Origin of the sequence: Ruegeria marina (assembly GCF_900101475.1) — a bacterium.
GTDB lineage: Bacteria > Pseudomonadota > Alphaproteobacteria > Rhodobacterales > Rhodobacteraceae > Ruegeria_B > Ruegeria_B marina.
Map to the genome: position 1 here is coordinate 57,624 of NZ_FMZV01000018.1, position 42,582 is coordinate 100,205.

Below are 42,582 nucleotides of genomic sequence, written 5' to 3' on the forward strand. Positions count from 1 at the left end.
AAAACCCGATGGCGCGGGTCTTGCCCGACTCGACCAGCCGCGCAAGGTTCCCGGTCGCCTCCTCGATGCTCATCGAAGGGTCGCGGCGGTGCGCGTAGAACAGATCGACACAGTCCAGTCCGAGACGCTTCAGCGACTTGTCCAGTTCGGCTTCGAGATGCGCGTGCGAATTGTCGTACCTGCGGTTTCCGTCCGCATCCCGCGTGATCGTCGCCTTCGTGGCAATCACGAAATGTTCGCGGGCGCCGGGGTTTTTCCTCAGGTAATTGCCGATCACCTGCTCCGACCGGCCCATTCCATATATGTTCGCCGTATCCAGATGGGTGACACCCGCCTCAAGGGCCAGATCGAGAATGGCATGGCTCTGCTCTTCGTCCGTCGGTCCGTAGAAATCGGTGAAGGACATCGCCCCGAACCCGAGCGCCGAGATCTCGGGCCCGTTCCGCCCCAATCGCCGTTTCTGCATCTGGCTTGCCCCCTCAAGTCCCTCTCCGTCAGTTTATGCCGGGTTTTGAATGGGACAACAACCGTCGCGACCCACAGACAAGTCGCAAACGGGCCAGCAGGGATCGTGCGGCGCGGTCACAGTTGAAACGAAGCCGACGGAGTATCCACATGTTTCCTGCCCAGAATTTCCTGATCCTGATATCCGACGAGCATCGCAAGGATGCGATGGGCTGCGCCGGGCACCCGATCGTCAAGACACCGAACCTCGATGCCCTGGCCGCACGCGGCACGATGTTCACCGCCGCCTACACGCCCTCGCCCATGTGCGTGCCGACCCGCGCCGCGCTAGCGACCGGCGATTGGGTACACAAGACCGGCCATTGGGACAGCGCCACCCCCTATGCAGGTCGCCCGCGCAGCTGGATGCGGCAGCTACGCGATGCCGGTCGCGAAGTCGTCTCCATTGGCAAACTGCATTTCCGCTCTGCCGAAGACGACAACGGGTTTTCCGAGGAAATCCTGCCGATGCATGTGGTGGGCGGTGTGGGCTGGGCCGTCGGCCTGCTGCGGGAAAATCCGCCGCCCTATGACTCGGCCGCCGAACTGGCCGCTGACGTGGGCGTTGGGACAAGCACATACACCGATTACGACCGGGACATAACCGCAGCGACTGAGGCCTGGCTTTCCGATCCGGCCCGCCGGGAAACGCCCTGGGCGGCCTTCGTATCGCTGGTCAGCCCGCACTATCCGCTGACCTGTCCGGAAGAGTGGTACAATCTCTATGATCCTGCCGACATGGACCTTCCGGTGGGATATGGTCAGGGCCTGCCCGATCATGCCGAACTGCACAACATCGGCACCTTCTACAATTACGATGACTATTTCGACGAACGGAAGATGCGCGAGGCCAAGGCCGCCTATTACGGCCTGACCTCCTTCATGGACGATTGCGTGGGCCGGGTGATCGCCGCGCTCGATGCCAGCGGACAGTTGGACAACACCGTCATCCTCTATGTTTCCGACCATGGCGACATGATGGGGGACCAGGGCTTCTGGACCAAGCAGGTGATGTACGAGGCCAGCGCCGGCGTGCCGATGATCGTCGCAGGTCCGGGCATCCCGGCAGGGCGACAGGTGGCGACCTGCGCCAACCTGACGGATATTGCCGCAACCGCCCGCGATGTCTGCGCCGTGGCGGATGATGCGGGCAACGCGGGCCAGCCCGGCGTTTCGCTGCGCAAGCTGGCCAATATGCCCCATGATCCCGATCGGACCGGGTTCAGCGAATACCACGATGGGGGATCAAAGACCGGCTCGTTCATGGTGCGCTGGGGCGACTGGAAATATGTGTACTACGTGGGTCATGCGCCGCAGCTTTTCGATCTGGCCACCGATCCCCATGAACAGGTGAACCGCGCGGTGGACGGCGTGAACGACCCCGCCATTGCCGCCGCGCTGGCCGAGGGCGAACGGCGGTTGCGCGCGATCTGCGATCCCGAAGAGGTCAACGCACGCGCCTTCGCCGACCAGCGCCGCAGGATCGAGGAACTGGGCGGCGAGGACGCCTGCCGCTCTGCCTTTGTCTTCAATCACACCCCGACGCCTTCGGAGCAGGCGAGGATGCGCGAAGGCAGCCCTCTCTGATCCGGCAGGTTTACCTGTCGGACGTCAGGATCGCGGAAACACCGGCCGTGCAGAATGTGACCAGACGGTCCAGGCCCATGGCGTCGCTGCCGGGGCTGAGTGCCCCGATCCGCCAGGCAGAATGCACATGCGCCAGCATGGCCGAAACCGCGTAGACCTGGCCCGCGGCGACCGCGCCCGGCGTGGCATCAGAGAACAGAGTTGAAATCTCTGCGATGAACAGCTGTGCGGTTGGATCGAAACATTCCGCTGCCAGATCCCGCCACCGCGGATCGGCCGATACATGCGCCACCAGCCGGCCGTAGGCGACCCAATGCGGGTCGCCCCCCTGCGCCAATTCCACATAGGGCCGGATGAAACAATCGAGAATCGTCGCCAGATCGAGCGGCGCGCGGGCCCGCGCGGCCTCCAGCGCGTCGATGCGGAGGCGCGACAACTCCCCTGCCCGGCGCGCGACGATCAGGTGAAACAGGTCTTCCTTGCTGCCGCCGTGATGGGCCACCAGCCCCACCTGCACGCCGGCCAGATGGGCGATATCGCGAATCGAGGCCCCTTCGAATCCGCGCGCAGCGAACACTTGTTCCGCAGCGTCAAGTATACGCGCCCTTGTCTGCAAGGACCGGGCCGATGGAGCTCTTTGCCGTTGTTTTTCCAAAACAAACATCCCTTCTGCAAATTATCTTGCCTTATTTTGAACACTCGTTCAACTTAATACCAACGGAGGACGCAGATGACGGAAACGCGCGAAAGATTTGCCCTGATCGGGGCAGGTCCGATGGGGCTGGCCATGGCCAAGGTGATGCTGGAACAGGACATCGCCTTTGACGGGTTCGAGTTGCATTCGGATGTGGGTGGGCTGTGGGATATCGACGGTCCGCGCTCGACCATGTACGAAAGCGCGCATCTGATCTCGTCCAAGCGGATGACCGAGTTCACCGATTTCCCGATGGAGGACACGGTCGCCGAATACCCCTCGCACCGGGAGCTGAAACGGTACTTCAACGCCTTCGCCGACCACTTCGGGCTGCGCGACCATTACCGGTTCGACGCCGAGGTGCTGCGCTGTGAGCCACTGGGCGGGCCGGGCGACGGATGGCGTGTCACATGGCGCGACGCAGAGGGGGAGCACGCGAAAACCTATGCCGGGGTGATGATCGCAAATGGCACGCTGTCAGAACCCAACATGCCGGAATTCAAGGGAGATTTCGACGGAGAACTGATCCATTCCTCGGCCTACCGTCACCCCTCGCAATTCGATGGCAAGCGGGTGCTGATCGTGGGAGCGGGCAATTCCGGCTGCGATATCGCGGTGGATGCGATCCACCATGGGGTGCTGTGCGACCTGTCGATGCGGCGCGGATATTATTTTGTACCAAAATATGTCTTTGGCAAACCGGCGGACACGCTGGGCGGCATGATCAGGCTGCCGAGGTGGCTTAAACGGCGGGTCGACGGGATGATCCTGAAATGGTTCGTGGGCGACCCGCAGAAATACGGATTTCCCAAGCCCGACTACCAGCTTTACGAAAGCCACCCGGTCGTCAACTCGCTGGTCTTGTACCACGCCGGACACGGAGATTTGCGGATTCGTACCGACATCGAGCGGCTGAATGGCCGTTTGGTACAGTTCACCGATGGCAGCCGCGAGGAGTACGACATGATCCTCGCCGCCACCGGTTACAAGCTGCATTACCCGTTCATCGACCGCAACCTGCTGAACTGGCAGGGCGACGCGCCGCATCTCTATCTCAACGCGATGCATCCCGAACGCGACGACCTTTTCGTGCTGGGCATGGTCGAGGCCAGCGGGCTGGGCTGGCAGGGCCGGCATGAACAGGCCGAGATGGTGGCGCGCTATATCATCGGGCTGCGCGCGGGCAGCAAGGCGGCGGCGGAGCTGAAGGCCACGAAATCGGCTGGGTTCGAGCGGGCGACCGGCGGTATGAAGTACCTCAAGCTGGCGCGGATGGCCTATTACGTGGACAAGGCCACCTATCGCGGCGCGGTCACCGGCTGGATCAAACGGCTGAAGGGGGCGCGGGCATGACCGGAATCGACGATATCCTGCTGAATTTTTCTCCCGCCTCGCTGATGCTGCTGAATGCGATCCTGGCGGTGGTGATGTTTTCGATCGCCATCGACCTGACGGTCGAGGATTTCCGTCGCCTGTCGCGCGGGCCAAAACCGGTGCTGGTCGGGCTTTGCTCGCAATTCGTGGTGCTGCCGATACTGACCTTCGCGCTGGTCTGGGTGATGGCGCCGCAACCGTCGATTGCCTTGGGGCTGATCCTGGTGGCCGCCTGCCCGGGCGGCAATATCTCGAACTTCATCACCCATCAGGCGGGCGGGAATGCGGCGCTGTCGGTGTCGATGACCGCCTTTGCGACCGTGGGCGCCATCGTGTTGACACCCGCCAATATCGCGCTGTGGGGGAGCCTTTATCCCCCTACCCGCGCTCTCCTGCAAGAGACGCATATCGACCCGGTGCAGATCGCCATCACGGTCGGGCTGATGCTGATTCTGCCGCTGATCCTTGGGATGACGCTGAACATGCGCCGCCCCTCGGTGACACGGTGGCTGCGCCGGCCGATGCAACTGGTGTCGATGGGTATCTTCATCGCGTTCATCGTGCTCGCTCTGGCTGCAAACTGGTCGTATTTCCTGAGTTTCGCCGGAGCCGTCGCCGGGCTTGTGATCCTTCACAATAGCCTGGCACTGGGGGGCGGCTGGGTTGTGGCCACTCTGACCCGGCTGTCCCCTTATGACCGGCGCGCGGTGACCATCGAGACGGGAATCCAGAATTCGGGTCTGGGGCTGGTACTGATCTTTGCCTTTTTCAATGGGCTGGGCGGGATGGCTGTTGCCGCTGCGTTCTGGGGGATCTGGCACGCAATCTCGGGCCTCGGGCTGGCGAGGCTGATGGCGCGGACCGAGGCGGCGCGATGAGCCGCATCCTGATCACCGGCGCGGCGGGCATGGTGGGACAGGCGCTGTTGCAGGAGCTGGCGGGACACGAGGTATTCGCAACCGATCTTGCCATGCCTGCCCCGTTGCCACAGGGCATGACGTTCCTGAAGATGGACGTAACCGGCGACGATCCCGACCGCGTGATCGGACAGCTCCGGCCAGAGGTGGTGATCCATCTCGCCTCGATCGTGACCCCCGGCGTCGCGCGCGAGACCGCCTATCGGGTCGATGTGGGCGGCACGCGGGCGGTGCTGGACGCCTGCCTTGCGCATGGGGTGCGACGGCTGGTGGTCACCTCCTCGGGCGCGGCCTATGGATATCACGCCGACAACCCGGTGCCACTGCGGGAAACCGACCCGCTGCGCGGCAATCCCGAGTTTGCCTATGCCGATCACAAGCGGCAGGTCGAGGAGATGCTGGCCGAGGCGCGCCTGACTGCGCCGGGGCTGGAACAAGTGGTACTCAGGGTGGGGACGGTTCTCGGCGAAGGGACCGAAAACCAGATCACCGCGCTGTTCCACAAACCCCGCCTGCTGGCGGTGCAAGGCTCGGAAAGCCCGTTCGTCTTTATCTGGACCCGCGATCTGGCGCGCATCCTGGCACGGGCGGCGGGGGACGGGCCGCCGGGTATCTATAACGTGGCGGGGGACGGGGCGATGGGGGTCTCGGACCTGGCCCGCGTGTTGGGAAAGCCGGTGTTGCGCCTGCCTGCCTGGGGGCTGAAGGCGGTGCTGGCGGTGGCGCGTCCGCTGGGGCTGTCGCGCTATGGGCCGGAACAGGTGCGGTTCCTGCAATACCGCCCGGTGCTGGCCAATGACGCGCTGAAAGAGGTGTTCGGCTATACGCCCGAGCTGACCAGCGCGCAGGTGTTCGACCTGTGGAAACGGGGGGCAGGGCTGTGAAGCGGGCGGTAATCTCGGGTGGGGCTGGCGGGCTGGGCCGCGCGTTGTCCGGCGCCTTGCAGGCGCGCGGCTGGCATGTGGTGCTGCTGGACCGTGATATCTCGGGCGTTGAGACAAGCGAGACGCAACAGGCGATCCGGTGCGATCTGACCGATCCGGAGCAGTTGGCGGCAGCCTGTGCGGCGGCGGTTGGTCCGAATGGCGTGGACCTTGCCATCTATAATGCAGGGATCACCCAGATCGGGCTTTTTGCCGACAGCGACGAGGCCGGCCACCGCCGGGTTTTCGAGATCAACTATTTCGCCGCCGTGAACATGGCGCGCGCAATGCTCTGTCCCGTCCGGCAGACGCGCGGCACCCATCTGGCGATCTCGTCGGTGGCAGGGTTTGCGCCACTTTACAGCCGAACGTCTTATGCCGCGTCGAAACACGCGCTGGAGGGGTTTTTCAAGTCGTTGCGGTCCGAGGAGCGCGCGCATGGGGTGCGGGTGCAGATCGCGGCGCCCTCGTTTGTGGCAACCAATCTGGGCAATGCGCAGGCGCAGCCCGACGGGATCGCCCGGCCCGGATCGGCCACCGACGGGATGGATTACATGACGCCCGAGGCGGCGGCCGCCGAGATTCTGCGCGGTCTCGACCGGGGGCGCGACATGATCCCGGTGGGCCGGGTGGCGCGGCTGGCCTGGCGGATCAACCGGCTGTCGCCGGGCCTTTACCAGCGACTGATGGAGCGCAATATCGGGCGCGGGTGAGTTTTTTCCGGCGGCCCCCTTGACCTTCCCGTGACTGGAAGCCCCATCTGGAGGGTGACCAGAAGACAAGGACGAGTCGCATGACAGCACAAACCACATCGCTGAAGATCACGGGCATGAGCTGTGCCGGCTGCGTGGGCCGTGTCGAACGCGCCTTGCAGGCGGTTCCGGGCGTGGCCGAAGCCAGTGTCAATTTCGCCAACAGGACAGCGCAGGTCACCCATGAGGGACCGGTGGCCGATCTGACCGAGGCCACGGCCAAGGCGGGCTATCCGGCGGAACTGACCGAGGCGGTCCTGGACGTCGAGGGGCTGAACTGCGCCTCATGCGTGGGGCGGGTCGAGCGGGCGCTGAACGCGGCCCCCGGCGTGGTCGAGGCGCAGGTGAACCTGGCCAATCGCAGCGCGAGGGTGACCTATGCCGTGGGCGCGACCGATCCGGTCGCGCTGGCCGCAGTATCGACGGCGGCCGGATATGCCGCGCGTCCGCATGCCGAGGCCGGGGATGATGCGCCGGCACATGATCACGCGCAGGCGGAAATCGCCGAGTTGCAGCGCATGACGCTGTTTGCCGCCGCGCTGGCACTGCCGGTGTTCGTGCTGGAGATGGGCGGGCACATGATCCCGGCCTTTCACCATTGGATCGCCGGAACGATCGGGTTGCACACCAGCCACCTGATCCAGTTCGCGCTGACCACCGTTCTGCTGTTCGGGCCGGGGCGCGTGTTCTATGCGCGGGGCATCCCCGCCCTGCTGCGCGGCGCGCCCGACATGAACGCGCTGGTGGCTTTGGGCACGGGGGCCGCCTATGGCTTTTCAGTAGTGGCGACCTTTGCCCCCGGCCTGCTGCCGGCGGGCACCGCCAATGTCTATTTCGAGGCCGCCGCCGTCATCGTGGTGCTGATCCTGCTGGGCCGCTGGCTGGAGGCACGGGCGCGCGGGCGCACCGGCGCCGCCATCGAGGCGCTGGTGGGGCTGCAACCCCGCCATGCGCGGGTCGAGCGCAAGGGACAGGCGGTCGAGGTCGACATCGCCGACATTCAGCCGGGCGACACGCTGATCATTCGGCCCGGAGAGCGTATACCGGCAGATGCGGTGGTACTGGACGGGCAGAGCCACGTGGACGAGAGCATGATTACCGGAGAACCGGTCCCGGTCGCCAAGGCGGCGGGCGACATGCTGGTCGGCGGCACGGTCAACACGGCGGGCGCCCTGCGGGCGCGGGCCGAAAAGGTGGGCGCGGACACGGTGCTGGCCCAGATCATCCGCATGGTGGAACAGGCACAGGGCGCCAAGCTGCCGATCCAGTCGGTGGTGGACCGGATCACCCTGTGGTTCGTCCCCATCGTGATGGCGGTCGCCGCGCTGACGGTGCTGGTCTGGCTGGCATTCGGCCCCTCGCCCGCGCTGGGTCATGCACTGGTCGCGGGTGTAGCGGTGCTGATCATCGCCTGCCCCTGTGCCATGGGACTGGCCACACCGACCTCGATCATGGTGGGGACGGGCCGTGCCGCCGAACTGGGCGTGCTGTTCCGCAAGGGCGACGCGCTGCAACGGCTGCAAGAGGCGAAGGTGATTGCCTTTGACAAGACCGGCACGCTGACGTTGGGCCGGCCGGAACTGACCGACCTGACACCTGCCCAAGGGTTTGACCGCGACACCGTGTTGCGGCTGGCGGCGGCGGTCGAGGCGCAGTCGGAACACCCGATCGCCTCGGCGATTGCCCGCGCGGCAGAAGGCAACGTACCTGCGGTGGACGGGTTCCAGAGCCTGACCGGGCTGGGTGCCCGAGCAACGGTCGAAGGACAGGACGTGCTGGTCGGCGCCGACCGGCTTTTCGCCCGCGAAGGTATCGACCTGGGCCCGCTGGCCGATGTCGGGGCGGCATGGGCCGCCGAAGGCAAGACGCCGCTTTATGCCTCGGTCGGGGGCCGTGCGGCAGCGGTGCTGGCGGTCTCGGACCCGGTGAAATCCGGCACGGCCGAGGCCATCGAACGGTTCCACCAGATGGGGCTGACGGTTGCCATGATTACCGGCGACAACACCCGCACGGCACAGGCGCTGGCAGCGAAACTGGGGATCGACGCGGTCACCGCCGAGGTGATGCCCGAGGGCAAGGTGGCGGCGCTGGACGCGCTGCGGGCGGATCATGGCGCGCTGGCCTTTGTCGGTGACGGGATCAACGACGCGCCCGCACTGGCCCATGCCGATACCGGTATCGCGGTCGGCACCGGCACCGATGTCGCCATCGAGGCCGCCGACGTGGTGCTGATGTCGGGGGACCTGCGCGGCGTGGCCAACGCGCTGGAGGTGAGCCGCGCCACCATGGGCAACATCCGCCAGAACCTGGGCTGGGCCTTTGGCTATAACGTGCTGCTGATCCCGGTGGCGGCGGGCGTACTCTACCCGTTTGGCGGGCCGATGCTGTCGCCGGTGCTTGCGGCGGGCGCAATGGCCCTGTCGAGCGTCTTCGTGGTCTCGAACGCGCTGCGCCTGCGCCGGGTGCGCGCCGCACTGCCTGCGGCAAGCCGGATCAGAGCGGCGGATCCACTTCCGGTTGCCGCCGCGGCAGAGTAAGGAGACAGATATGAACATCGGAGATGTCGCGACGCGGTCCGGGCTGCCCGCCAAGACCATCCGCTATTACGAGGATATCGGCCTGATCGCGCCGCAGCGCGACCTGAACGGATACCGGAGGTTCCGCGAACGCGACCTGCACAAGCTGAATTTCCTCGGCCGCGCCCGGGCGCTGGGGTTCACCATCGAGGATTGCCGCACCCTGCTGGCGCTGTACGAGGACCAGAGCCGCGCCAGCGCCGACGTGAAGCAGGTGGCGCGCGACCATCTGGCCCGGATCGAGACCAAGATCGCCGATCTCATCGCCATGCGCCAGACGCTGACCGAGTTGGTCGATGCCTGCGCGGGCGATCACCGGCCCGATTGCCCGATCCTGCGCGATCTGGGCGGGGAAAGCTGAGACACGGGGTTGCCCTTTGACCTGCGTTTTGCTTTGTCTCTCGGGGATATCCCGGACGGGGGGAGCCGCCGGGCAACAGAGAGGATCCGGACATGGCAAAAGTTGCATTCCTTGGCCTGGGCGTCATGGGCTATCCGATGGCGGGGCACCTGAAGGCCGCCGGTCATGAGGTGACGGTCTATAACCGCACCGCGGCGAAAGCCGAGAAATGGGTGGCCCAGCATGGCGGCGCCATGGCCGCAACGCCGCGCGAGGCGGCCGAAGGGGCCGAGTTCGTCATGGCCTGTGTCGGCAATGACGACGACCTGCGCGGTGTCTGCACCGGTCCGGATGGCGCGCTGGCGGGCATGGCGGCGGGCAGCGTGTTTGTCGACCATACGACGGTGTCGGCCAAGGTCACCCGAGAGCTGTATGCAGCCGCCAAGGCGGCGGGCGTGGGCTTTGTCGACGCGCCCGTCTCGGGCGGTCAGGCCGGGGCCGAGAACGGGGCGCTGTCGGTGATGTGCGGCGGCGATCAGGCCGAATACGACCGCGCTGAACCGGTGATCGCCGCCTATGCCCGCATCTGCCGCCGCATCGGCGAGAGCGGCGCGGGACAGGTCACCAAGATGTGCAACCAGATCGCCATCGCGGGCCTGGTGCAGGGCCTCGCGGAGTCGCTGCATTTCGCCGAGAAGGCGGGGCTCGACGGGCGCGCGGTGGTCGAGGTGATCAGCCAGGGTGCCGCCGGCAGTTGGCAGATGTCGAACCGCTACCAGACCATGCTGGACGACCATTGGACCCACGGGTTCGCGGTCGACTGGATGCGCAAGGACCTGGGCATCTGCCTCGACACCGCTGATGAGACCGGCGCCAGCCTGCCGATCACGGCGCTGGTCGACCAGTTCTACAAGGATGTGCAGAAGATGGGCGGCGGCCGCTGGGACACCTCGAGCCTGCTGGCGCGGCTGCGCAAGCTGGGCTGAGGGCAAGGGGGGGCTCTGCCCCCGTCCCCTGCGGGGATTCCCCCGGAGTATTTTTGGCGAAATGAAGACACCGGGGCAGTCCCCCGGAGGAACCGATTGGAAAGATCCGCGCCGATGCAGCCGGGGTGCGGGTCTTTTCCGGCGGCAACCGGTAGTGGCGTCAAGGGAGATGTGCTGTGCAGACTGAACATTGGACCGGCGTGCTGCGGCAGTACTGGGGAATCGCGGCGCGGCTTGAGCGGCTTGACGGGGAGTTTGACCTGAACTTCCTCGCCTGCGGGACGAACGGGCAGGATTATGTGCTGAAAGTGATGCGGCCCGGCTGCGAGGCGGGGCTGGTCGAGATGCAGGTCGCGGCGCTGGACCATATCGCGCGGGAAGCGCCGGGGCTGCCCTTTCCCAAGGTCATCGCCGCGCTGGACGGAAGCACGCTGCCGGAGATCGCCGATGAGGCGGGCAGGCCGCGCCTGGTCTGGCTTATGGAGCGGCTGCCGGGGCGCTGCTATGCGCGGGCCTTGCCGCATTCGGAAGAGCTGATCCTGAAACTGGGCCGGGTGCTGGGTGCCACCGACCGGACGCTGGCGGGGTTCCGGCATGAGGGGCTGGCGCGGGATTTCAAATGGAACCTCGTTCAGGGCGGGTGGATCGGCGGCCATCTTGACGCCATCGCCGACCCGGCGCGGCGGACGCTGCTGGACACGATTGCGGCTGAATTCGCCGGGATCGGCGGCAAGCTGACCGCCCTGCCCGTGCAGGCAATCCACAATGACGTCAACGATTACAACATCCTGGTCGAGGGCGGGTTGAACGAAACCCGCGGGATCTCGGGTCTCATCGACCTCGGCGACATGTGCGCGGCGCCACGCATCTGCGACCTGGCGATCGCCGGGGCCTATGTGGTGCTGGACCATCCCAAGCCCGAGCAGGCGCTGGCGGCGCTGGTGCGCGGCTATCACGCGGCCAACCGGTTGAGCCCGGCAGAGGTCGACCTGATCTGGCCGCTTCTCAGGATGCGGCTGGCCGTTTCGGTGGTGAACTCGACCCTGATGGCGGTGGAAAACCCGGACGATCCCTATGTGACCATCAGCCAGGCCCCGGCCTGGCGGTTCCTGGAAAACGCCTCGGTCAATGGCGGGCTGATGGCGGCCCGGCTGCGGGTGGCCTGTGGCTTGCCGGTGACCGACGGAGCCGAGCGGGTGCATGCCTATCTGAGCGAGCACCGAGGCAGTTTCGCGCAGATGTTCGGCACCGATCTGGGCGCGGCGCCGATGGGCTCCCTCTCGGTCGAGAATTCGACCTGGCCGCGGAACCCGTTTCACATGCCGCTGGAAGAGGCGGCGCGCGTGGGCGAGGAATTCGGCGGCGGGATATGGCTGGGGTATTACAACGAACCCCGCCTGATCTATGCCGAACCGGGTTTCCGCAAGGGACCGTGGAAGGCCAGCGACCGGCGCACCGTTCACCTGGCCGTGGATGTGTTTGCGCCCGCCGGAACCGTGCTGCATGCGCCGCTCAGCGGGCGGGTCGAAGTCGTCGAGAACCGCGCCCATCACCTTGACTATGGCGGGGTGGTGATCCTGCACCATGAAACGCCCGAGGGCGACGTGTTTTACACGCTTTACGGGCACCTGGACCCCGAGGTCTGCGTCCGGCTGAAAGCGGGCGATCCGGTGGCGCAGGGCGCAGGTTTCGCGAGGCTGGGCGATGCCAGCCAGAACGGCGGCTGGGCGCCGCATGTGCATTTCCAGCTGGCGCTGACGACGCAAGGCATGGCGGCCGACTGGCCCGGTGTCGGCGACCCGGACGAGATGGACCTGTGGCACGCGGTCTGCCCGAACCCGGCGGCGATGCTGAACCTGCCCGACGACAAGGTGTTCTATCGCCCGACCGACAAGGCCGCCATACTGGCGGGGCGTCGGGCGCACTTCGGCGGCAACCTGAGCCTGACCTATGACGACCCGGTGATGCTGCTGCGCGGCTGGAAGCATCACCTGTTCGACGAATGGGGCAGGCCCTATCTGGACGCCTACAACAACGTGCCGCATGTCGGCCACGCGCATCCGCGCATTCAGGCGGTGGCGGCGGACCAGTTGAAGCGGATGAACTCGAACACCCGCTACCTGCATCCGGCGCAGCTGGCATTCGCCGAGAAGGTGCTGTCGAAACTGCCCAGCCGGTTCGAGGTCTGCTTTTTCGTCAATTCCGGCACCGAGGCCAACGAACTGGCGCTGCGTCTGGCCCGGGCGCATACCGGCAATATGGGCATGGTGACGCCCGACCACGGCTATCACGGCAACACCACGGGCGCGATCGCCATCTCGGCCTACAAGTTCAACAAGCCGGGCGGCGTGGGCCAGGCCGACTGGGTCGAACTGATCGAGGTAGCCGACGACTATCGTGGCAGTTTCCGCCGCGACGATCCGGAGCGCGCCACAAAATTCGCGAATTTTGTGGACCCGGCCATCGCGCGGTTGCAGGAAAAGGGCCACGGTGTCGCCGGGTTCATCGCCGAGACCTTTCCCAGCGTCGGCGGCCAGATCATCCCGCCCAAGGGCTATCTGCCAGCGGTCTATGACAAGATCCGGGCCGCGGGCGGGGTCTGTATCGCCGACGAGGTGCAGACCGGGCTGGGGCGGCTGGGCGAGCATTACTTCGGGTTCGAACACCAGGGGGCGGAGCCCGACATCGTGGTGATGGGCAAGCCCATCGGCAACGGCCATCCGCTGGGTGTTCTGGCGACCACCCGCGAGATCGCGGACAGTTTCGACAACGGGATCGAGTTCTTTTCGACCTTTGGCGGTTCGACGCTTTCCTGCCGGATCGGCAAGGAAGTGCTGGACATCGTCGATGACGAGGGCTTGCAGGAGAATGCGCGCCTGATGGGCAACCGGCTGATGGACGGGTTGCGCGTGCTTGAGGCCGAATTCGGCTGTGTCGGCGACGTGCGCGGCATGGGCCTGTTCCTGGGCGTCGAGCTGGTCAACCCGGACGGGTCGGAAGGCACCGAGATCTGCCGATACCTCAAGAACCGGATGCGGGATCATCGCATCCTGATCGGCAGCGAGGGGCCAAGGGACAACATCCTGAAGATCCGGCCGCCGCTGACCATCGAGGCCGAGGACGTGGACATGATCCTCTGGGCGTTACGTACGGTGCTTGCCGAGGTCGGAGACTGGGCCCCTGCCCCGGTCTGCGATCACGGCCATCACCACGCGGGCTGTGGTTGCTGCTAAAGCGTTTCGGCCGCTTTCAGGCCGCGCAGGAACCGGGCGGCCTTGTCCGCGCCGGGGCCTGCGACCGTCCAGAACGGGACGGCGATATCGGGTCCGGCGGGCAAGGCCGCCGCACGCCCCAGCGCCGCGTCGGGAGACTGGCCCAGCGCGGCCTGCGCCTCGGCCAGCAGCAACCAGAGCGCGCGGCTTCCGGGACGCAGGTCGGTGGCCTCCTGAATGGCGGCAAGCGCCTTTTCGGGGCGATCCGCCAGCCATTCGGCAAAGGCCCGAAGAAAGAACCAGCGATGCCGGAAAGGATCGTTGCCGCTGGCTTCCAGCAAGGGAGTCAGGGCGTCGCAGGCAGCGTCATAGTCGCCTTCGGCCAGCGCGATCTGGGCGTGCACCTCGGCCAACAAGGTGTAATCCGCGTTCAGTGATTCCGCGCGCTCGATGCTGCGGCGGGCACCGGGCAGATCACCCAGCAGGCCGGCGCGCAAATCTGCCTGCGCCTTGAACACGAAATCGCTGCGCGGTGCAGCCTGTACCGCCGCATCCACATTCTGCGCGACACGGGCGATCAGCGCGGGGTCTGCGTCCAGCTTGCCGCATTCGATGAGTTTGGTCATCGCATGACCCCACATGGCGAGCGCCATGCCGTTGCCGGGTGCCAGTCGTAGCGCCCGTTCCAGCAGGGTGGCCGCCCGTTCATAGCCGGAAATCTCGGCTGTATAGAAGAACTTCGCCGCCCTGGCCCGCAACTCGGCGGCGCTGAGCGCTTCGTCCGGAAGCTCATCGATGCGGTCTGCGTCATGCGCGTTGATCTCTACCCGAAGCGCGCCATCGGCTCGCGCCGCGGCCTTGTCGATGAGGGCAAACAGATTGGCCTGCGTGTCGGAATAATCCTCGGACCACAAAACAGCACCGCTGGCCGCCAGCACCAGCGACAACGAAAGCCGTGTCCGATCCGCATCTGCACGGAACCGGCCACGCAGCAGATAGGTGGGGGAGCCGGCCAACGCGCTGTCAGCCACGGCGACCCGCACCCCGGTGCGGCGCGACAGGCGCGTCAGCATCTGGCTGCGCAGGTCGTCGGCGGCGTCGGCATTGTCGGCGCAGCCGGGCCCCATGACAAACGGCTCGACCGCGATCAGCGGCAATTCGTCGGCGACCTGACCGTCGCGGGCGAATGGCCGCCACTGGTAGCCCTGGACCGGATGCCGGATGTTCTTGAGTTCGAAACTGCCCGCCTCGGTGAAATCCGAGGCCAGCGGTCCGTCGATCTGACGATGGAGATCACCCGAGATCATCACCCCGCCGGGCGGCGCCTCGGTCTGCAACCGCGCGGCGATGTTCAGGCTGGTGCCGTAGATATCGGTTCCGTCATCGACCACTTCGCCTAGATGGACGGCGATGCGAAGCTGCACGTCCTTGCCGACGTTCAGTGCGGACTGCACGGCTTGCGCAGCCTCGACCGCATCCGTCAGGGACGGGAATCCAATGATCCAGCCGTCGCCCATGCGTTTGAGTACCTCGCCCCCGCGCGATGCGCATTCCGGTTCGAGCCAGCGCTCGCGAAGGTCGCGGATCACATCAATCGTTCGCGTCCGATCCGTTTCCATCCGGCGCGAGTATCCCACCACATCGGCCATCAGAATGGCCAGCAGGCGACGCTTCATAGCTGCCCCCCGGGTTGCTGTGTTGGGGGAGCGTCCCACGAAGTGATGCGCCGGGCAACGGAAATGCGCGGCGGCTCAATGCAGGGTTCTCGTTCCAGCCGACCCGACAGCCGCTTGCAGGGCCAGACCGAACTGTTCGCTGAGCGCCACCAGGGCCGGGGCGAGATCCGGTCGCACGATCAGCGCGGCAAGCATCAGCGCATCCTCGTGCGCGCCGGTTGCCGCGCTTGCGATCAGATGGGCGAAACAGGCCTCGTCCGCACCCACACAGGCGCATCCCAGGTCATGACGGACCAACGGCCGGCGCCCATAGGCCACGCAAAGCCCGCAGATCTGGGCCAGTAACGCGGAAGTCGGCCCCTCAGGCAAACGCGCACGCGCGTGGGGAGCATCGCTCCAAAGACGCAGGCAATGGACTGCTGACGCTTCAAGCGCGGGCAGATCGGCGAGATGTCCGACGGCGGCCCCGCCCCGCGAGACCCCGGCGCTCATTTCGTCAGGATCAGTTTGCCCGCGCGGGTGATGCGCAGGGTGTAGAGCTGGTCGCCCAGCCGGATCTGGGCGAGATTGCCGCCCTTTGTCAGCTCTTCGGCTCTGTATGACGGCATCACCGGCGCGGCGTAGCCGTGGATCGTGTTCGGGGTCTGGATCGTCATCTGGCGGTCTCCGGAACGGTCGGTCGGACTGCTGGCTTCCGGGTGGTCCGGTGGCTCTCCCCTTATTTCTGACTATTTCAGTAAGATATGTCAATCGCTTTCCTGCGGCACTGAAAATCTGTCGCATGGCAATAAAATTCATGTTAGTGAATGCGAGAATGTAAGAGGAGCCTGCAATGACCCTGACCCGCCGTATCCTGATGTCCCGACTTGGCGCCGGGCTGGCGCTGACCGCCGTTGCACCGCTGCGGGCCTGGTCGGCCGTCGAAACCCAACTGGGCACGGCACGCATCACCAGCCTGTCGGATGGGTACCTGACCCTGCCCGCCTCCTTCATGTTCGGGTCGATACCACAGGACGAACTGGCCCCGCTGGTGGCACACTATGGCTTGCAGGGTGACACGCTGAAACCGGATTGCAACGTGACGCTGTTGCAGGTTGAGGGGCGCAACGTGCTGTTCGACGCAGGATCCGGCAGCGCGTTCCAGGACAGTGTTGGCCAACTGGTCGATGCCCTGGACGCGGTCGGGCTGGGCCCGGGCGATATAACCGACGTGATCTTTACCCATGCCCATCCGGATCATCTGTGGGGCGTGCTGGACGATTTCGACGATCCGCTCTTCGCCTCTGCGCGTCACATGATCGGGCGGGCAGAACGGGACTATTGGCTCGACCCGGCGACGGTCGACACGATCGGGGCCGATCGGGCCTCGTTCGCGGTGGGCGCCGCGCGGCGACTGGAGGCGCTGGAGGAGCTGGAAACCTTCGAGCCCGGCGACGAGATCCTGCCCGGTGTTGCCGCGGTGGCCACGTATGGCCACACGCCGGGACACATGTCGTTTGAAATCCGCTCGGGGTCGGAGGCGCTGCTGGTGGTGGGTGACGCCATCGGCAATCATCACCTGGCCTTTGCGCGGCCCGACTGGCCGTCGGGATCGGATCAGGACCAGGAGGCGGGCGCGGCGACCCGCGTCGCGCTGCTGGACCGGCTCGCCAGCGAACAGATGACCATGATCGGCTATCACCTGCCCGATGGCGGCATGGGCCGGGTCGAGCGCGGCGAGGACGGCTACCGCTTCGTTCCGCTGGGCGGCTGACCCGGCACCGAAAACCTGTTTTCGCAATTTTCCGCGCGGCGAGAACACGTCTCAAGCGGAAACCGGAAAAACCTTCATTCCGAAGTCAATCGCTACGCCAATTGCGCAGATACCGATGATGATCGCATCGGCATTGTTCATCCGTTCCGTCCTTCCCAAAAACTGCGCGCGAAGTCACTGAAGGCCGCGACCTCCTCTTCTCGAGGGTGCCGCCCGGTGAACACGAACAGGTAATGCCGCACGAAAGACAGCCGTTGGTCAATCGGCTCGTGCAACTGCGCGAGGTCATAGCCGAGCTGCATGTAGTACAGAACGCGGGCCCGGGTCTCGGCCTCGATCTCTGAATAGCCGTAGCGCTTGAACATCGTGGCCAGCGCCTCGAGCCGTTGAGTATCGGACAGCTCAAGCATCCGCCGTACCTTGCCAGAGCGGCGCGCCCAGTCGCGCACCGCGAAATCCAGGGCCGTGTCGAACAGGGCCGGATCGACGACGCAATGGAACAGGTTGCAGACCGCCCCGGTGATGGTTTCCGCAGGAAGCCGGGTCTGCGCGATCAGCCCGGCGGTGTTCGTTGCCTGCCATCTGGCCAGCAGCGCATCCAGCAGATCCTGTCGCGACTTGAAGTACCAATAGAACGAGGAGCGCGACACCGCCATCCGTTCCGCCAGGTTGAGAACCTTGACCCGCTCCACCCCGTCCGAGATCAGAACGTCCATCGCCAGGTTCAGCCAGTCGTCGCGGGTCACCTTTATATTTCCCACGAGGGGTTCGGCGGCGGGGTCGTCCCGATGAAGGATGGGTTTGGTGTTCATTGCGATCCTGGCCTCAGCTTTCGGGCGGCGCGCCCCCCTCAGTGGTGCGGCGCGCGACGAAGTCTTGCAACGCCGCCACCCTGTCGGAATCGTGCGCCGGTGGCTGGAAGTTATCCAGGATCCCGCGCCAGATGCCAGTGGCGCGGTGATTGGCATCGACCGCCCCGCGTTCGGTCCATGCGCCGAAGTTCGACCAATCTCCGACCAGCGGCTCATAAAACTGGGTCTGGTAACGTGCCATCGTATGCGCGGCACCAAAGAAATGGCCCATCGGCGGTACCTCGCGCAGGGCGTCAAGCGCGATATCGGCGTCGGTTGCGGGTGTTCCAGTGCAGAGCTCGGCCACCATTTGCAGGACCTCCAGATCGGTGATGATCTTTTCGTAGGACACGGTCAGCCCGCCTTCGAGCCAGCCGGCTGAATGGATGGTGACCGTCGCGCCCGCCAGAAGACAGCCCCAGAGCGCGAATTGCGTCTCGTTTGCGGCCTGCGCGTCATTGATGTTGGCCGCACTTCCGCCCGCGCAGCGCCAGGGCAGGCCGATCCTGCGGGCCAGTTGCCCCGCCACCAGAGACGCCGTGAAATGTTCCGGCGTGCCAAAGGCAGGTGCGCCCGACTTCATGTCCACGTTACTCGTGAAGGTGCCATAACAGACCGGCGCGCCCGGTCTTGCCAATTGGCTGAGTGTGATGGCGGCGAGCGCCTCGGCATGGCTCAGCGTCATCGCACCGGCCACGGTCACCGGCGCCATTGCGCCCATCAGGGTAAATGGCGTGATGATCGCCAATTGGCCGTGGCGGGCAAAGTCGATTACCCCCTGCGCCATCGGCATATCGATGGTGCGCGGAGAATTGGTGTTGATGATCGTGTAGCACCAGCTTTGCCCGGTGAATTCACCATCCGACAGGCCGCGAAAGTCGCGGATCATCTCGAACCCGTCCATCACCTGCGGCGTTCCGCGCGCATAGACGAAGGGCACCTTGTCGGACTGGGTCAATTCGACTTCGGTCATTGCATAATGGCGCAGGTGCATCGGCACGTCCTGCGCCTCGACCAGCGGCGGCACCATGTGCAGGACGTCGAAGCTCTGGGTGATCTGCACCAGTTCCCGGAAATCCGCGATGGTGCCGGGACGGCGACCGCGAGTTAGGTCGGTTGCATGCGGGCAGCCGGCACCGGGCTGAAACATCATCCGGCCCAGTTCCATCGTCAGGTCACGCTCGGGCACCGCGCCTTTCAGGGCAAAGGAGCGCGGCGCGCTGGCCAGCGCGGCGCCGACCATGTCGCGACCGATGTAAACCATCTCGCCGTCGATGCGCGCGCCGCCCTGCCGGTAGAGATCGCGCGCATCCGGGTGCAGCACCTTGATGCCGAGATCGTCGAGAACTGTCAGCGCGGCCTCGTGCAGTGCCTCGATCCGGTCTTCGGAAAAGGCCGCCACCGGCGGGAACGGGTTGCGCAGGTTGCGGTAATCGACCTTGCGGGCGGACGCCGGCGCATCGGCCCGTGTCCGCCTGCCCCGACGGCCCGCGCTCATGCGCGCATGGCCTTTCCTTCAGGATCATAGGGCGAAGGCGCGATGATCGTCGCCGGCCGTTCGACGCCGACCACATATACGCTGACCTGCGTGCCCGGCTGTGCCTTTTCGCGGTCCACCAGCGCCATCGCCAGCGACTTGCCCGTGTAGTGACCGTAGGCACCCGAGGTAACGAAGCCGATCTGCGCCCCGTCCGCCCAGATCGGCTCATAACCCGAGGCATCCGCATCGAGCGCGTCGACCTCCAGCGTCACCTGCACCCGCGCGGGGCCGTTGCCGTCACGTTCAGCAAGCGCCGCGTCGCGGCCGATGAAATCGCCCTTGTCCCAGGCGATCCAGCGGTCCATCGCGGTCATGCCTGGCGTGCGGTCCTGAGTAAATTCCGCCGACCAGATGCCAAAGCTCTTTTCGATCCGGGTCGAGAGCATGGCGTTGAAACCGACCTCGCGGATGCCTTCGCCTGCCCCCGCCTCCAGCAGCATCCGGCGCAGCGCGATGTGATCGCCATAGCGGCAGTTGATCTCGTACCCCATCTCGCCGGTCACCGACATCCGGGCCACGCGGGCGCGCACGAGACCGATATCGAAATCACCGCAGCCCATGAATTTCAGGCCCGAGATATCCTGTTCGGCCAGTTGTTCGATCACCGCGCGGGATTTCGGGCCAACAAGACCGAAACCGCAGATCTCTTCGCCCAGATCACGGACCGAGACACCGTCATCGAGATGGTCGTTGAACCAGCGCATGTGCCAGGCCCGCAGATAGTAGGAGCCCATGATCCACCATGTCCCGTCGCCCCAGTTGAGCAATGTCAGGTCACCTTTCAACCGACCGGTTTCGCTGAGCATCACGGCAAGGCGCGCGCGGCCCGGAGCGGGCAGTTTGGTGGCGAATAGCTTGTCCAGCCAAGCTTGCGCCTTGGGGCCCGAGACTTCGAACCGGGAGAAGCCGGAAATGTCCAACAGGCCCACGCCCTCGCGGATCACACGGCATTCCTCGGCCACGATCGGATGCGCGTTCGAGCGTTTCAGGGTCAGGTTCTCGACGAACGACTCGGAAGGCGCGAAGTAAAGCGGGACTTCCAGATCCCAGCTGACGCCCCACCGGCAGCCCGCCGCCGTCATCGCATCATGCGCCGGGGCCATCTTGAGCGGGCGGCCCGCCGGAAGCTGCTCGTTCGGGTAAGACATCACGAAACGGCGCGAATAGAACTGGCCGGTAGTTTCGCGGATATAGCGCTTGTTCTGAGCGTAATCGCCATAGCGCGCCACGTCCATCGACCAGGCATCGGCCTCGGGCTCGCCATGGATCATCCATTCGGCCAGCGTCTTGCCGACGCCGCCGCCCTGAAGGAACCCGGCCATGACTGCGCAGGCCGACCAGTAGCCGCGCTTGCCCGGCACCGGACCGACCAGCGGGTTGCCGTCGGGCGAAAAGGTAAAGGCGCCGTTGACCCAGGTCTTGATGCCGACGTTCTGGATCGAGGGGTAGCGGGCGAAGCCCAGCGTCAGTTCGTTCTCGATCCGGTCGAGCTGTTCCTGGAACAGCTCCTCGCCATAATTCCACGGTGCGCCATCCATCGCCCAGTGTTCGTGATCGACCTCGTAGATGCCGACCAGAACGCCCTTCTGATCCTGCCGCATGTAGGTGAAGCCTTCGAGATCGACGGTCATCGGCATTTCGAAATCCGCCGCCGCCACCTCGGGCACCGTGTCGGTGATCAGATAGTGGTGCTTCAGCGGCGACACCGGCAATTCGACACCCGCCATGCGGCCCACCTGCTTGGCCCAGAGTCCGGCGGCATTGACCACGTGTTCGCAGGTGATGGTGCCCTTGTCAGTGACCACCTGCCAGCCATCGGCGGTCTGGATCAGGCGTTCGACCTTGGTTTCCTCGTAATATTCCGCACCACGTTTGCGGGCGGCGGTGGCATAGGCCTGCACCGTGCCGGTGGTGTCGATATAGCCCTCGCGGTCGGCCCACATTGCGCCCAGAACGCCGTCGGTCGACATGATCGGACAGCGCCGCTGCGCTTCTTGCGGGGTCAGAAGCTCGCAGTCGTCGATGCCGATCGACTGGAAGATGCGATAGTTGGCCTGCAACCATTCCCAGCGTTCGGGCGTGCCCGCCAGTGTCAGGCCGCCGGTCATGTGCAGCCCGATGTTCTGGCTCGATTCCTTTTCAATCTCGGACAGCAGGTCGATGGTATAGGCCTGCAAGGCCGCCATGTTGGGATCGGCGTTCAGCGCATGGATCCCGCCCGCCGCATGCCACGAGGAACCGGACGCCAGCCGCCGCCGTTCCAGCATGACGACATCGGTCCAGCCAAACTTGGCCAGATGATAGAGAACAGAGGAGCCGACCACGCCGCCCCCGATGACCACAACGCGATAATGAGACTTCATTCCTGCCTCCCCTGATAGTTTGGGGGCAGGCTAGAATGAAGCGGCGCGCTCTGTCTAGACATTTATGTACAGTGCTGCACAAGCCTCTCCGAACGCACCCGGAATGGTGTGAATCGCCGGATTTCGGGGCGAAATCGGCGCTGGAGTCGCGCCACATGCTTGTACCTTCCACATCGCGTGTCCGGATCTGGCAAGCCATGTATCGGCCTGATTTTGAGACATTCCCGTTTGCGTGTATCATGACGGTGGCGTTCCATATCAGAAGCATGAAAAGAGGTTGTTATGTTTCGCGACCGGATCGACGCCGGACAGCAATTGCTGCGCGCCCTGCCGCCGCTTGACCCGGCGGAGACGGTCATCATCGCCCTGCCCCGTGGTGGTGTTCCGGTTGCCGAGGTGATCGCAAAGGGAGTCGGCGCTCCACTTGATGTCGTCTTGGTGCGCAAGGTCGGGTTGCCTGGACAACGGGAACTGGCCTTGGCCGCCGTCACCAACGGAGACACGCCCGCGCTTACGGTCAACGAGGATGTCGCCCGGTTCGCGGGCCTTGAAACCGACAGGATCTGGGATCTGGCCAAACCGGAACTGGAAACGATCAGCCGGCGTCGAGAACAGTATCTGGGCGGAAGGGGGCAAGAACCGGTCAAGGGCAAGACCGTGGTCGTCGTTGACGATGGCATCGCCACCGGCGCTACGATGCGCGCCTCGCTGAAACATCTGCGCGGCAGGGAGGTGGCGCGTTTGATCGTGGCGGTTCCGGTCGCGCCCGGTGAGACCGTGGCAGCCCTTCAAGGCGAGGCCGACGAGATCATTTGCCTGGAAACACCCCGCCATTTCCATGCGGTTGGCCTGCATTATCAGGTTTTCGACCAGGTCGACGATGAGGAGGTGATCGCGGCATTGGCGCGTGCGGCAGGGCACACGTCAGGTTGAACCTGCCTCCGGGTCACGCCTGCGCGGAAGGCCGCGCCTTGATGCCCTCGTACCACGCCCAGGTGGCGGCATTTGCTTCGGGCACACGCATCTTCACGACCCTGGCGAAATCGACGAAGACAAAGGTCGAGATATCGGCGAGCGTGAAATGATCGCAGGCGATGTACAGGCTGGCCTGCAAGCGTTCTTCGAGCAGGTCGAAGAACCGTCCGATCCGGTCAAGCCCGCGCTGCGCCAGTTCCGGAATCTGGGCATAGTTCGCCGGGCCGGGAATGGCACGGTCCTTGAAGGCCGGGTGGGCATTGCGCAGCGCCTCGGCCACGGGCATCCCGCCCTGCTGTTCGGCGATGGCGTTCCACATCATCACCAGCCCCTTTTCATCTGCCGTTCGCCCCATCAGCGGCGGTTCGGGAAACCGCGCCTCGAGATAGGCGGCGATGCCGAGATTCTCGGTCAGGACCGTACCCTCGTCCGTCACCAGAACGGGAATCGTCGCGCGCGGGTTGACGGCCTTGAACTCGGGCAAGAGCTGTTCGCCCCTGGCGATCGAGATATCGCGGGTTTCGATCGTCAGTCCCTTTTCGACGATGAACATGCGCGTACGGCGCGGGTTCGGCGCGGTGGAGCAATCATAGAACAGCATCCGGGCGTCTCCTTCTGGCTTGCCGCAGGATAGACATCCAGTTGCGCCCGCGCATAGGGATACGCGACTGTGACCCTGCGGCAGATGGCCCTCGTATTATCCGCGCCGGTAGATGAAGCACCGCCCCTCGACCGCGCCCGGCGGCAGCGGAAGCTCCTCGAGCCCATCAAAATACATCCGGTCGCTCGACACCATCAGCCCGCCCGGTGCCAGGTGCGGCTCGACAAGGGGCGAGATCATGCGCGCGAAGCGATCGTTCTTTTCCCGGTTGTGTCCACCGAGATCGGCATGGATCAGGCTGGCGATCGGGCCTACGCTTTCCAGCCTGGCCGGAAGGGTTTCGCGGATATCACCGAGAATCAGCTGTTCGTCAGGAGGCGTGGAATCGGGGTGCGAGGCCACCGCACGTTCGAAGACATAGATGTCGCGGCCCGATACATGCTGCAAAAGGTGATGATAGGTGCGCCCGTTTCCGAGACCCAGTTCGTAAACGGGGCCGGTCATGTCCGCGGTCAGGGCGATGGCGTGGTCAAGGCAGGCCCGCTGTGACACCATACGGTCGATGAAAAGGTCGAGGCGGCTCTGCTCCGGCTTGTTCACGATTGAATTCTCCGCTCGTCATGCTCCGGCACCGACCGGACCTGTCCCTCATGCCAAATTACGAAACCGATTGGTAGCGGCGGATGCACGCTTCTTTCCATTTTCGTGAGGCCGGACCTGAAATTGAGGTTTGACGAAACGCCACCGCTCGCGCGACAGTGTCGCTATAAAAAAGAAGAAAGTCGGGGGTATTCGAAAGTTCATGTCGTCTTTTGACCAGTCGGGTGGGAAACCTGAATGACCCCTTTGCTGTCTGTCGAGAACCTCAGCATCGGCTTTGGCCGTGAAGAGTCGGCCGTTCGGGGCGTCAGTTTCGAGGTTATGCCGAGCGAGACCTTGGCGCTGGTCGGGGAATCCGGATCCGGCAAGACGGTCACCTGTCGCGCGGTCTTGCGCATTCTTCCCAAGGTGGCCCAGATTCGCACCGGGCGCATCACCCTGAATGGCAAGGATGGGCCGACCACCCTCTCGGAATTGGGCGAAAGGCAGATGCGCCGCATTCGTGGCGACCGCATCTCGATGATCTTTCAGGAGCCGATGCGCTCGCTTTCACCGCTGCACAAGATCGGCAATCAGGTCAGCGAGGTATTGTGGCTGCATCGCGGCGCCAGCGAGAAGCAGGCGCGCAAGACGGTGCTTGAGCAATTCGACCGCGTGGGCTTTCCCGATCCCGAACGCGCCTATAACTCCTACCCGTTCGAGTTGTCGGGCGGCATGCGGCAACGGGCGATGATCGCGATGGCCATGGTGGCAAAGCCGGATCTGCTGATCGCCGACGAACCGACGACGGCGCTGGACGTGACCACCCAGGCCCAGGTTCTGGGCCTGATCAAGGAGCTTCAGCGCGAAACCGGCATGGCGCTTATCCTCGTCACTCACGATCTGGGCGTGGTGGCGAACATGGCCGAAAAGGTCGTTGTCATGCACAAGGGACGGGTCATGGAGAGCGGCACCGCCGCCGACGTCCTGAGAGGGCCCGCCCACCCTTATACGCAGCAGCTTTTCGACGCGGCCCCGGCCATTCCCGAGGCACAGGTCGTCGGCCTGCCCCCCCCGCAGGACGATCTGATCCTCGAGATGAACGACGTGTCCAAGACTTACACGATGCGCTCGGGCCGTGGCTGGAAGGCCGAGAAGCTGATCCACGCCTGCCGTGGTGTCAATTTCAAGCTGCCGCGCGGCAGGACGCTGGCCATCGTCGGAGAGAGCGGTTCGGGCAAGACGACCGCGGCGCGGATCGCCCTTGGTGCCGAACCGCCGGACCCGGGCGGCGAGGTGTTGTTTCGCACCAGCGCCGGGGCCGACCCGCTCACGGTTCACAAGATGGACCGCACCCGGCGCACCGCGTTTCAGCGTCAGGCGCAGATGGTGTTCCAGGACCCGTTCAGCTCGCTCAGCCCGCGCATGCGCATCCAGGATGCCATGACGGAACCGCTGGAGATCCATCGCATCGGCACGCGGGCAGAACAGCGTGACCGGGCGGCCGAAATGCTCACCCGTGTCGGGCTCGACGCCGACATGCTCAAACGCTATCCGCATGCCTTTTCGGGGGGGCAGCGTCAACGTCTGTCCATCGCCCGGGCCATGATGCTCGACCCGTCGATGATCGTCTGCGACGAGCCGACCTCGGCGCTGGATGTCTCGGTGCAGGACCAGATCCTTACACTGCTCGAAGAATTGCAGGAAAACCTCAAGCTTTCCTATCTGTTCATCAGCCACGATCTGGCGGTGGTTGCGCGCATCGCCGACGAGGTCGCGGTGATGCGGCAAGGGCTGGTGGTCGAACAGGCGCCGCCCGAAACCCTGTTTCACAATCCTCAGCACCCCTACACAAAGGCGCTGATCGCAGCCCAGCCGGAACCCGATATAGACCGCCCCATCAATCTGAAACTGGTTGCGCTGGGCGCAGGTTCTCCGGACACCTGGGCCGAGGCCTTCCGTTTTACCGACTCCGTGATACCTTCGCTGGTGGAAATGGAGCCAGGACACAAGGTACGTTGCCATGTTTGAAATGCCCCGCAGATCCTTTTCGCTTGCCCTGACGCTTGTTCTGGCCGGGCTTCTGCCCGCGCGGGCAGACACTCTCCCGCCTCTTCAGGAAAGCATTTTCTGGGAACCGGAGGTGCAAGCCGGCGACCTGCCCCCGATTGACCAGCGCATCCCGCAGGAGCCCCTGATCATCGATCTCGAAGCCAAGGGCCGCGCGTACGGAACCCAGGGCGGGGTCCTGCGCACGATGATCACCCGGTCCAAGGATGTCCGCCAGATGGTGGTCTACGGGTACGCCCGGCTGATCGGTTACAACGAGAAATACGAGCTTGTCCCGGACATCCTGCGCGCCTACGAGAACGAAGAGAACCGCAAGTTCACCCTGCATCTGCGCCAGGGGCACAAATGGTCCAACGGTGACCCGTTCACGTCGGCCGATTTCGAGTACTGGTGGAAAGATGTGGCCAACAACGCGCAACTCAGCCCGGCCGGGCCGCCCGATTTCCTGCTGGTCAACGGCAAGCCGCCAACCGTCAGTTTCCCGGACGAGACCACGGTCGTCTACGAGTGGGAAGATCAGAACCCGAGCTTCCTGCAATCGCTGGCACAGGCCAGCCCTCCGTTCATCTTCCGTCCGGCAGCGTTTCTGAAACAATATCACGAGAACTATGCCGATCCGGCAAAGCTGGCGGCCGAAGTCGAGGAACACAGGGTCAAGAGCTGGGCCGCCCTGCACAACAAGCTGGACAACATGTACCAGTTCGACAACGCCCAGTTGCCGACCCTGCAGCCCTGGATCAATGCCAGCGAAGGCAAGAAGATCCGCCACAACTTCGTGCGCAACCCCTATTATCACCGTATCGACGCCAAGGGCGTGCAACTGCCCTATATCGACATTGTCGAGATGGAGATCGTTGCACCGGGTCTTGTCGCGGCCAAGTCGAATGCCGGCGAAGTCGACCTTCAGGGGCGCGGGCTCGATTTCCGGGACGCCTCGATCCTGAAAAAAGGCGAGGCGACGGGAAATTATGAAACCTATCTTTGGCAGACCGGCGTTGCCTCTCAGATCGCGATCTATCCAAACCTTAACTACGAAGACGACGCATGGCGCGCCATACTGCGCGATGTGCGCTTTCGCAGGGCCCTGTCCCTTGGCATCGACCGGGCTTCGATAAACCAGGCGCTGTTCTTCAAACTGGCACAGCCGGGTGCGATGACCGTTCTTCCCGCCTCGCCCTTCTACAAGGAGGAGTACCGCAACGCATGGGCCGACCATGACCCGGCGCAGGCAAACGCGTTGCTCGACGAGATGGGGCTGGACAAGCGCGACCGCAACGGCATTCGTCTGCTGCCCGACGGCCGCCCGATGGAACTGGTGATCGAAACCGCGGGCGAACGGCAGGAGGTCGAGAATGCTCTGCAGATCGTGACCGACACCTGGCGCGAGATCGGCGTCAAGCTGATCATGCGCCCGCTGGACCGCGACATCCTGCGCAACCGGGTGTTCGCGGGCACCACCATGGCATCGGTCTGGTTCGGCTGGGACAACGGCATTCCACAGATCTATACATCGCCCGCCTATCTTGCGCCCACGGATCAGGTGTTTCTGGCCTGGCCGAAATGGGGCCAGTATTACCAGACGGCAGGCCAGGTGGGCGAACCGCCCGACTTGCCCCCGGCCCAACGATTGATGGAGTTGCTGGCCATGTGGGAAACGGCGACCACTGACGAACAGCGCGTGACCGCCTGGACCGAGATGCTGGAGATCCATGCCAGCGAGATCTACGGGATCGGGATCCTTGCCGAGGCGCCGCAGCCCATCGTGGTGTCGAACCGGATGCGAAACGTGCCCAAGAAAGGCATGTGGGCCTGGGATCCCGGCGCGCATTTCGGCGTTCACCGGATGGACGAATTCTTTATCGCGGATTGACGGAACCAGCTTTATGGAAATCCTGCGATACGCGATTTACCGGTTCGGGACCATGCTGCTGACGCTGTTGGTGGTGTCCGTTCTGGTATTTGCCATCATCAACCTGCCGCCCGGCGACTATCTGTCGAACCAGATCAACGAACTGAAGGCATCGGGGCAGTCCGCCGGGGTGGCCAAAGCGGAATTCCTGCGCAAGGAATATGCGCTCGACCGGGCGCTGTGGGAACAATACATGATCTGGATGGGCTTCATGCCCGGCCCGCACGGGTTTTCCGGCATGATCCAGGGCAATTTCGGCTGGTCCTTCGAATTCGACCGGCCGGTGTCCGAGATCGTCGGCGACAGCCTGTGGCTGACGGTGCTGGTCAACATGGCCGCGGTTGTCTTCGTCTATGCCACAGCCTTGCCGCTGGGGGTGATCGCCGCCGCCAAGGCGCGGACCTGGGCCGACTATACATCGGCCTTCATCGGGTATCTGGGGCTTGCGACACCGAACTTCCTGCTGGCGCTGATCCTGTATTACTACGGACGCAAATACCTCGATATTCCCATCGGCGGGCTGATGGACCCGGCATTCGAAGGCCAGCCGATGAGCTGGGCCAAGATTCAGTCGGTGCTGGTGCACCTGATCGTGCCGACCATCGTGATCGGCACCGCGGGCGCCTCGGCGATGATGCAGCGGCTCAGGGCCAACATGCTGGACGAACTGGGCAAGCCCTATGTCGAGACGGCGATCGCCAAGGGCATGGCCCCGAGCCGGATGCTGGCCAAATATCCCCTGCGGGTTGCGTTCAACCCCTTTGTGGCCGATATCGGCAACCTGCTGCCGTCGATGGTCTCGGGTTCGGTTCTGGTGTCGGTGGTGATGGGGTTGCAGACCATCGGCCCGACCCTGCTGACCGCGCTCAAGACGCAGGACCTGTTCCTGTCGGGTTTCGTGCTGATGTTCGTGGCCCTGCTGACCCTGATCGGCACCATGATTTCCGATATCCTGCTGGTCATGCTTGACCCGCGCATTCGATACGAGGGGCGCGATTCATGACACGTCTTCCCGACGGACGCTATGTCGACGATGCGCCGTATGACCCTCAACTCTCCATCCAGCAACTGGAACGGCGCGACCTTGATGCGCCCAACTGGCTGCTTGCCTGGCGCAAGTTCCGTACCCACAAGCTGGGCCTGATCTCGGGCATCTTCCTCCTGATCAGCTACCTGCTGTTGCCATTCATGGGGTTCATCGCACCCTACTCGCCGAACTTCCGGAACGCGGATCACCTGTACGCCCCTCCCCAGGCGGTGCGCTGGGTGCATGAGGGCGAATTCATCGGCCCCTTCATCTATCCGATCACCGCCGAGGCGGACCTGGAGACATTCCAGTGGAAATTCGTGCCGGACGAGAGCGATCCACGGCGCATCCCTTTCTTTTGCGAGGGTGACAGCTACAAGCTGTTCGGCCTGATCGAAAGCGATACGCACCTGTTCTGCGCGCCCGAAGGCGCGACGCTGTTCCTGTGGGGGTCCGACCGGCTGGGGCGCGACGTGTTCAGCCGTATCCTGTACGGCGCGCAACTGTCGTTGACGGTGGGGTTGATCGGCATCTCGGTATCTTTCTTCCTGGGTATCCTGTTCGGCTCGATCGCGGGCTATCTGGGAGGCAAGACCGACTGGCTGATCAACCGCATGATCGAAATCCTACGCTCCTTGCCGGAATTGCCGCTGTGGCTGGCACTGTCGGCGGCGGTGCCGTCCAACTGGTCTCCGGTCGCGGTCTTCTTCATCATCTCGTTGATCCTGGGCATCCTCGACTGGCCAGGCCTGGCGCGATCGGTCCGGGCCAAGTTCCTTGCCCTGCGCGAAGAGGAATACGTGCGGGCTGCCGAGATGATGGGGGCAAGCTCGGGCCGCGTGATCCGGCGGCACCTTCTGCCCAACTTCATGTCGCATCTGATCGCCAGCGCCACGCTTTCAATCCCGGCAATGATCCTTGGCGAAACCGCGCTCAGCTTTCTGGGTCTGGGCCTGCGCGCCCCCGCGGTCAGTTGGGGGGTCATGCTCAACGATGCGCAGAACCTGGCCAGTATCGAATTGTATCCCTGGACCGCGATCCCGATGCTGCCCATCGTCGTCGTGGTGCTGGCATTCAATTTCCTCGGCGACGGCCTGCGCGACAGTCTCGACCCCTACAGTTGAACGGCACAGGAACGGCTGTTCCGGGACCAAGATTTTTCGTCGAAAAATCTTTGGCGCGCCAGGATCAGCGGTCGTTTTCCATCATGTCGTCCAGCGCATCCTCGTCGATGGCAGCCTGAACCGCCCCGGCAACGGCCTCTTTCTGCGCAGGCGTCAGGTTCTGGGCCTGTTCGTCCGCCAGCCGCACCGTGACTTCACGATGGGCGAATTTCACGCCTTCGCGCGCGAACAGGCGACGGATTTCCTCGTAGACCTTCTTGCGCACCAGCCACTGGTCGCCCGGTTTGGTCATGAACTTGACGCGGATGATCATCGCCGAATCCTGCATCTCGATCACGCCTTGCGACTTGAGCGGCTGGATGAAATTCTCGCCGATCACCGGGTCCTTCAGCAGTTCCTGCCCCAGATTCTTGATCAGCTTGCGCACCTTTTCCACGTCAGTGTCATAGGTCACCCGCAAGGGCAGTTTCATGATCACCCAGTCGCGTGAGAAATTGGTCAGCACCTTGATCTCGCCAAAGGGAATGGTGTGCAGCGCCCCCAGGTGGTGGCGCAACTGGAACGAACGGAGCGAGATCTTCTCGACCGTTCCCTTCACATCACCGATGTCGATATATTCGCCCTTGCGGAAGGCATCGTCGATCAGGAAGAACGCCCCCGAGAAGATGTCGCGCACCAGGGTTTGCGAACCAAAGCCCACGGCGAGGCCGACGACACCCGCGCCGGCAAAGAGCGGGCTGACGTTGATGCCGACCTCCATCAGCGCGATGAGCGCGATGGAGACCACCACCACGGCCAGGATCGCGCCGCGAAAGAGCGGCAGCAGTGTCGCCAGGCGGCTGGCGCTTGACGCGCCGCCTTCGTCCCCGAGTTCCCCCTCGGGAATGTCGACATTTTCCTCGGCGATCTTGCTGTCGATCCAGATGCGGAAGAAATGAAAGACGATATAGCCTAGGAAGATGATGACCATAACGTCCAGCGCCCGGTCCATAGGCAGGTCACCGGTCCAGTCCATGTCCGGGTTCCAGATCAGAACCAGTGCATAGATGCCAACCAGGAACGCCAGGATACCGGCCACCCGGCGTGCAAGATCTTCGTAGGTGGCAAGCGCATGCTGGCGACGCATGGGCATGTCTTCGGGCGCCACTTCGGCTGCTTCGGCCTGCGACAGGGCGTCGTTCATTTCCTGAACCCGCCTGGTTCGGTCAAAATATCGTTCGAGCAGGTAGTTCATCGCGCCATAGGCGACGACGACGGACATGAATATCCCGTAAGTACCCGCCATCAGCGGGATCGGGACCGGGTGTTCCAGAACCAGATCGAAGGCAAGCCGGAGCCAGCTGTAGGCGACATAGAAGATCACCACCGGAGCCCAACCGACCGAAACCACCCGCAACAGCCACGAGACCTGCTCCTTGCTGCGCCCGCCGCGTATGGCGTTGGAAATTGCCCGGCCATTGAACATGACCATCAACAGGTTGCCCAGCGCGCCGACGGCAGTAAGCGTTCCGTAGACCATGGCATAGACGTTGTAGTTCAGCCCGAAGTCCGCGACCCAGGTGGAAAACATCACCGTCGAGATATCGTAGGCGGCCAGTATCGCCGCCCAGAGATAAAGGCGCTTCGCGTCGCGATCCGAAAACGGCGGCAAACGGTACTGGCTGAGATAGGGCGAAAGCACCATACGCCACAGATCCGATGCTGTCCGGATCAGGAAGAACGCGGTGAAGATGGCAGTGGTGGTGAACTGAATGGAAAGGTCGTCCGCCCGGCCGAAAATCAGGTAGCCGATGACAAAGGCAAAGACCATAGCGAACAGCGTCCCGCCGACCCCCATGGCGAAACGGTAGACGAGAAAGGGCATCTTCTCGCGATAGCCCTGCGGTGCGGCCTTGATGCGCGAGACCACGTATTTGCGCGCGATCCGCTTTCCGTAGATCTCGACCGACAACCAACGGCCGATCAGCAGAAGCACAAGATTGACGCCCAGAACCTCGGCATAGGTCATGATACGGCCGTCGGGGCTGGTTTGGCGCAGGATGTACTGAACTTCGAAGACCGAATTGGGCATCGCGGCGAGACGCGATTCAAGTGCTTCCACGAAGTCGGAAACCCGCGCCTGCGCCTTCATCAATTGCGAACCGTCGCCCATGGGGTTGGCCTGGGCAGCGCCGTCTTCGGCGTTCTGCGCCACGCTTGCAGTACCGGCCACTTGCCCCGCGCTGTCGATCACGATGATCGAGGCGCCGGCCTCGGTCGCCGATCGGATCGCTTCGGCCAGCGCGGTGTCGGAAGAGGAGGAATTGTCCTTTGACGACGCATACAGCGACACTTGTGCGGATGCGGGTGACGCAAGACCGGCAAAGGCGCAGAACAACAGCAGGCACAGGCGGTAGATCAGGGTATTCATCGGGCAGGTTCCGGTCTTGGCATTGCCCGAAAGACTTACATAAGTGCCCCAAGCGTACAAACAGCAACTTGTCGGCACGCCGATTTCCATCTTCGGCCCTTCATAGCGGGTTATCCGCTTCAGATTCGTGTTTTCAAGACAGTTTGATTTTACTAGTACGGTGCTGCCTGCGGTCCGAGGGAAACCAGAGGGCAGCGGCAACCGGAAGCGCCCGGCCGCCGTAGGGAACATATTGAACAAGACCGGGTAGTCACGCATGGCGCGCCAGATCACACAAGACCGGATTGCCGTGCTCGGGCTGGGTTATGTGGGCCTGCCGCTCGCGCTGGGGCTGGCGCGCTCGGGGTATGCAACCCTGGGCTTTGACACGGATGCCGCCCATGTGGCGGCGTTGCAGCGGGGGCATGACCGCAACGGCGAAGTGTCCGAGGCCTCGCTTGCCGCAACAACAGCGCGTTTTTCCTGCGATGCGACCGATCTGGCCGCGTGCACAGCCTATATCATCGGCGTGCCGACACCGATCACCGATGCCAAGACGCCCGATCTCGAACCCTTGCGCGGCGCCTGCCGGATGATCGCCCCGCACCTGGCCCCCGGCGACCTGGTAATCGTCGAAAGCACGGTCTATCCCGGCGTCACCGAAGAGATCTGTGGCCCGGTCCTGGCGGAGGCCAGCGGGCTGGAGCTCTATACCCAGATCAAGCTGGGATATTCGCCGGAAAGGGTGAACCCCGGCGATGCCGAACATTCGATGGAAAACGTCGTCAAGATCATATCGGCGCAGGATGACGAGACGCTGGACCGGGTCGAGGCGATCTATGCGCCGGTGGTCAAGGCCGGAGTGCATCGCGCCAGTTCGATCCGCACCGCCGAGGCCGCCAAGGTGATCGAAAATACCCAGCGCGACCTCAATATCGCGCTGGTAAACGAGTTCTCGCTGATCTTCTCGCGCCTCGGCCTCGATACACTGGAGGTGCTGGAGGCGGCAGGGACCAAGTGGAACTTCCTGCCCTTCAAACCCGGCCTTGTGGGGGGGCATTGCATTGGGGTGGATCCTTATTACCTGACATACAGGGCGGAACAGGCCGGATATCACCCCGAGGTGATCCTTGCGGGGCGACGCATCAATGACAACATGGGCCGGCATGTGGCGCAGCAATTGATCAAGGCGCTGATCTCACGCCGTATCGACCCTGGTCAGGCGCGCGTTCTGGTGCTTGGCTTTACCTTCAAGGAGAATTGCGCCGATATCCGCAATACGCGGGTGGCCGACATCGTGTCAGAACTTGCGGAATACTCGGTTTCGACAGAAGTATTTGACCCATGGGCCGATGCGGTTACTGTGCGCAAGGAATACGGGGTGAACCCCGTATCCGCCCCCGAAAAAGGTGTGTACGACGCCATTATCGTGGCCGTGGCGCATAGGGAGTTTCGGGAAATGGGTGCCGCGACCATTCGTTCCTTTGGCCGTACAGGTGCGGTTTTGTACGATATCAAAGGCGTCTTTCCCAAATCCGACGCTGATCTGAGGCTGTAGGCGATAGCAATGCAGGGCGACAGCAGGACACATCAGACCGTTCGTGCACCGCGGGTGATGCTCTACAGCCACGATACATTCGGGCTGGGGCATTTGCGCCGCTGCCGGGCTCTGGCAGCGGCCATTACCCAGGCCGACTCTTCGGCCTCGGCGCTGATCCTGACCGGATCGCCAGTGGCCGGTCGCTTCACCTTTCCGCGCCGTGTCGACCACGTACGCCTGCCCGGCGTGACCAAGCGCGCCGATGGCTCCTATGTCTCGCAGACCATGGGCATGGGGATTGACGAGGTGACCAACCTGCGCAGCGACCTGATCTGCAGCGCTGCCAAGCGATATGACCCCGACATCCTGATCGTCGACAAGGAACCGACCGGATTTCGCGGCGAATTGCGCCCCACCCTGGAAATGCTGCTCTCCAAGGGGCGGGCAAGTCTTGTTCTGGGCCTGCGCGACGTACTTGACGAACCCGAAGTCCTGGCCGCCGAATGGGCACGCAAGGACGCGGTGACGGCGACGGAACGGTTCTACCACGAAATCTGGGTCTATGGCCTGCGCTCGGTCTACGACCCGACTGCGGGGCTGCCGCTAAGCGACGCGGTACACGCCCGGATGCACTGGACCGGCTATCTGCGACGCGATCTTGGACCCTTGGGCGCTCCGCCGCCACAGCCCTATGTCCTGATCACGCCAGGCGGCGGCGGCGATGGCGAGGCGATGGTCAACCTCGTCCTGTCTGCCTATGAACAGGACCCCGAACTGTCCCCACGCGCGGTTCTGGTCTATGGCCCGTTCCTGTCCGGCGAGACCCGCGCCGAATTCGAACGGCGTGTTGCGGCGCTGAATGGCCGTGTGACGGCGGTCGGCTTCGAAAGCCAGATCGAGACGCTGTTCGCTGGCGCCGAAGGGGTTGTCTGCATGGGGGGCTACAACACGTTTTGCGAGGTCCTGTCCTTTGACAAGCGGGCGGTCATCGTACCGCGCACCATGCCACGGCTGGAACAATGGATACGCGCCAGCCGGGCCGAGGAACTGGGTCTCGTTCGCATGCTGGACGAAAGCCGCGACGGTCTGACCGCCGGCTCGATGATCCGCGCAATCCGCAACCTGCCCAACCAGCCGCTGCCCAGCCAGGCGATCGGGGATGGGCTGCTTGACGGGCTGGACTATGTGACACGCCGGGTCGAGGCCCTGCTGCGCGGGGCCAAGGACCAAGCCGCGGAATGACCGCCGAAAGCCCGAAACTGGCGGTGCTGGTCAAGGGTTGGCCACGCCTTTCCGAAACCTTCATCGCGCAGGAACTTGTGGCGCTGGAAGAGGCCGGGCAGAACTTCGAAATCTGGTCTCTGCGCCACCCGACCGATACCAAGCGCCACCCTCTGCACGAGCAGTTGCGCGCGCATGTACGCTATCTGCCCGAGTACCTCTACCAGGAGCCCGAGCGGGTCTGGCGCGGGCGCGCCGCCGCGCAGGCCCTACCCGGATATGAGGAAGCCTATCGCGTGTGGCGGGCCGATCTTGCACGGGACCGGACACCAAACCGTATCCGCCGGTTCGGACAAGCCTGTGTTCTGGCCGCCGAACTGCCGGCCTCGACATGCGCGCTCTATGCGCATTTCCTCCACACCCCGTCGTCGGTCGCCCGCTACGCCGCGATCATGCGCGGCCTGCCCTGGAGCTTCTCGGCCCATGCCAAGGATATCTGGACATCGCCCGACTGGGAAAAGGCGGAAAAGCTGAGCGGCGCAACCCACGGCGCAGCGTTCGGGGCCACGTGCACGGCGGTCGGGGCCGAACACCTGCGCGCGTTGGCCGACGATCCGGGCCGGATCGATCTGGTCTATCACGGTCTCGACCTGTCGCGATTTCCGGCCCCACCCGACAGGACCGGACGGGCGGATGTAGAACCGTTCAAACTTTTGTCGGTTGGCAGACTGGTGGAAAAGAAAGGCTTCGACCGGCTGATCGCCGCCTTGGCCCTTTTGCCCGCCGGGCTGGACTGGCACTGGGTCCATATAGGAGGCGGCAGGGATCGGGCAAAGCTGGCGGCGCAGGCAGAGGGTGCAGGCATCGCGCACCGCATCACCTGGCGCGGCGCCTGCGACCAGCCCGAGGTGATCGAAGCGATGCGCGCCGCCGACCTGTTCGTGCTGCCCAGCCGCATTGCCTCCGACGGGGACCGCGACGGGCTGCCCAACGTGCTTATGGAGGCCGCCTCGCAACTGCTGCCGGTCCTGACCACACCGGTTTCGGCCATACCCGAATTCATCACCGACGGGGTGCATGGCACCCTGGCATCAGACACGCCCGAAGCGCTGGCCATGGCGATCACCGAAATTGCCGCCGACCCCGGCAGGGCCGCTCGAATGGCCGAGGCCGCCCGGGCCAGGCTGTTGGCCGATTTCACCATGCCACCGGGAATTGCTCGGCTGTCCCGGCGATTGTCCGCGCTGTGCAGCGAGGGCTGAAATGGCCCGCATCGCCTTCTATGCTCCGATGAAATCTCCGCTGAGCCCCGTGCCCTCTGGCGACAGGGAGATGGCGCGAAACCTGATGCGCATGATCGGCGCGCAGGGCGATACGGTCGAACTTGTGTCGGAATTCAGAAGCCATGACAAGGGCGGGAACGTCGAGGTCCAGACCCGCCTGCGCGCCGAGGCCGAGGCCGAGATCGCCCGCCTGTGCCATGCCTTGCCCGAAGATTGTGCCCTTTGGGTGACCTATCACAATTACTACAAGGCGCCGGACCTGATCGGCCCGGCGGTCTGCGCCGCGCGGGGCCTGCCCTATGTGCAGATCGAGAGCACCCGCGCCACCAGCCGCCTGACCGGCCCCTGGGCGGGATTCGCGCAGGCGGCACATGACGCCTGCGATGTGGCACAGGTCATCTTCTACCTGACAGCCAACGACCTGATCACGCTGGACCGCGAGCGTTTCGGCGCGCAGAAACTGGTCGAACTGCCGCCGTTCCTGCCGCTGGACCAATTGCCGCCCGAAGGTTCGCGGGACGGGCCGATCCTGACGGTGGGCATGATGCGGCAGGGCGACAAGATGGCCTCCTACGGGCTGATCGCCCAGACTCTTCAGTATCTGGACGGCGACTGGAACCTGGAGATTGCCGGGGATGGTCCCGCGCGCCCCGAGATCGAGAGGCTGATGGCGCCGTTCGGATCGCGCGTGCGGTTCCTGGGCCAGCTTGACAGGGCGGCGCTGCAATCGGCCTATGACCGGGCATCGGTCTTTTTCTGGCCGGGGGTCAACGAGGCGTTCGGCATGGTGTATCTGGAGGCGCAGGCCGCCGGCCTGCCGGTGGTCGCGCAGGACAGGCCCGGCGTGCGCGACGTGCTGTTGCCCGGCCCCGCCTATCCGGCACCGGAAGCTGGCGCCGGGGCGCTTGCCGCAGTGTTGAACCAGCTGCGCCGGGACCCGTTGCTGCGCAAGCGGATCGGAGCACTGGCCCGCCGACGTATTTCCGAGCGCCACCTCATCGACATTGCGACCGGTATTTTCTGGCAGGCCGCTGGCCCCTTGATGGAGACCCGTGCATGACCCGACTCGCCTTGCTCCGCCATGGCCACACGGAATGGAACCGCGCCGGCCGCATCCAGGGGCGCAGCGATATTCCGCTGGACGATCAGGCACGGCTGGACCTGTCGGGCCTGGATCTGCCTGCCCCCTGGAACAGGGCGACGCTGTGGTCGAGCCCCCTGCTCCGCGCTGCCGAGACGGCGAGGCTGGTCGCGGGCCGCGAGCCGCAATGCAGCGATGCCCTGATCGAGATGGATTGGGGCGATTGGGAAGGATTGCGCGGCCGTGACCTGCTGGACATACCCGACAGCGGGTTCCGGCATATCGAGGATTGGGGCTGGGACTATCGCCCGCCAGGAGGAGAAAGCCCTGCCGAGCTCTGGTCACGTCTCGCGCCCTGGCTGGCCGGCCTTAAAGGCGACAACCTTGCCGTCTGCCATATCGGTATCATGCGCGTGATCCTGGCCCGCGCTTCGGGGTGGGATTTTGCCGGCCCCGCTCCTTTCCGGGTCAAGCGCAACCGTTTGTTCATTGTCGAGTTTTCGCCCTTGCGCCATGTTGACGATCCGGTGCGCCTGTTGATGCGGGAGGACCGCACGTGAGGGTGATGATCGTGGTGACGCATCTTCTGGGCACCGGACATCTGAGCCGCGCGCTGACCCTAGGCCGCGCCTTTGCCGCGGCCGGACATGTCGTGCGGGTCGTCTCGGGCGGGATGCCGGCGGGGCAGCTGAACGCAGGCGGCGTCGAGTTCGTGCAACTGCCGCCACTGCGATCGGACGGCGTAGACTTTTCCCGCCTTCTGACAACGACAGGAGCCGTGGCCGACGAGGGATTTCTTTCGGACAGGACGGCGGCACTGATCGATGCATTTTCCGATTTCGCGCCTGACGTGCTGATGACCGAACTTTTCCCGTTCGGTCGCCGCAGCCTCAGGGCGGAGTTTCTGGCCTTGCTGGAGGCGGGTCGGGCATCTTCGCCTCGGCCCCTCGTCCTCTGCTCGATCCGCGATATTCTGGCGCCGCCGTCGAAACCGGCCAAGGTCGATGAAACCGATCGGATCATCGGAATGTATTACGACGCGGTCCTTGTGCATTCTGATCCCGTGGCAACCCCGCTGGAGGTCAGTTGGCCGGTCAGCCCCGAACTGGCGGGAAAATTGCGCTATACCGGCTATGTTGCCCCACCCCCGGCGGTGGCCGGCACAGCCGGCGCCGGGGCCGGCGAAATCCTCGTCAGCGCAGGCGGCGGCGCAGTAGGCCAACCCATCTTTCACGCGGCCATCGAGACCGCGCGAAAGATGACCGGCAGGCGCTGGCGCCTGCTGGTCGGCGGCGCTGATGCGTCAGCGCGTGTCACCGAGTTGCAGAGCCTCGCCCACGGTGCGCCGATCATCGTGGAAAATGCCCGCCCCGACTTTCGCGCAATGCTGCAAAATGCAGCCGCCTCTGTGAGCATGTGTGGCTATAACACCGCCCTGGACCTGATGCAGGCCGGCACCCCGGCAGTGCTGATCCCGTTTGACGACGGAAAGGAAGTCGAGCAGGGTTTGCGCGCCCGTGCCCTTGCGCCGCTGCCGGGTTTCGCTGTCATCGAGAGTTCGAAACTGACCGCAGAAACCCTGTCGCAGGCCTTGATCAGCGTCATGGACGCGCCCGCCCGCGATACCACTGCATTGCGGTTCGACGGCGCCGCGGAAACCGTGCGGCTGGTCGAAAGGATGGCAGCGGACCGATGAAACCGGACTGGAAGCCGCTCGACGAAGAACTGGCCCGATGGCACGATAACGGGCTTCGGCTGCGCTTGTGGTGGCGCGACGACGATGCGATCTCGGTAACGCCGGCGCTGAACAGACTGGCTGCACTGGCGACGCGCCTGGGCCTGCCCGTGCATCTGGCGGTGATCCCGGCACTGGTGCGGCCGGACCTGGCCGACTGGGCCGCTTCCCATCCACAGATCGTTCCGGTCGTGCATGGATGGGCACACGAGAACCATGCCCCTGCCAGCGAGAAGAAGGCGGAGTTCCGCCTGCACCGGCCTGTGGAAGACATCGAGGCCGATGCGCGCGCAGGGCTTGCCAGGATGAGCGAGGTTTTCGGCCCGGCCGTGCGTCCGATGTTCGTCCCCCCCTGGAACCGCATAGCGCCGGAGGTCGTGCAGACCTTGCCCGCGCTGGGATACCGTGTGCTGTCGACGGCGACCCCACGCAAGACACCCCTTGCCGCTCCGGGCCTGGAACAGGTGAATACGCATCTCGACCCGATCGACTGGCGTGGCAGCCGCAGCGCCATAGACCCGCAACGCCTGATCAGGCAGATCACGGGGCAATTGGCAGACCGCCGCCAGGGCGATGCCGACAATGACGAACCCTATGGCATCCTGACCCATCACCTGGTCCATGACGAGGCGATCTGGACCGTTGTCGAAGCCCTGATGGAGCGCCTGACATCCGCGCCGTATCATCCCTGGACCGTCGAAAGGAAGGAAGACCGCCAATGAGCAGACTGGATTCGATGCTGCGCCGCCTGACCGCACAGCGGGACGGGTTGAACTGGGCCGCCGAGCAGATCGCCGATTTGCCGGGTGACGTTCTGGACCTTGGCCTGGGCAATGGACGGACCTACGACCACCTGCGCGAGATCCTGCCGGGACGGCGCATCTGGGTGATGGACCGGGTTCTGCAATGCCACCCGTCCTGCACCCCTCCCGAGGCGGATTTCCTGATGGGCGAAGCCGAGCCGATGCTCAGGAAACTGGCTGCGCTCGGCGCACCCATCGTTCTTGCGCATTACGATTTCGGCATGGGGATCAAAGCCGACGATGTCGCAGAGGCTGCCCGACTAAGCCCGCTTCTGGCCCGGGTCATCGTGCCGGGAGGTTTGATCATTTCCGGCCAACCCCTTGAAGGTTTCACGCCGATCAAGGGACCTGAAAGCATTCCCGCGGAACGTTACCTGTTCTACCGCGCCTGATGGGGCTGGTTGTCGTTCGATACAAGCAGATGACCAATTCGCAGCGGTTGCGATCAGAGACGTGCGGCCGGCGCAAGATGTCGTCTCTCCGATCAAGAAATCGCAATGGCGAGCCAACGCAGCGCGAGAGTCTTCAGCATCTTGCCACTGACGTGCAGGACAAGGGCTGCGGCTGCGACCCAAGGGCAGGCATGGATTTCACAAGGAAGATGGCAGGGGCAGCAGGGTTCGAACCCGCGACCTACGGTTTTGGAGACCGTCGCTCTACCAGCTGAGCTATACCCCTATCGTGGCGATGGAGATATGTCAGGCGGACGGCGGACTCAAGACCCTTTTTCGCGAGGGCGGAGCAAAAAAGATCGGGACAAAGCCGTTGCACGGCCTGTCCGGTCCGGTATGACGGTCGTGATCGGAAACAAGGGTGCCGGGATGAGCCTTCGCAAGAAACTTGCCGACAGCGAAACCGTGCTGAACTGGGCCGCGCGGCGGATCGCCTCCTATATCCGCATGGTTCACCGCAATACCCGGTGGCAGCGGATCGGCTATGAGGAGCTGGACCGGCTCGCGGCGGCGGGTGAACCGGTGATCGTGGTTTTGTGGCATCAGCGTCTGGCACAATCACCCTATTTCTTTCCGCTGGACAAGGGACGGATCTGCTCCATCACATCGGCGGCACGTGCCGGCAGCATGGTCGGCCGGGTGCAGAAGCTGTTCGGAATGGACACGATCGCGATGTCGAGCCACAAGCGCCATGTGGCGTTGTCGCGCGAGGTGCTGGGGCTGATGAAGCAGGGGATCTCGATCGGCATCGCGGCGGACGGACCGCGCGGGCCCGAGCGGGTGTCTTCGACGGTGCCGCTGGTGTGGGCGCGAACCTCGGGAAAACGGGTGTTCGGGATCACCTATTCGGTCCGGCATGGGCGCGAACTGGGCAGTTGGGACCGGTTGCTGCTGCCACGCCCCTGGCGCAACGAAGGCGTTTTCCTGTGCCGAGAATGGACCGATCAGGTGCCGCGCAAGGCGTCTGACGAAGAATTCGAGAGGCTGCGCCAGAGCCTTGAGAGGCACATGAACGAGATCACGGCCGAAGCGGACAGGATGGTCGGGCGAACGCCCTGGTCGGCCTCGACCTGACCCGAAGCAAGACCTGGTTTCGGATCAGGAACGTCAAGATGTAGCCGACCCCGGTGGAACAGTTCCTGACGAGACAGTTCAATGCAGCCTGTTCACGCGGCGCTGCATCCTTGCGCACTGGGCGATTGACCCGCAGATAGCCTGAAAGATCCTGGAGAGGTGTTTCGTGTTGAGAAGCGGCATTCGACTCACTCCTGTTGAACTGGAACTGACCACATCCTGACCTTACGCACGCAATTCGCTTGTGACCTGAATCACGGTCTCCGCAAGTTTTCGCCGCGGGATGCGGGTCCGAGATTTTTCGGCGAAAAATCTCCGGGTGCGTGGTCCCGGCGGGTGAGAAAAAGGCCGCCCCGGTGGGGCGGCCTTCGCTTTGGTGTGTCACCGTGTTGCTTCCGGCAGATTTTCCTGTGGAAAATCGCCTGCCGCAACCAGGCGCGGCAAGCGCGCCTTATTCGATGATTTTGGAAACCACGCCGGCGCCGACGGTGCGGCCGCCTTCGCGGATGGCGAAGCGCAGGCCGTCTTCCATCGCGATCGGCGCGATCAGCTCGACGGTGAAGCCCACGTTGTCGCCCGGCATCACCATCTCGGTGCCTTCGGCCAGCGTCACGGTCCCGGTCACGTCGGTGGTCCGGAAGTAGAACTGCGGACGGTAGTTCGCGAAGAAC

At 64.2% G+C, this 42,582-nt stretch carries 36 protein-coding genes and 1 tRNA gene (1 of these 37 cut by a window edge); 24 read left to right on the forward strand and 13 right to left on the reverse strand.

The window, feature by feature from the left end:
- Positions 1–466, reverse strand: the start of a protein-coding gene (locus BLT75_RS20065) for an aldo/keto reductase (RefSeq protein WP_093036245.1). It extends 533 nt beyond the left edge of the window; 466 of the gene's 999 nt are visible here — the first part of the coding sequence; it begins with the start codon at positions 464–466; its stop codon lies beyond the left edge, outside the window.
- Between the two features lie 149 nt (positions 467–615).
- Here BLT75_RS20065 and BLT75_RS20070 point away from each other — a divergent pair, with 149 nt between their 5' ends.
- On the forward strand, positions 616–2,091 hold the full coding sequence (locus BLT75_RS20070; RefSeq protein WP_093036248.1) for a sulfatase family protein: 1,476 nt from the start codon (positions 616–618) through the stop codon (positions 2,089–2,091).
- Positions 2,092–2,101: 10 nt separating this feature from the next.
- Here BLT75_RS20070 and BLT75_RS20075 read toward each other — a convergent pair whose 3' ends face one another.
- A complete protein-coding gene (locus tag BLT75_RS20075) occupies positions 2,102–2,755 on the reverse strand; it encodes a TetR/AcrR family transcriptional regulator (RefSeq protein WP_093036251.1) in 654 nt (217 codons plus the stop codon).
- 66 nt (positions 2,756–2,821) lie between these two features.
- Between BLT75_RS20075 and BLT75_RS20080 the strand changes: the two genes are divergently transcribed.
- The 8 genes from BLT75_RS20080 to BLT75_RS20115 all read left to right on the forward strand — a co-directional run bounded on the left by BLT75_RS20080 (position 2,822) and on the right by BLT75_RS20115 (position 13,886).
- Positions 2,822–4,138 carry a flavin-containing monooxygenase gene (locus tag BLT75_RS20080; protein WP_093036254.1) on the forward strand — a complete coding sequence of 439 codons (1,317 nt, stop codon included), beginning with the start codon at positions 2,822–2,824 and terminating at the stop codon, positions 4,136–4,138.
- Positions 4,135–5,037, forward strand: a complete 903-nt coding sequence (locus BLT75_RS20085; RefSeq protein ID WP_093036257.1) for a bile acid:sodium symporter family protein — start codon at positions 4,135–4,137, stop codon at positions 5,035–5,037. Before BLT75_RS20080 ends, BLT75_RS20085 begins: the two co-directional genes overlap by 4 nt.
- On the forward strand, positions 5,034–5,960 hold the full coding sequence (locus tag BLT75_RS20090) for an SDR family oxidoreductase (RefSeq protein WP_093036260.1): 927 nt from the start codon (positions 5,034–5,036) through the stop codon (positions 5,958–5,960). The genes BLT75_RS20085 and BLT75_RS20090 overlap by 4 nt, the downstream gene beginning before the upstream one ends.
- A complete protein-coding gene (locus tag BLT75_RS20095; protein WP_093036263.1) occupies positions 5,957–6,712 on the forward strand; it encodes an SDR family NAD(P)-dependent oxidoreductase in 756 nt (251 codons plus the stop codon). Before BLT75_RS20090 ends, BLT75_RS20095 begins: the two co-directional genes overlap by 4 nt.
- Before the next feature lie 80 nt (positions 6,713–6,792).
- The gene (locus BLT75_RS20100; protein WP_093036266.1) at positions 6,793–9,288 is read left to right on the forward strand and encodes a heavy metal translocating P-type ATPase; all 2,496 of its coding nucleotides are present in this window, start codon (positions 6,793–6,795) and stop codon (positions 9,286–9,288) included.
- Between the two features lie 10 nt (positions 9,289–9,298).
- Positions 9,299–9,688 (forward strand): Cu(I)-responsive transcriptional regulator, encoded by a 390-nt coding sequence (gene cueR / locus BLT75_RS20105; protein ID WP_093036269.1) that lies wholly within the window; start codon positions 9,299–9,301, stop codon positions 9,686–9,688.
- Positions 9,689–9,780: 92 nt separating this feature from the next.
- Positions 9,781–10,653, forward strand: coding sequence for an NAD(P)-dependent oxidoreductase (locus BLT75_RS20110; protein WP_093036272.1), 873 nt, complete (start codon positions 9,781–9,783; stop codon positions 10,651–10,653).
- 176 nt (positions 10,654–10,829) lie between these two features.
- Positions 10,830–13,886, forward strand: coding sequence for an aminotransferase class III-fold pyridoxal phosphate-dependent enzyme (locus tag BLT75_RS20115; RefSeq protein WP_093036276.1), 3,057 nt, complete (start codon positions 10,830–10,832; stop codon positions 13,884–13,886).
- On the opposite strand, the gene BLT75_RS20120 is transcribed toward BLT75_RS20115, so the two are convergent.
- The 3 genes from BLT75_RS20120 to hemP form a co-directional block, all read right to left on the reverse strand.
- Positions 13,883–15,541, reverse strand: a complete 1,659-nt coding sequence (locus BLT75_RS20120; protein WP_093036280.1) for an adenylate/guanylate cyclase domain-containing protein — start codon at positions 15,539–15,541, stop codon at positions 13,883–13,885. The genes BLT75_RS20115 and BLT75_RS20120 overlap by 4 nt on opposite strands.
- A gap of 75 nt (positions 15,542–15,616) precedes the next feature.
- Positions 15,617–15,838 carry a hypothetical protein gene (locus tag BLT75_RS24915; protein WP_245706594.1) on the reverse strand — a complete coding sequence of 74 codons (222 nt, stop codon included), beginning with the start codon at positions 15,836–15,838 and terminating at the stop codon, positions 15,617–15,619.
- A gap of 191 nt (positions 15,839–16,029) precedes the next feature.
- On the reverse strand, positions 16,030–16,197 hold the full coding sequence (hemP, locus tag BLT75_RS20130) for a hemin uptake protein HemP (RefSeq protein ID WP_093036285.1): 168 nt from the start codon (positions 16,195–16,197) through the stop codon (positions 16,030–16,032).
- A 176-nt stretch (positions 16,198–16,373) separates the two neighbouring features.
- Between hemP and BLT75_RS20135 the strand changes: the two genes are divergently transcribed.
- Positions 16,374–17,294, forward strand: coding sequence for an MBL fold metallo-hydrolase (locus tag BLT75_RS20135; protein WP_093036288.1), 921 nt, complete (start codon positions 16,374–16,376; stop codon positions 17,292–17,294).
- Between the two features lie 137 nt (positions 17,295–17,431).
- On the opposite strand, the gene BLT75_RS20140 is transcribed toward BLT75_RS20135, so the two are convergent.
- From BLT75_RS20140 to BLT75_RS20150, 3 genes are read right to left on the reverse strand one after another with little or no spacing between them, the layout of a single operon-like run.
- Positions 17,432–18,106, reverse strand: coding sequence for a TetR/AcrR family transcriptional regulator (locus BLT75_RS20140; RefSeq protein WP_093036292.1), 675 nt, complete (start codon positions 18,104–18,106; stop codon positions 17,432–17,434).
- A gap of 13 nt (positions 18,107–18,119) precedes the next feature.
- Positions 18,120–19,643 (reverse strand): trimethylamine methyltransferase family protein, encoded by a 1,524-nt coding sequence (locus BLT75_RS20145; protein WP_093036294.1) that lies wholly within the window; start codon positions 19,641–19,643, stop codon positions 18,120–18,122.
- Positions 19,640–22,048 (reverse strand): GcvT family protein, encoded by a 2,409-nt coding sequence (locus tag BLT75_RS20150; protein ID WP_093036297.1) that lies wholly within the window; start codon positions 22,046–22,048, stop codon positions 19,640–19,642. The genes BLT75_RS20145 and BLT75_RS20150 overlap by 4 nt, the downstream gene beginning before the upstream one ends.
- Positions 22,049–22,330: 282 nt before the next feature.
- Between BLT75_RS20150 and BLT75_RS20155 the strand changes: the two genes are divergently transcribed.
- Complete coding sequence (locus tag BLT75_RS20155; RefSeq protein WP_093036300.1) at positions 22,331–22,981, forward strand: phosphoribosyltransferase; 651 nt, start codon at positions 22,331–22,333, stop codon at positions 22,979–22,981.
- A 13-nt stretch (positions 22,982–22,994) separates the two neighbouring features.
- Here BLT75_RS20155 and BLT75_RS20160 read toward each other — a convergent pair whose 3' ends face one another.
- Positions 22,995–23,624, reverse strand: a complete 630-nt coding sequence (locus tag BLT75_RS20160; RefSeq protein WP_093036303.1) for a glutathione S-transferase — start codon at positions 23,622–23,624, stop codon at positions 22,995–22,997.
- Positions 23,625–23,720: 96 nt separating this feature from the next.
- On the reverse strand, positions 23,721–24,224 hold the full coding sequence (locus tag BLT75_RS20165) for a class I SAM-dependent methyltransferase (protein WP_093036306.1): 504 nt from the start codon (positions 24,222–24,224) through the stop codon (positions 23,721–23,723).
- A gap of 237 nt (positions 24,225–24,461) precedes the next feature.
- Between BLT75_RS20165 and BLT75_RS20170 the strand changes: the two genes are divergently transcribed.
- The 4 genes from BLT75_RS20170 to BLT75_RS20185 are packed head-to-tail and all read left to right on the forward strand — an operon-like array spanning position 24,462 to position 30,333.
- Positions 24,462–26,234 carry an ABC transporter ATP-binding protein gene (locus BLT75_RS20170; RefSeq protein ID WP_093036309.1) on the forward strand — a complete coding sequence of 591 codons (1,773 nt, stop codon included), beginning with the start codon at positions 24,462–24,464 and terminating at the stop codon, positions 26,232–26,234.
- Positions 26,227–28,143, forward strand: coding sequence for an ABC transporter substrate-binding protein (locus BLT75_RS20175; RefSeq protein WP_093036312.1), 1,917 nt, complete (start codon positions 26,227–26,229; stop codon positions 28,141–28,143). The genes BLT75_RS20170 and BLT75_RS20175 overlap by 8 nt, the downstream gene beginning before the upstream one ends.
- A gap of 13 nt (positions 28,144–28,156) precedes the next feature.
- On the forward strand, positions 28,157–29,185 hold the full coding sequence (locus BLT75_RS20180) for an ABC transporter permease (RefSeq protein ID WP_093036315.1): 1,029 nt from the start codon (positions 28,157–28,159) through the stop codon (positions 29,183–29,185).
- Positions 29,182–30,333, forward strand: a complete 1,152-nt coding sequence (locus BLT75_RS20185) for an ABC transporter permease (RefSeq protein WP_093036318.1) — start codon at positions 29,182–29,184, stop codon at positions 30,331–30,333. Before BLT75_RS20180 ends, BLT75_RS20185 begins: the two co-directional genes overlap by 4 nt.
- 64 nt (positions 30,334–30,397) lie before the next feature.
- Here BLT75_RS20185 and BLT75_RS20190 read toward each other — a convergent pair whose 3' ends face one another.
- A complete protein-coding gene (locus BLT75_RS20190) occupies positions 30,398–32,743 on the reverse strand; it encodes a mechanosensitive ion channel family protein (RefSeq protein ID WP_093036321.1) in 2,346 nt (781 codons plus the stop codon).
- Positions 32,744–32,999: 256 nt separating this feature from the next.
- On the opposite strand from BLT75_RS20190, the gene BLT75_RS20195 reads away from it, so the two are divergent.
- The 8 genes from BLT75_RS20195 to BLT75_RS20230 are packed head-to-tail and all read left to right on the forward strand — an operon-like array spanning position 33,000 to position 40,777.
- Positions 33,000–34,280 (forward strand): nucleotide sugar dehydrogenase, encoded by a 1,281-nt coding sequence (locus BLT75_RS20195; protein ID WP_093036323.1) that lies wholly within the window; start codon positions 33,000–33,002, stop codon positions 34,278–34,280.
- Positions 34,281–34,289: 9 nt separating this feature from the next.
- Positions 34,290–35,504, forward strand: a complete 1,215-nt coding sequence (locus BLT75_RS20200) for a glycosyltransferase family protein (protein ID WP_093036327.1) — start codon at positions 34,290–34,292, stop codon at positions 35,502–35,504.
- A complete protein-coding gene (locus BLT75_RS20205; RefSeq protein ID WP_093036330.1) occupies positions 35,501–36,745 on the forward strand; it encodes a glycosyltransferase family 4 protein in 1,245 nt (414 codons plus the stop codon). Before BLT75_RS20200 ends, BLT75_RS20205 begins: the two co-directional genes overlap by 4 nt.
- A gap of 1 nt (position 36,746) precedes the next feature.
- Positions 36,747–37,826, forward strand: coding sequence for a glycosyltransferase family 4 protein (locus BLT75_RS20210; RefSeq protein ID WP_093036332.1), 1,080 nt, complete (start codon positions 36,747–36,749; stop codon positions 37,824–37,826).
- Positions 37,823–38,407, forward strand: a complete 585-nt coding sequence (locus BLT75_RS20215; protein ID WP_093036335.1) for a histidine phosphatase family protein — start codon at positions 37,823–37,825, stop codon at positions 38,405–38,407. Before BLT75_RS20210 ends, BLT75_RS20215 begins: the two co-directional genes overlap by 4 nt.
- Positions 38,404–39,543, forward strand: a complete 1,140-nt coding sequence (locus BLT75_RS20220; RefSeq protein ID WP_093036338.1) for a glycosyltransferase family protein — start codon at positions 38,404–38,406, stop codon at positions 39,541–39,543. The genes BLT75_RS20215 and BLT75_RS20220 overlap by 4 nt, the downstream gene beginning before the upstream one ends.
- The gene (locus BLT75_RS20225) at positions 39,540–40,304 is read left to right on the forward strand and encodes a polysaccharide deacetylase family protein (RefSeq protein ID WP_093036341.1); all 765 of its coding nucleotides are present in this window, start codon (positions 39,540–39,542) and stop codon (positions 40,302–40,304) included. Before BLT75_RS20220 ends, BLT75_RS20225 begins: the two co-directional genes overlap by 4 nt.
- Positions 40,301–40,777, forward strand: a complete 477-nt coding sequence (locus BLT75_RS20230) for a class I SAM-dependent methyltransferase (protein ID WP_093036345.1) — start codon at positions 40,301–40,303, stop codon at positions 40,775–40,777. Before BLT75_RS20225 ends, BLT75_RS20230 begins: the two co-directional genes overlap by 4 nt.
- A gap of 210 nt (positions 40,778–40,987) precedes the next feature.
- On the opposite strand, the gene BLT75_RS20235 is transcribed toward BLT75_RS20230, so the two are convergent.
- Positions 40,988–41,063: transfer RNA gene (locus tag BLT75_RS20235), tRNA-Trp, on the reverse strand.
- A gap of 143 nt (positions 41,064–41,206) precedes the next feature.
- Here BLT75_RS20235 and BLT75_RS20240 point away from each other — a divergent pair.
- Positions 41,207–41,911 carry a lysophospholipid acyltransferase family protein gene (locus tag BLT75_RS20240; protein WP_176828149.1) on the forward strand — a complete coding sequence of 235 codons (705 nt, stop codon included), beginning with the start codon at positions 41,207–41,209 and terminating at the stop codon, positions 41,909–41,911.
- Positions 41,912–42,362: 451 nt separating this feature from the next.
- Here BLT75_RS20240 and BLT75_RS20245 read toward each other — a convergent pair.
- On the reverse strand, positions 42,363–42,582 hold a 220-nt coding region (locus BLT75_RS20245; RefSeq protein WP_483880118.1), incomplete at its 5' end, for an EF-Tu C-terminal domain-related protein.

Bases quoted from the DNA above. Each gene is read 5' to 3' on its own strand.
- BLT75_RS20100 (WP_093036266.1), top strand. From the start codon at position 6,793: ATGACAGCACAAACCACATCGCTGAAGATCACGGGCATGAGCTGTGCC.
- BLT75_RS20200 (WP_093036327.1), top strand. From the start codon at position 34,290: ATGCAGGGCGACAGCAGGACACATCAGACCGTTCGTGCACCGCGGGTG.
- hemP (WP_093036285.1), bottom strand. From the start codon at position 16,197: ATGACGATCCAGACCCCGAACACGATCCACGGCTACGCCGCGCCGGTG.
- BLT75_RS20155 (WP_093036300.1), top strand. From the start codon at position 22,331: ATGTTTCGCGACCGGATCGACGCCGGACAGCAATTGCTGCGCGCCCTG.
- BLT75_RS20185 (WP_093036318.1), top strand. From the start codon at position 29,182: ATGACACGTCTTCCCGACGGACGCTATGTCGACGATGCGCCGTATGAC.
- BLT75_RS20180 (WP_093036315.1), top strand. From the start codon at position 28,157: ATGGAAATCCTGCGATACGCGATTTACCGGTTCGGGACCATGCTGCTG.
- BLT75_RS20195 (WP_093036323.1), top strand. From the start codon at position 33,000: ATGGCGCGCCAGATCACACAAGACCGGATTGCCGTGCTCGGGCTGGGT.
- BLT75_RS20120 (WP_093036280.1), bottom strand. From the start codon at position 15,541: ATGAAGCGTCGCCTGCTGGCCATTCTGATGGCCGATGTGGTGGGATAC.
- BLT75_RS20170 (WP_093036309.1), top strand. From the start codon at position 24,462: ATGACCCCTTTGCTGTCTGTCGAGAACCTCAGCATCGGCTTTGGCCGT.
- BLT75_RS20160 (WP_093036303.1), bottom strand. From the start codon at position 23,624: ATGCTGTTCTATGATTGCTCCACCGCGCCGAACCCGCGCCGTACGCGC.
- BLT75_RS20215 (WP_093036335.1), top strand. From the start codon at position 37,823: ATGACCCGACTCGCCTTGCTCCGCCATGGCCACACGGAATGGAACCGC.
- BLT75_RS20110 (WP_093036272.1), top strand. From the start codon at position 9,781: ATGGCAAAAGTTGCATTCCTTGGCCTGGGCGTCATGGGCTATCCGATG.
- BLT75_RS20145 (WP_093036294.1), bottom strand. From the start codon at position 19,643: ATGAGCGCGGGCCGTCGGGGCAGGCGGACACGGGCCGATGCGCCGGCG.
- BLT75_RS20085 (WP_093036257.1), top strand. From the start codon at position 4,135: ATGACCGGAATCGACGATATCCTGCTGAATTTTTCTCCCGCCTCGCTG.
- BLT75_RS20075 (WP_093036251.1), bottom strand. From the start codon at position 2,755: ATGTTTGTTTTGGAAAAACAACGGCAAAGAGCTCCATCGGCCCGGTCC.
- BLT75_RS20135 (WP_093036288.1), top strand. From the start codon at position 16,374: ATGACCCTGACCCGCCGTATCCTGATGTCCCGACTTGGCGCCGGGCTG.
- BLT75_RS20210 (WP_093036332.1), top strand. From the start codon at position 36,747: ATGGCCCGCATCGCCTTCTATGCTCCGATGAAATCTCCGCTGAGCCCC.
- cueR (WP_093036269.1), top strand. From the start codon at position 9,299: ATGAACATCGGAGATGTCGCGACGCGGTCCGGGCTGCCCGCCAAGACC.
- BLT75_RS20080 (WP_093036254.1), top strand. From the start codon at position 2,822: ATGACGGAAACGCGCGAAAGATTTGCCCTGATCGGGGCAGGTCCGATG.
- BLT75_RS20175 (WP_093036312.1), top strand. From the start codon at position 26,227: ATGTTTGAAATGCCCCGCAGATCCTTTTCGCTTGCCCTGACGCTTGTT.
- BLT75_RS20090 (WP_093036260.1), top strand. From the start codon at position 5,034: ATGAGCCGCATCCTGATCACCGGCGCGGCGGGCATGGTGGGACAGGCG.
- BLT75_RS20205 (WP_093036330.1), top strand. From the start codon at position 35,501: ATGACCGCCGAAAGCCCGAAACTGGCGGTGCTGGTCAAGGGTTGGCCA.
- BLT75_RS20190 (WP_093036321.1), bottom strand. From the start codon at position 32,743: ATGAATACCCTGATCTACCGCCTGTGCCTGCTGTTGTTCTGCGCCTTT.
- BLT75_RS20230 (WP_093036345.1), top strand. From the start codon at position 40,301: ATGAGCAGACTGGATTCGATGCTGCGCCGCCTGACCGCACAGCGGGAC.
- BLT75_RS20140 (WP_093036292.1), bottom strand. From the start codon at position 18,106: ATGAACACCAAACCCATCCTTCATCGGGACGACCCCGCCGCCGAACCC.
- BLT75_RS20225 (WP_093036341.1), top strand. From the start codon at position 39,540: ATGAAACCGGACTGGAAGCCGCTCGACGAAGAACTGGCCCGATGGCAC.
- BLT75_RS20070 (WP_093036248.1), top strand. From the start codon at position 616: ATGTTTCCTGCCCAGAATTTCCTGATCCTGATATCCGACGAGCATCGC.
- BLT75_RS20150 (WP_093036297.1), bottom strand. From the start codon at position 22,048: ATGAAGTCTCATTATCGCGTTGTGGTCATCGGGGGCGGCGTGGTCGGC.
- BLT75_RS20240 (WP_176828149.1), top strand. From the start codon at position 41,207: ATGAGCCTTCGCAAGAAACTTGCCGACAGCGAAACCGTGCTGAACTGG.